The 57,671-nt window shown below is 62.5% G+C and carries 51 protein-coding genes, 1 tRNA gene and 1 pseudogene (1 of these 53 running past the window's edge); 42 read left to right on the forward strand and 11 right to left on the reverse strand.

Annotation, left to right across the window (positions count from 1 at the left end; translation table 11 throughout):
- Positions 1–196: 196 nt before the first annotated feature.
- Both DF196_RS03130 and DF196_RS03135 read left to right on the forward strand, forming a co-directional pair.
- Positions 197–508 (forward strand): hypothetical protein, encoded by a 312-nt coding sequence (locus DF196_RS03130; RefSeq protein ID WP_109056443.1) that lies wholly within the window; start codon positions 197–199, stop codon positions 506–508.
- 138 nt (positions 509–646) lie between these two features.
- Complete coding sequence (locus tag DF196_RS03135; protein WP_109056444.1) at positions 647–1,399, forward strand: hypothetical protein; 753 nt, start codon at positions 647–649, stop codon at positions 1,397–1,399.
- A 233-nt stretch (positions 1,400–1,632) separates the two neighbouring features.
- Here the strand turns inward: DF196_RS03135 and DF196_RS13790 are convergent, their stop codons facing one another.
- Entirely contained in the window at positions 1,633–2,706 is a 1,074-nt protein-coding gene (locus DF196_RS13790) for a cobalt transporter (protein ID WP_241519564.1), read from the reverse strand.
- A gap of 215 nt (positions 2,707–2,921) precedes the next feature.
- Here DF196_RS13790 and DF196_RS03145 point away from each other — a divergent pair, with 215 nt between their 5' ends.
- Positions 2,922–4,037: a hypothetical protein gene (locus tag DF196_RS03145; protein WP_241519565.1), complete on the forward strand. Its 1,116-nt coding sequence runs from the start codon at positions 2,922–2,924 to the stop codon at positions 4,035–4,037.
- A gap of 647 nt (positions 4,038–4,684) precedes the next feature.
- Here DF196_RS03145 and DF196_RS03150 read toward each other — a convergent pair.
- From DF196_RS03150 to DF196_RS03165, 4 genes are all read right to left on the reverse strand, one after another.
- Positions 4,685–4,894 carry a helix-turn-helix domain-containing protein gene (locus tag DF196_RS03150; RefSeq protein WP_109056445.1) on the reverse strand — a complete coding sequence of 70 codons (210 nt, stop codon included), beginning with the start codon at positions 4,892–4,894 and terminating at the stop codon, positions 4,685–4,687.
- Positions 4,894–5,406, reverse strand: a complete 513-nt coding sequence (locus DF196_RS03155; protein WP_109056446.1) for a DUF2975 domain-containing protein — start codon at positions 5,404–5,406, stop codon at positions 4,894–4,896. The genes DF196_RS03150 and DF196_RS03155 overlap by 1 nt, the downstream gene beginning before the upstream one ends.
- 258 nt (positions 5,407–5,664) lie before the next feature.
- Positions 5,665–7,017 carry a nucleobase:cation symporter-2 family protein gene (locus tag DF196_RS03160; RefSeq protein WP_109056447.1) on the reverse strand — a complete coding sequence of 451 codons (1,353 nt, stop codon included), beginning with the start codon at positions 7,015–7,017 and terminating at the stop codon, positions 5,665–5,667.
- Between the two features lie 66 nt (positions 7,018–7,083).
- Positions 7,084–7,665 (reverse strand): xanthine phosphoribosyltransferase, encoded by a 582-nt coding sequence (locus DF196_RS03165; protein ID WP_109056448.1) that lies wholly within the window; start codon positions 7,663–7,665, stop codon positions 7,084–7,086.
- Between the two features lie 156 nt (positions 7,666–7,821).
- Between DF196_RS03165 and DF196_RS03170 the strand changes: the two genes are divergently transcribed.
- From DF196_RS03170 to mltG, 11 genes are all read left to right on the forward strand, one after another.
- Positions 7,822–10,512 carry an ATP-dependent helicase gene (locus DF196_RS03170; RefSeq protein WP_109056449.1) on the forward strand — a complete coding sequence of 897 codons (2,691 nt, stop codon included), beginning with the start codon at positions 7,822–7,824 and terminating at the stop codon, positions 10,510–10,512.
- A 292-nt stretch (positions 10,513–10,804) separates the two neighbouring features.
- Complete coding sequence (locus DF196_RS03175; RefSeq protein ID WP_109056450.1) at positions 10,805–11,206, forward strand: DUF4418 family protein; 402 nt, start codon at positions 10,805–10,807, stop codon at positions 11,204–11,206.
- Positions 11,207–11,276: 70 nt separating this feature from the next.
- Positions 11,277–12,437, forward strand: coding sequence for an ABC transporter permease (locus DF196_RS03180; protein ID WP_109056542.1), 1,161 nt, complete (start codon positions 11,277–11,279; stop codon positions 12,435–12,437).
- A 1-nt stretch (position 12,438) separates the two neighbouring features.
- On the forward strand, positions 12,439–13,263 hold the full coding sequence (locus DF196_RS03185) for an ABC transporter ATP-binding protein (protein ID WP_206603769.1): 825 nt from the start codon (positions 12,439–12,441) through the stop codon (positions 13,261–13,263).
- 203 nt (positions 13,264–13,466) lie between these two features.
- Positions 13,467–14,093 (forward strand): 30S ribosomal protein S4, encoded by a 627-nt coding sequence (rpsD, locus tag DF196_RS03190; RefSeq protein ID WP_109056451.1) that lies wholly within the window; start codon positions 13,467–13,469, stop codon positions 14,091–14,093.
- A gap of 137 nt (positions 14,094–14,230) precedes the next feature.
- Positions 14,231–14,905: a histidine phosphatase family protein gene (locus tag DF196_RS03195; protein ID WP_109056452.1), complete on the forward strand. Its 675-nt coding sequence runs from the start codon at positions 14,231–14,233 to the stop codon at positions 14,903–14,905.
- Positions 14,906–15,133: 228 nt separating this feature from the next.
- Positions 15,134–15,532, forward strand: a complete 399-nt coding sequence (locus DF196_RS03200; RefSeq protein ID WP_109056453.1) for a DUF948 domain-containing protein — start codon at positions 15,134–15,136, stop codon at positions 15,530–15,532.
- On the forward strand, positions 15,532–15,768 hold the full coding sequence (locus DF196_RS03205) for a hypothetical protein (protein ID WP_109056454.1): 237 nt from the start codon (positions 15,532–15,534) through the stop codon (positions 15,766–15,768). Before DF196_RS03200 ends, DF196_RS03205 begins: the two co-directional genes overlap by 1 nt.
- 142 nt (positions 15,769–15,910) lie before the next feature.
- Positions 15,911–18,598 carry an alanine--tRNA ligase gene (alaS, locus tag DF196_RS03210; RefSeq protein ID WP_109056455.1) on the forward strand — a complete coding sequence of 896 codons (2,688 nt, stop codon included), beginning with the start codon at positions 15,911–15,913 and terminating at the stop codon, positions 18,596–18,598.
- A gap of 10 nt (positions 18,599–18,608) precedes the next feature.
- The gene (gene ruvX / locus DF196_RS03215; protein ID WP_109056456.1) at positions 18,609–19,064 is read left to right on the forward strand and encodes a Holliday junction resolvase RuvX; all 456 of its coding nucleotides are present in this window, start codon (positions 18,609–18,611) and stop codon (positions 19,062–19,064) included.
- Positions 19,065–19,076: 12 nt separating this feature from the next.
- Positions 19,077–20,264, forward strand: coding sequence for an endolytic transglycosylase MltG (gene mltG, locus DF196_RS03220; RefSeq protein WP_109056457.1), 1,188 nt, complete (start codon positions 19,077–19,079; stop codon positions 20,262–20,264).
- 369 nt (positions 20,265–20,633) lie between these two features.
- Here mltG and DF196_RS03225 read toward each other — a convergent pair whose 3' ends face one another.
- Complete coding sequence (locus DF196_RS03225; protein WP_109056458.1) at positions 20,634–21,104, reverse strand: peptidase A24; 471 nt, start codon at positions 21,102–21,104, stop codon at positions 20,634–20,636.
- 50 nt (positions 21,105–21,154) lie between these two features.
- Here DF196_RS03225 and aroC point away from each other — a divergent pair, with 50 nt between their 5' ends.
- From aroC to DF196_RS03285, 12 genes are all read left to right on the forward strand, one after another.
- Positions 21,155–22,342 carry a chorismate synthase gene (gene aroC, locus DF196_RS03230; protein WP_109056459.1) on the forward strand — a complete coding sequence of 396 codons (1,188 nt, stop codon included), beginning with the start codon at positions 21,155–21,157 and terminating at the stop codon, positions 22,340–22,342.
- 3 nt (positions 22,343–22,345) lie between these two features.
- Positions 22,346–23,992 carry a bifunctional shikimate kinase/3-dehydroquinate synthase gene (locus tag DF196_RS03235; RefSeq protein WP_109056460.1) on the forward strand — a complete coding sequence of 549 codons (1,647 nt, stop codon included), beginning with the start codon at positions 22,346–22,348 and terminating at the stop codon, positions 23,990–23,992.
- A gap of 30 nt (positions 23,993–24,022) precedes the next feature.
- Positions 24,023–24,469: a type II 3-dehydroquinate dehydratase gene (aroQ, locus tag DF196_RS03240; RefSeq protein WP_109056461.1), complete on the forward strand. Its 447-nt coding sequence runs from the start codon at positions 24,023–24,025 to the stop codon at positions 24,467–24,469.
- Between the two features lie 91 nt (positions 24,470–24,560).
- On the forward strand, positions 24,561–24,734 hold the full coding sequence (locus tag DF196_RS13415; RefSeq protein WP_158276254.1) for a hypothetical protein: 174 nt from the start codon (positions 24,561–24,563) through the stop codon (positions 24,732–24,734).
- A 71-nt stretch (positions 24,735–24,805) separates the two neighbouring features.
- Entirely contained in the window at positions 24,806–26,476 is a 1,671-nt protein-coding gene (locus DF196_RS03250; RefSeq protein ID WP_109056462.1) for a CTP synthase, read from the forward strand.
- Between the two features lie 205 nt (positions 26,477–26,681).
- Positions 26,682–28,268, forward strand: a complete 1,587-nt coding sequence (locus DF196_RS03255; RefSeq protein ID WP_109056463.1) for a L,D-transpeptidase — start codon at positions 26,682–26,684, stop codon at positions 28,266–28,268.
- A gap of 187 nt (positions 28,269–28,455) precedes the next feature.
- Positions 28,456–29,967, forward strand: a complete 1,512-nt coding sequence (gene sufB, locus DF196_RS03260) for a Fe-S cluster assembly protein SufB (RefSeq protein WP_274608215.1) — start codon at positions 28,456–28,458, stop codon at positions 29,965–29,967.
- A gap of 4 nt (positions 29,968–29,971) precedes the next feature.
- Entirely contained in the window at positions 29,972–31,210 is a 1,239-nt protein-coding gene (sufD, locus tag DF196_RS03265) for a Fe-S cluster assembly protein SufD (protein WP_109056464.1), read from the forward strand.
- Positions 31,211–31,272: 62 nt separating this feature from the next.
- On the forward strand, positions 31,273–32,052 hold the full coding sequence (gene sufC / locus DF196_RS03270) for a Fe-S cluster assembly ATPase SufC (protein ID WP_109056465.1): 780 nt from the start codon (positions 31,273–31,275) through the stop codon (positions 32,050–32,052).
- Positions 32,053–32,135: 83 nt separating this feature from the next.
- Positions 32,136–33,410, forward strand: a complete 1,275-nt coding sequence (locus DF196_RS03275; protein ID WP_109056466.1) for a cysteine desulfurase — start codon at positions 32,136–32,138, stop codon at positions 33,408–33,410.
- 14 nt (positions 33,411–33,424) lie between these two features.
- A complete protein-coding gene (sufU, locus tag DF196_RS03280) occupies positions 33,425–33,982 on the forward strand; it encodes a Fe-S cluster assembly sulfur transfer protein SufU (RefSeq protein ID WP_109056467.1) in 558 nt (185 codons plus the stop codon).
- 10 nt (positions 33,983–33,992) lie between these two features.
- Entirely contained in the window at positions 33,993–34,580 is a 588-nt protein-coding gene (locus DF196_RS03285; RefSeq protein ID WP_109056545.1) for a metal-sulfur cluster assembly factor, read from the forward strand.
- A gap of 198 nt (positions 34,581–34,778) precedes the next feature.
- Here DF196_RS03285 and glgC read toward each other — a convergent pair whose 3' ends face one another.
- The 3 genes from glgC to DF196_RS03300 form a co-directional block, all read right to left on the reverse strand.
- On the reverse strand, positions 34,779–36,023 hold the full coding sequence (gene glgC / locus DF196_RS03290; RefSeq protein ID WP_109056468.1) for a glucose-1-phosphate adenylyltransferase: 1,245 nt from the start codon (positions 36,021–36,023) through the stop codon (positions 34,779–34,781).
- A gap of 393 nt (positions 36,024–36,416) precedes the next feature.
- On the reverse strand, positions 36,417–37,295 hold the full coding sequence (locus DF196_RS03295; RefSeq protein WP_109056469.1) for a TrmH family RNA methyltransferase: 879 nt from the start codon (positions 37,293–37,295) through the stop codon (positions 36,417–36,419).
- A 115-nt stretch (positions 37,296–37,410) separates the two neighbouring features.
- Positions 37,411–37,498: transfer RNA gene (locus DF196_RS03300), tRNA-Leu, on the reverse strand.
- 96 nt (positions 37,499–37,594) lie between these two features.
- Between DF196_RS03300 and DF196_RS03305 the strand changes: the two genes are divergently transcribed.
- The 6 genes from DF196_RS03305 to era all read left to right on the forward strand — a co-directional run bounded on the left by DF196_RS03305 (position 37,595) and on the right by era (position 43,103).
- Positions 37,595–38,392 (forward strand): 16S rRNA (uracil(1498)-N(3))-methyltransferase, encoded by a 798-nt coding sequence (locus DF196_RS03305; protein ID WP_109056470.1) that lies wholly within the window; start codon positions 37,595–37,597, stop codon positions 38,390–38,392.
- An 86-nt stretch (positions 38,393–38,478) separates the two neighbouring features.
- Positions 38,479–38,817, forward strand: a complete 339-nt coding sequence (locus DF196_RS03310) for a histidine triad nucleotide-binding protein (protein ID WP_109056471.1) — start codon at positions 38,479–38,481, stop codon at positions 38,815–38,817.
- Between the two features lie 21 nt (positions 38,818–38,838).
- The gene (locus tag DF196_RS03315) at positions 38,839–40,059 is read left to right on the forward strand and encodes a PhoH family protein (RefSeq protein WP_109056472.1); all 1,221 of its coding nucleotides are present in this window, start codon (positions 38,839–38,841) and stop codon (positions 40,057–40,059) included.
- Complete coding sequence (ybeY, locus tag DF196_RS03320; RefSeq protein ID WP_109056473.1) at positions 40,056–40,604, forward strand: rRNA maturation RNase YbeY; 549 nt, start codon at positions 40,056–40,058, stop codon at positions 40,602–40,604. The genes DF196_RS03315 and ybeY overlap by 4 nt, the downstream gene beginning before the upstream one ends.
- A gap of 62 nt (positions 40,605–40,666) precedes the next feature.
- On the forward strand, positions 40,667–42,100 hold the full coding sequence (locus DF196_RS03325; protein WP_109056474.1) for a hemolysin family protein: 1,434 nt from the start codon (positions 40,667–40,669) through the stop codon (positions 42,098–42,100).
- Between the two features lies 1 nt (position 42,101).
- Positions 42,102–43,103 (forward strand): GTPase Era, encoded by a 1,002-nt coding sequence (gene era, locus DF196_RS03330; protein WP_109056475.1) that lies wholly within the window; start codon positions 42,102–42,104, stop codon positions 43,101–43,103.
- A gap of 86 nt (positions 43,104–43,189) precedes the next feature.
- On the opposite strand, the gene DF196_RS03335 is transcribed toward era, so the two are convergent.
- A complete protein-coding gene (locus DF196_RS03335) occupies positions 43,190–45,226 on the reverse strand; it encodes an AMP-dependent synthetase/ligase (protein WP_170114965.1) in 2,037 nt (678 codons plus the stop codon).
- Between the two features lie 419 nt (positions 45,227–45,645).
- On the opposite strand from DF196_RS03335, the gene DF196_RS03340 reads away from it, so the two are divergent.
- Genes DF196_RS03340 through DF196_RS03350 form a run of 3 tightly spaced genes read left to right on the forward strand, consistent with a single transcriptional unit; the run spans position 45,646 to position 48,548 of the window.
- The gene (locus tag DF196_RS03340; RefSeq protein WP_109056477.1) at positions 45,646–46,803 is read left to right on the forward strand and encodes an NAD(P) transhydrogenase subunit alpha; all 1,158 of its coding nucleotides are present in this window, start codon (positions 45,646–45,648) and stop codon (positions 46,801–46,803) included.
- Positions 46,804–46,818: 15 nt separating this feature from the next.
- Entirely contained in the window at positions 46,819–47,124 is a 306-nt protein-coding gene (locus DF196_RS03345) for an NAD(P) transhydrogenase subunit alpha part 2 (RefSeq protein ID WP_033890970.1), read from the forward strand.
- Positions 47,124–48,548 carry an NAD(P)(+) transhydrogenase (Re/Si-specific) subunit beta gene (locus DF196_RS03350; RefSeq protein WP_109056478.1) on the forward strand — a complete coding sequence of 475 codons (1,425 nt, stop codon included), beginning with the start codon at positions 47,124–47,126 and terminating at the stop codon, positions 48,546–48,548. The genes DF196_RS03345 and DF196_RS03350 overlap by 1 nt, the downstream gene beginning before the upstream one ends.
- A gap of 250 nt (positions 48,549–48,798) precedes the next feature.
- Here DF196_RS03350 and DF196_RS03355 read toward each other — a convergent pair whose 3' ends face one another.
- A complete protein-coding gene (locus tag DF196_RS03355; protein WP_109056479.1) occupies positions 48,799–49,797 on the reverse strand; it encodes an alpha/beta hydrolase in 999 nt (332 codons plus the stop codon).
- Positions 49,798–50,042: 245 nt separating this feature from the next.
- Here DF196_RS03355 and DF196_RS03360 point away from each other — a divergent pair, with 245 nt between their 5' ends.
- The 7 genes and pseudogenes from DF196_RS03360 to DF196_RS03385 all read left to right on the forward strand — a co-directional run.
- Positions 50,043–50,666, forward strand: a complete 624-nt coding sequence (locus DF196_RS03360; protein ID WP_109056480.1) for a 50S ribosomal protein L25/general stress protein Ctc — start codon at positions 50,043–50,045, stop codon at positions 50,664–50,666.
- A gap of 323 nt (positions 50,667–50,989) precedes the next feature.
- A complete protein-coding gene (locus DF196_RS03365; protein ID WP_109056481.1) occupies positions 50,990–52,117 on the forward strand; it encodes a branched-chain amino acid aminotransferase in 1,128 nt (375 codons plus the stop codon).
- A 119-nt stretch (positions 52,118–52,236) separates the two neighbouring features.
- Positions 52,237–52,341: pseudogene (locus tag DF196_RS14100) on the forward strand (trimeric intracellular cation channel family protein); the annotation flags it as partial.
- A 634-nt stretch (positions 52,342–52,975) separates the two neighbouring features.
- A complete protein-coding gene (locus tag DF196_RS03370) occupies positions 52,976–53,656 on the forward strand; it encodes an FxLYD domain-containing protein (RefSeq protein WP_109056482.1) in 681 nt (226 codons plus the stop codon).
- A 212-nt stretch (positions 53,657–53,868) separates the two neighbouring features.
- Positions 53,869–54,195 carry a hypothetical protein gene (locus DF196_RS03375; RefSeq protein WP_146194690.1) on the forward strand — a complete coding sequence of 109 codons (327 nt, stop codon included), beginning with the start codon at positions 53,869–53,871 and terminating at the stop codon, positions 54,193–54,195.
- 1,820 nt (positions 54,196–56,015) lie between these two features.
- Complete coding sequence (locus DF196_RS03380) at positions 56,016–56,942, forward strand: nucleoside triphosphate pyrophosphohydrolase (protein ID WP_109056484.1); 927 nt, start codon at positions 56,016–56,018, stop codon at positions 56,940–56,942.
- 115 nt (positions 56,943–57,057) lie between these two features.
- Positions 57,058–57,671 carry the 5' portion of a trimeric intracellular cation channel family protein gene (locus DF196_RS03385; RefSeq protein WP_109056485.1) on the forward strand. Its footprint extends 166 nt past the window's final position, so the window shows 614 of its 780 coding nt (coding positions 1–614); it begins with the start codon at positions 57,058–57,060; its stop codon lies off the right edge, out of view.

Here is a 57,671-nt window from a genome sequence, read left to right on the forward strand (position 1 = left end):
AGGACCGATACCGTTCGCGCTCATTCCCGATGAGGCACCACCACACCCTACGCGCTCAAAAAACGTGAGGCACGTCGTGAGACGAATCATTCCATATTGCGCCGGTAGAATGGAAGGTGCCGCGGTACGAAGTCGTCCGCGCGATGCACCTGGACAACGCATCCAGCGCATGCAACAAGCCGAAAAGGGGAACATCATGACCGACATCAACGAAACCAATGACACCGATGTGCTGGATGAGACGGCCGTCGTCGGCACCGAGCCTGTCGAATCCGACGACGCCTCCGAAGCCTGTCCCAAGGCCACGCACTGCCCGCTCAAGCACCACCCGGGCATGTGCGGCAAGGGTGGCAAATGCCCGGTGAAGAACCTGTCCCGAAACGATGTGATCGCCGGTGTCGCCACGATGGTTATCATGACCGCGTTGACCGTGGCGGGCTACTACGCCCAGTTCGTGCTGACCAAGGCCGCCGTCAAGTCCGCGTTGAAGGAGACCCGCCTTCGCTAGGATCCGACGGATTGTCGTCAGGGAAACGCCGTGTCGCTCCTGGCGTCGTCTCCCAGATGACAAGGTTGCTGGAACCATCGCCCGAAATCCCCGATGATGGCCATACGATTGCAAACAGGGTCAGGCAAGGAGGCCATCATGGGGGAAATTCAAGGAGCGTCACGTGCGACGCATTATGGCGTACGGCGTACGTTCGCATTGGTGGCCGCCGTGTTCATGTGCGCGGCGATCGCGGCATGCGGTCAGGGAATGAACGCGAACCCCGCTTCCGGGACCGACGCGAACTCCGGCGGACAGCCCGCTTTCTCCGGCCCATACGCCGACGATTTCAAACAGGCCTACAAGGACGCGCCCACCGACCTCATCCGCGGCATCCTCAAGGACGGCAAGATCACCGACGCTGAAGTGCAGGAGGCCTACGACGCCTACAACACCTGCCTCGAACCCTACGGGCTGCAGGCCGTGTACACGCCGGGTGAAGGTGAGAGCACAGGGCAGTATCGGGGCTCGCTGTCCAACGACGAACAGCTCAAGGTCATGCAGGAATGCCAGAGCAAGACCGGCGCGGATCTCGTATCTACGCTTTACGCCGACATCTCATCCAACCCGAACAACGTCGATACAGCCGCCATGCAACGTGCCACCTACCAGTGCCTCGCCAAGCACGACCTCCTGCCGCAGCCGATCAGCGAAAGCGAATACCTGGCGATGGTCGACCGCGGCACCACGCAGGACAGCATGACAGCCAGCCTCAAACGCGAGTCCGAGTTCTTCAGCGAATACTGGGAGCAGACCTACGACGGCCAGCCCAACCCCGATTTCAAATACGACCAGAACACGCCGCAAGGCCACCAGTTCTACCTGTGCAATAACGATCCGTTGAACCAGTGATATGCCGGTGCGGTGGGTTATGGCTTGGACGGCGTTCAGTTGAGGATGTCAAGGGTCCTGTTTCCTTTGGCTCTTCTTGGACGCCGAGCCTGTTTGACTAACGATTCGGTGGGCCGGTAACGGGTGAGGTGCTTGACGGCGGTCAAGCCAGTGCATTGCAGTGCGTCCTGTCCGCAACCGTTGTCCGGGCTGACCGCAGGACCGATGGAACGGGTGCGCTGCGCAACAGGGATTCATCCGAAGCTGACGACAAGGCTGTCTGAAGCCTTCTCGTCACCGGTCCACGTGCCGTCCGTACGGTTCCAGCTCATGCCGTTGGCCGTCATCGCATCGATGCCGTACTCACGGGCGTGGGCGACGAGCCATCCGGCCGTCTGCCAGCACACGCGCTGCTGGTCGGTATCAGACAGGCCGGATGGCAGCGTGACGGTGAGCGTGGTGCGGTTTGTCGCAGTGCCTTTGTTCGTGGACGAATGGGAGCCGAACAGTCCGAATAGTCCGTGATTCGAGCCGCCGGAATTGCCGGAATCATTGGCGGCTCCGTCCGGGCTGTCCTTTACGGAGCCGTCATTGCCGGTGCCATTTGCGGTGGAACCTCCGGCGGAATCACCATTCTTCGTCTCACTTTTGGCGATGGTGATGTTCGGCAGCGCCGACGAGGCCTCCGCGATAAGCCCGTCCGTGTCGGAACCGCTTGCCGGCTCCAGCGCGCAGGTGACGCCCGCGCTCAGCTCGCCGGTCAGGGCCGATGCCCAGGCGCGCGCCATCGCATCCCAGTTGGCGTACAGGTCCGGATATCCCGAACGCTGCACCTCCTGCGCCGCATCCTCCACCGGAATCGTCTGCCAATCCGGCACCTGCATCAGATGGTCGTAGAAAATGTTCGTGGCATACGTCGGGTCGGACACCTGTTCGGCCGTGCCCCACCCCTGGCTGGGACGCTGCTGGAAGAGCCCCAGCGAATCCCGGTCGCCATGGTCGAGGTTCGTAAGCCTCGACTCCTGCATGGCCGTGGCGATGGCCACCGTGACGGCGTGGTCCGGCAGGCCGCGATTGACGGCGATGTTCGCGATGAGCGCGGCGTTGCCCGCCTGTTCGGGACTCAGCGTGTGACGGGTGCCATCGGACGAGACGGCGGCGCAATAGGCGTCGCTCGCCGAACGCACGTATTCCTTGGGCGCCAACAGCCGCGGCAACAGTATGACACCCAGCAGCACGATGACGAGGAACACGGCGACCGGCACCAGAATCCACGCCGTGATCGCGCCCGGGCGGCGCGCGCCATACCGGTTGTGTTGCTGCCCCATAGCCCTTCGGCCTCTTTTCATTCGTTCCGAGCGATTCACTGCCATATCCCATATTTCATGGTTGCCCGAATCCGAACAATACGACCGAAGTATGATTTCCGATTTCATGCTCGTCCGCGTCCGCCGTGTTGCGGGGAATCCATCGGTCTGGAAGCTGGAACCACATGATTCGGTTGGGCTTTCCGCTTGTGGCTTTTGTTTTTTACGGTGGACTCATGAACAGTGACACCAAGGACGATAACACGCAAGGAATCCCATCCGTTCCAACGAATGCCGCCGATGCCGCAGCGATGCGACAGACGGAATTCGGGCCCTCCTCGCCCGGCCGCTCGCCATTGGGCGTTGATTCCGTCTTGACCTCATCGAACGAATATTCGAATACCGCTGCGAAGTCGTCATCCATGGGCGAAGAACTTGACCGTCGCAGGCTTGACATGCTTCAACGATGCACGGACGAGGCGAAACGGATGGGGAGGCAGCTGCTATTCGGCATGACCACATCGCTTATCCTTCAATCGGTACCGCTTCCCGCCGAGTGCGACCTCGAGACGGAAGCGCTGCATACCGTCTCCAGCGCGAGGAACCGCCGTATTCGTGCGAGGAACTCGGCGTTGCGCACGCACTTGTGGAAGCATGTGGCCACGGCACGGAAAGTGAAGATCAACGGATACGTGCTGGCGTTGGATTTGTTCCATGTATGGGCGCAACTGTCCACGCATCTCTCCTTCGCGTCATTGGTCGTGCTTGGCGATGCCATCGTCGCCGCGACAAGCAGTCAACCGCGTTTGGCGAGGGGACGTGACGCCGATGCCGTGTATGCGGATTTGGTCCGCTTCACGCAGAAGCTTCCACTGTTCAAAGGAAGGGAATCATGCATAAAAGCGTTGCCGTTGATTATGCCGGGGTCCGGTTCCCCGAAGGAGTCCGAACTCCGTCTGGCATTGCTGCGTCATGGGTTGCCGTGCCCGGAATTGAATTACACTGTGCCAAATCTGCGTTTCGCATCAGGGGTGGTGATGACGGTGGACATGGCATGGCCGGATTGCAGAATCGCGGTCGAATACGATGGAGACCATCATCGCACCGATAAGACGCAATGGAGACGAGACCAGGAGAAAAGGTCCAGACTCCTCGGCCGGGGATGGGCCGTATTTGTGGCCACGGCCGCCAGCATCCAGGATGAGAGCGCCGCCGCCGAATTCGCCTTTGCCGTGGCGAGGGCTCTTGCGTTGAGAGGATGTTCGTTCGCGTTTCGTGTCTTGCCGATGCCGCTGGAGCGATTGGCCCGGCGTATGAGGAGATTGGCTGCCCGTCCGGACGGTGCCCAATGAGATTCATACATGAAGGCATCGCTGAACCATGATGACATGGGTCCTTATTTTCGGCTCCCCTTGTCAGGATGTTGGCGTGAGACAAACAGTGGAGCTGTTCGTAGGCAATGTGCGAGATGGCAGTCGAGCCAACAAACCGCGAGCGACGTTCGTTCCCGATTGCGGGATGAGCCGTCGGCGAAGCCGACTGAGGGGTAGGCGGACATGGATTCGTGCCAATCTTTGTCTGATAGGGCCTACGCGAATCGTGCGCGGATTGGGGTGGAAGGCGATGATGCGGAGCGGGGCGGTGCGTGGTGTGGGACGGCATGCCGGAATGTGTGGAATCGGGCTTATCAGGTGCGGTTTTGTGCGGGACAATGCGGTTGTTGCGTTGTTTTTGGCGTTTCGTCCCGCGTGACGTATTGCCGTCGAGTATGGGATTTTCATGAGAATGGCGGAATTCCAATGGTTTGTGGTTGCGAAGGTGCGGGATGAAAGGCTTAGATATCACAGAAAGGCCTGTCGTCCCACATCGATGCGGTACAACAGGCGCCTAACGGTGGGAACGCGGCTTTGTACCGCAGAAAGAGCATGGCCAGAAGTTCGAGAATAACCGGTCTGGGGGCGGAATCATGCTCGGAGCCGTAGCCCTGCGATTCCGGGCCTTATTCGTCCGGCGTGTATTCGAGGATGTCGCCGGGCTGGCAGTCGAGGGCCTGGCAGAGGGCGTCGAGGGTGGTGAAGCGTACGGCCTTGGCGCGCCCGTTCTTGAGGATGGACACGTTGGCGGGTGTGATGCCGATTCGGTCGGCCAGTTCGCCCACGCCGATCTTGCGCTTGGCCATCATGACGTCGAGGTTGATGCGGATGGCCATCAGATCACCTGCTCCAGTTCGTCCGACTGGTCGGTGGCCGCGCGCAGCAACCCCTTCATCACGGTCATCAGCAGGATGAAGCCGATTTCGGTCATGATGGCGACGCCGAGCATGGCCGTAACGCTGAAGTAATCCATGCCCTGCATGGTGGCATCGCACCAACCCGAGATGGCGAACGCGCCCGATACGATCGCCGTCAGTACGATGCTGGTGGCCGCGCAGCCGATAATAAGATTCACGTTGGGGAGTGCCTTGGCGGTGAACACCGCGCCCGAACCGGACAGCGACAGCAGTCGCCAGACGCCGATGAACGCGATTTCGACGCATGCCAGGAACAGCTCGCCCAGCACAAGGTACGGCCAGCGCAGGGGAGCCTGGCTGACGTAGAAACCGGCCATCACCTCGCTGAGCACGGGGACCGCGATCGCCTGTCCCCAAAGGCATCCCAGCCAGATGAGTATGACGATCGCCTTCGATCCGATCAGGACCCACCGGTTCATATAGTTCTTCATGTGTTTCCTCCTTGCCGAGATTGCCGACAGGAATCAGTATATATCGTTTTTCGATATATGTAAATCGAAAAACGATATAAAAGACCCCTCTGCCCAGTGAAGGCAGAGGGGTCGGGCCGGTATTGGCACTGAGCGTGCGGAGTCTTTCTCCGGAGCGCCGAACGCGCTCAGGCCGTGACTCGGGCTAGTCCTCCTTCGCGCTCGGTGCGCTCAGACTGTGCTCATGCTTCCTTCGCGGCCGGGGCACTCAGGCTGTGCTCATGCTTCCTTCGCGGCCGGGGCGCTCAGGAAGTGCTCCTCGCTGGGCAGCACGGCGTTGAGGATCACCGCCACCACGAACGCCACGGCGATGCAGTTGGAGGCGAAGATCTGCTGGAACAGCGAGGGGAAGTTCACGAAGATGTCGCTTACCTGCGTGAAGCCGATGCCGATGGTCAGCGAAAGCGCGGCGATGGTGATGTTGCGCTGCGAGAAGCCTGCCTCGGCGATCATCTGGAAACCGGAGAGGATGATGTTGCCGAACATCATGATGGTGCAGCCGCCGAGCACAGCCTGCGGCAGGGAGTTGAACACCTCGGCGATGGCGGGCACGAAGCTTGCCAGGATCAGGATGAGGCCACCGGAGAGGATCACCTTGCGGTTGACCACCTTGGTCATGGCAACCAGGCCGATGTTCTGGGCGAAGGAGGTCAGCGGCAGGCAGCCGAACAGGCCGGAGACCGAGGAGATCAGGCCGTCGCCGGCGATGGCGCCCGCGGTCTCGCGCTCGGTGGGCGTACGGTTGAGGCCCACCTTGGTCAGGGCGGCGGTGTCGCCGAGCACCTCGACCGAGGAGACCACGTACAGCAGGCCGATGGAGATGATCGAACCCCAGTCGAACTCGGGCTTGAACGGCATGAGCTGCGGCACGGAGACGATGGCGAGGTCCTGGAAGCCGGAGAAATCGACCTTGCCCATGCAGATGGCCACCACGTAGCCCACCACGAGGCCGAACAGCACGGACAGCTGCTTGGCGGTGCCCTTCATGAGCAGCTGGAAGGCCAGGCATGCCACCAGGGAGATGAGGCCGAGCGTAAGGTTCTGCCAGGAGCCGAAGTCCTTCGCTCCGGAGCCGCCGCCGAAGCTCGTGGCGCCAACGTTGAGCAGCGAGAAGCCAATGGAGGTCACCACGATGGCGGAGACGATCGGCGGCACGAAGCGACGCCAATACTTGGCGGTCAGGCCCAGCGCCAGCTCCAGCACGCCGCCGACCAGGACCGCGCCCACCACGGCGCCGTAGCCCTTGTCCGCGCAGATGGCCACCGCGGCGGCCACATAGGTGAAGGAGATGCCGGTGACCATCGGCAGACGGGAGCCGATGCGCCACGCGCCGTACAGCTGCAGGCAGGTGCCGAGGCCCGCCACCAGCAGACCAGCCTGAATCACCGCGGCGGACTGGGCCGGGGTCATCTTGGCGGCGGACGCCACGATGAAGATCGGGGCCAGGTTCGCCACGAACATGGCCATGACGTGCTGCAGACCGAACGGGATGCCCTTCCAGAAGGAGACGGGCGCGTCCAGCGAGCTCAGCGCCTCGAAGGACACCGAGGCGGATTGCTTCTTCTCAGACAATGTTGTTTCCTCTCTTTTTCTCTCTTTGCGAATCGTCGCTGCGAATGGCCTCTATGCACCGCCCGCTCAGTGGCGGAACTCGATCTTGCCGGTCTCGGGGTCCATGGACTCCACGATGGCCAGCGAATCCACGTCATAGCCCTCGGCTCGCAGGCTGTCGCCGCCGCCCTGGAATCCCTTCTCCACCGCGATGCCGATGCCCTCGACCGTGGCGCCGGCCTTCCCGCACAGCTCGATGAGGCCGCGCAGGGCCTTGCCGTTGGCCAGGAAGTCGTCGATGAGCAGCACATGGTCGCCGGGGTTCAGGTACTTCTTGGAGACGATCACCGGGAACTCCTTCTGCTTGGTGAAGGAATAGACGGTGGTGGTGTACTGGTCGCCGTCCAGGTTGATGGACTGGGCCTTCTTGGCGAACACCACCGGCACGTCGCCGAAGTGGCGGGCCGCGCAGCAGGCGATGCCGATGCCGGAGGCCTCGATGGTCAGGATCTTGGTGATGGGCTTGCCCGCGAAATGCTCGGCCCAGGCCGCGCCCATGTGGTCGAACAGGCGTACGTCGCACTGGTGGTTCAGGAATGCGTCCACCTTCAGCACGTCACCGGCCTTGACGGTGCCCTCGGCCTGGATTCGCTCCTCGAGTTCCTGCAATGGAATACCTCCTTGACATCAGACTGGCATAGCTACGGTTCGGTAACTATGGGGATATGGCAAACCAGCTTACGCTGACCGACGCATATGGGCGGCGCGTATGGTAGATATGAATGTCGCATTATGCAGGGGAGCCGAAAAACGGAGGAACAGACAGTGTTCGAGGAGCCGGAAGTCATCGCACGCAGCGCCCAGGAACTCGTGGGCGACCTCAACCCCCAGCAGTCCGAAGCCGTGCAGTACCGCGGCCAGGCATTGCTCATCGGCGCAGGCGCGGGCTCTGGCAAGACCCGCGTGCTCACCCGCCGCATCGCCTGGATCCTGAGCCAGTTCGGCGCATGGCCCAGCCAGGTGCTCGCCATCACCTTCACCAACAAGGCCGCCGCCGAAATGCGCGAACGACTCGGCTCGCTCATCGGCCCGGTGGCCCAGCGCATGTGGGTCTCCACCTTCCACTCCGCCTGCGTGAGGATCCTGAGGCGCGACGGCAAATCCATCGGGCTGAAGTCCGGATTCTCCATCTACGATTCCGCCGACTCCGAACGACTCGTCAAGATCATCGCCACCGAATTCAACCTGGACATCAAGCGCTACACCCCTCGCTCGATCCTGGGCCACATCTCCGACCTCAAGAACAACCTGACCGGTTGGAAGGAATACCTGGCCCTGCACGCCCCGGACTTCACTCCCGGCCAGCGCGGCTACCAGTTCGGCACCGTGGGCGACCTCGAAGCCATCTACGCGGTGATCTACGCCGAATACGAGCACCGCCTCGCGCTCGCCAACGCCGTGGACTTTGATGACCTCATCGGCCGTACCGTCGAGCTCCTGCGGAGCGATCCGGCCGTGGCCGAGTACTATCATCACCGCTTCCGCTACATTCTGGTGGACGAGTACCAAGACACCAACCACGCCCAGTACGTGCTCGTGCGCGAACTGGCGGGCGTCGACGCCGGGGCGCAGGCCGTGCCGGGCGCTCCGAATGCCGGCAAGACCGGTCCCGCCTGGATCACCGTGGTGGGCGACTCCGACCAGTCCATCTACGCTTTCCGTGGCGCCGACATCCGCAACATCCAGGACTTCGAGCAGGATTTCCCCGCCGCCAAGACCATCATGCTGGAACAGAACTACCGTTCCACGCAAACCATCCTCGACGCGGCCAACGCCGTGATCAGCCACAACGAGGGACGCAAGCCCAAGAAGCTGTGGACCGCGCTCGGCAAGGGCGAGCCGATCGTGGGATACGCGGCGGACAACGCCCAGCAGGAGGCCCAGTGGGTGGCCGGCGAGATCGCGCGCCTGCATGCCGAGGAAAGCATCGCCTACTCGGACATGGCCATCATGTACCGCGCCAACGCGCAGTCGCGCTCGCTGGAGGAGGCGCTCATCAACGCGGGGCTCCCGTACCAGCTCGTCGGCGGCACCAAGTTCTACGAACGCCGCGAGATCAAGGACGCGCTGGCCTACCTGCAGGCGCTCGTCAACCCGGACGACGATGTGAACCTGAGGCGCATCCTCAACGTGCCCAAGCGCGGACTGGGGGAGCGGGCCGAAGGCGTGCTGCTGGCCTACGCCCGCGAACAGGGCTCGAGTTTCTTCTATGCGCTCATGCACGTTGACGAGATTCCCAACGTGCCCACCCGCACCGCCACACAGCTCAAGGCGTTCCGCGAGCTCATGGGCACACTCTCGCAGTTCACGCGCTCGCATGACAGCAAGCCCAGCGAAATCGTGGCCGAAGTGCTGGAGAAGTCCGGATTGCGGGCCGAGCTGGAGAAGTCCGTGGATCCGCAGGACGCCTCCCGTCTGGAGAACCTGTCCCAGCTGCAATCCACCGCCGCCGAATTCGAACAGAACACGCCGGATGCCACGCTCTCCGCGTTCCTGGAGACCACCGCGCTCGTGGCCGACTCCGACCAACTGCCCGGCGAGTCCGAGGACTCCGGCAAGGTGACCCTGATGACCCTGCACACCGCCAAGGGCCTTGAGTACCCGGTGGTGTTCCTCACGGGCATGGAGCAGGGCACGTTCCCGCACTCGCGGTCCATGGAGGACACCGATGAACTGCAGGAGGAGCGCCGACTGGCCTACGTGGGCATCACCCGCGCCAAGCGTCGCCTGTATGTGACGCGAGCGGCCGTGCGCTCCCAGTGGGGCCAGGCCGCGGACATGATGCCCAGCCAGTTCCTCGACGAGATTCCGGCCGAACTCATCGATTGGAAGCGCCGCGAAGCTGGCGTGGAACGCATGCGCGGCGAGTGGACCGACGGATTCGCCGACGACATGGGCGGCTGGGATGACGACGATTTCGGTGGTACCACGTTCGGCGGGTCGTCCACGTTCGGCTCGCGCGGTTCTGGTTCCTCGTATGGGTCACGGTCTAGGTACGGTTCATCGGCGTACGGTTCGGGTTCCTCGTACGGATCCTATGGCTCCCGTTCCAGCTCATCCTATGGCGGGTCCGGTTCGACGTACGGCTCGCGGTCTCGCTCGGGCTCCTCGTCCTACGGTTCCGGCTCCCGTTCAGGCTCGTCCTCCTATGGTTCACGTTTCGGCTCGTCCGACTCCGCCGGCCGTACCCGCGGCGGCAAGGTCACGACGCGACACACCACGCCCAAATCGTCCGCATCCGGCGGCAAGGCCGTGCCCAGTTCGTCCCTGACCAAGGACAATGGCCTCAACATCGCGGACTTCGCCATCGGCGACATGGTCAGCCACGACCAGTACGGACTCGGCAAGGTCACGGACGCCCAGGACAAGGGCCGCAACTCCGTGATCACGGTCGACTTCGGTTCCGCCGGTGTCAAACGACTGATGCTGCGCGTTGCTCCTATCGAAAAACTGTAAGAGTTTTCAATAGCTGAGCCGATACTTCCAGCTCCCCTCTCTGAGGGGAGCTGTCAGCGAAGCTGGCTGAGGGGAGCACCCACCACCATCGCGAGCCATTTATTCCCCTCAGCCTCACTGTGTTCGGCAGATCCCCTCAGAAGCTCCCCTCAGAGGGGGAGCCGGGAAAGGCGAAGGAGCCTTGCTGTAGCATAAGAAGGCAGCAAATACAAGACTTGTTTTTCCGATTCCTTCATGGGCATAATGCGGAACGTTGTGTTTGTCGCCCGCAAAGGGCCTATCGGAAGAGACCATGAAGAACAAGCTGTTTGCCTCGCTGCCCAACATCGTGCTCGGCGCGTTGACCGCCATCGCACCCCAGACCTTCGCCCACGCCTGCGGTGCCCATGATGGCATGATGCCGGCCTGCCATTACTCCCAGCAGGCCGCCACCGGCATCGGCGTGGTGATCCTCGTGCTCGGCGTCGTGGCGCTGTTCGTCGAACCCAAGGTCCGCGTGGGCCTCAACATCGCGGCCATCGCCGACACCTTGCTGCTGTTCGCCGTGCCGACCATGCTCATCGGCATCTGCAAGGGCGCGATGATGCATTGCCGCATGGTGATGCTGCCCACCCTCATCGTGCTCGGCGTGCTCACCATCGTGTTCGCCGTCGTGGGCATCTGGCTGGATACCCGCGCCGCCAAGCGGGCCTGACGTGACCGCACGCACATCCCCGCGCACCGCACTGCGCGCCCTGGCCGCCCGCAACCTCGCCGGACGACCCATGCGTACCGGCGCTCTGCTCGCCGTGGTGACCATCCTGACGCTGGCCTTCTTCGGCGGCACCATGCTCACCATGAACCTCAACGCCGGCATGACCAGCATGGAACGCCGCCTTGGCGCCGACCTCATGGTGGTCCCGCAGAACACGACCCAGAAGGCCGAGGCCCTCCTGACCGACGGCAGCCCCAGCACGTTCTACTTCACCAAGGACATCGCCGCCAAGGTCGAACAGGCGGACGGCATCGAACAGGCCAGCGAACAGACCTACATCGCCTCGCTCGCGGCCGCCTGCTGCGCCGAAAAACTGCAGATCATCGGCTACGACCCGGCTACCGACTTCGTCATAGAACCATGGGTGGCATCCCAGTTCGACGGCACGCTGGAGAACGGACAGATGCTCGCCGGCGCGAACGTCAACGTCTCCGCGGACGGGACCGTGGAACTCTACGGACGCACATGGCCGGTCGTGGCGCAGCTCGCCGATACCGGCACCAGCCTCGACAACTCCGTGTTCATCAACCTCGACACCGTGCCCGACATGGTGGATGCCTCGGCCAAAGTCGCCAAGCGCATCATGCCCGCCGAATATGCGGACAAAGCCGTCTCCACCGTGCTCGTGAAGGTGTCCGAAGGCTACGATGCGCAGACGGTGGCCGCGAACATCCAGCGTCTCGACCCGACCTTCCCCGAACTCGGCTACGTGTATCCGGGCGGCATCACGGCCTCCACCAAAACCGCGCTCAACGCACTGGTGGCCTATCTGGCCGTGTTCGTGGCGGCCATCTGGGTGATGGGCGTGATCGTGCTGCTGGCCGTGTTCGCATCCTCGGTCAATGAGCGCAAGCGCGAGTTCGCCTCCCTGCGCATCCTAGGCGCCACACGCGGCATGCTGGCCGGCATACTCCTGCGCGAATCGGCGCTGATCGGACTTGGCGGAGGCATCCTCGGTGTGGGCCTGGCCTCGCTGGCCATCTTCCCCTTCAGCGCGCTGATCGGACGCCAGCTCCAGCTGCCGTACCTTCAGGCCGCGTGGTCGGCGGTGCTTGCCGTCATGGCCTTGGCCGTGATCTGCGCGGTGACGATCGGCGTCATTGGCTCGCTGTCCGTGCTCGTCCGTATCGGACGCCCGGAAGCGTACCTGACATTGCGGGAAGGGGAGTGATATGACCGGATCCATCGAAGCCATGAACGGAACGGTGGTCGGGACCATGGATGGTGATACGGCCGATTCCGCGACTGGTGCCGTTACTCCCAAGATTCAGGTTGCGGCTGCACAGCCGGAGCCGTTGGTCGAGCTCAAGGATCTGACCCGTACCTTCATCCGTCGTGGTGTGCCGTTCGACGCCGTGAGCCATGTGAACCTCACCATTGCGCCCGGCGAGTTCGTCGCCATCGTGGGTCGGTCCGGCAACGGCAAAAGTACGCTCATCAACATGGTCGCCGGTCTCGTGCGCCCCACATCCGGCAGCGTGATCGTCGATGGGCGCAACGTAGCCGAACTGAACGATAGGGAACTATCGCTGCTGCGCAACCGGGCCATCGGATTCGTCACCCAAAGCCAGACCTTGCTCGCCAACCTGAACGTGCTGGACAACGTGATGCTGCCGGTCGTCCTGTACGGCGCCCTGTACGGCGCCGCGCCGGCGGAGTCCGAGGACATCGATGCCGAACGGGCAGCACAACACGCCCGAACGCTGCTCGAACGCCTCGATGTGGCCGACCTTGCGGACAGTTATCCGCGCGAACTGTCCGGTGGCGAAATGCGCCGCGTCTCCATTGCCCGCGCGCTGATGAACACGCCGAAGCTGCTCATCGCGGACGAGCCGACCGGCGACCTCGACCAGACCAGCACGGACCTCGTCATGCGCCTGCTGCGCGAACGGGCGGACGACGGCACCGCGGTGCTCATGGTCACCCACGATCCCGACGCCCTCGCCTGGGCGGACACGGTGTACCGCATGGACGCCGGTGCGCTGTCCATGGCCTGAGTGTAAGATTATTCGCTGGTGTCTGCTGCAAGGCGGATACCGTCTGGAGCCATAGCCCGTCAACGGGTCGGCGGCAGGCGATCGCAAGACGCCGGCCGTTCGTGAGCGATCACGAGGAAGCGTTGGAGAGGCCCGGCTCAGCGTCCGGAATCCATTCGGAAACCAGACGTTCCGTTCAGATAACGACAGAAGGAACAATCCAAATGACGAACGTTCAGCGTTCCCGCCGTCAGGTGCGCCTTTCCCGCGCCCTCGGCATCGCACTGACCCCCAAGGCTCAGCGCATCTTCGAAAAGCGTCCGTACGCTCCTGGTGAGCACGGCCGCACCCGCCGTCGCACCGAGTCCGATTACGCCGTGCGTCTGCGCGAGAAGCAGCGTCTGCGCGCCCAGTACGGCGTGTCCGAGAAGCAGCTGCGTCGCGCCTACGATCAGGCCACCCGCACCGCCGGCCAGACCGGTAACGCCATGCTGGCCGACCTCGAGGTCCGCCTCGACAACCTGGTGCTGCGTTCCGGCTTCGCCCGTACCACCGCCCAGGCCCGCCAGTTCGTGGTGCACCGTCACATCCTCGTTGACGGCAACATCGTGGACCGCCCGTCCTACCGCGTCAAGCCCGGCCAGACCATCCAGGTGAAGGCCAAGAGCCAGACCATGGTTCCGTTCCAGATCGCCGCCGAGGGCGTGCACCGTGACGTGCTGCCCGCGGTCCCCGGCTACCTCGACGTGAACCTCGCCTCCCTGAAGGCCACCCTGACCCGCAAGCCCGAGGTCGAAGAGATCCCGGTGCAGGTCAACATCCAGTACGTGGTCGAATTCTACGCCCGCTGATCCGGGCCCCTCTGGTCAATATACAATTCCAGGACATACCGCTCGAACCCCGCGCTCCCTTCATGGGTCGCGGGGTTCCCGCGTTCTGGGGCGCAAAAGTCACACGCCGACGGGCAAGTCCATGTAGCATGGAACCCATGATCCTGCATCTTCATCTGGTCCGCCACGGGCAGACCACGTTCAACAAGTACAACCGGCTTCAGGGATGGTGCAATGCGCCGCTGACCGAATCCGGCCTCGCCGACGCGGACAAGGCCGGGCACAAGCTCGAAACGCTCGACTTCGCCGCGGCCTACTGTTCGGACACCTCCCGCGCCGAAATCACCGCGAAACGCATCCTCGATATCAACGAGGCCGCAGGGCATCGCCGCCCCGAACTCGTCGCGGACATGCACTTCCGCGAGCAATGCTACGGCTACTTCGAAGGCCAGGACATGTCCCTGGCCTGGACCGCCGCGGGCGGCCCCCACGGCGCGAAGAATTACAACGACATCGTCGCCAAGTTCGGTCTCGCCGCCACACGCGACTTCCTCAAGGAAGCCGACCCGTTCCACGATGCGGAATCGGACGCTGAATACTGGACGCGCGTCGAAGGGGCGTTCCGTCTCATCGCGTCCAATCCCGCGCTCAAGGACGGCGATCATGTGCTCCAGATCTCCCACGGCAACACCCTGCTGAGCCTCGGCCACCGGTTCGGCGGCCCTGATCTGGATCTGAGCGAACGACCCGCCAACGGATCGGTGACCGTGATCGACTTCGACACGGACAAGCCGTTCGACCAGGCCATCACCATCGTCTCCTACGGTCGCTGATTGGGCGGGCCTGCATTTTTCGGAGTGCCGTGCCGGTGCCGACGGTCTCTCGCGGCGTTTCCATGTGATGCGCCGGATACGGCCCGATTCCTTACCTGGCCGGGGCCAACGCCTGACCGTGAGGTGCCCTCGAATCCGGTTTTTTCCAAGGTTTCGGGGCGGGGCAACATGAGAAATAGGCCCGGAGTGCTACCCTTGTCCGAGTAAATGTGACCTCAAGGAGGCAAAATGGGAGTCGGAGAGATCGCTGGCCTGATCGCGGCCATCGCGTTCGCAGTGTTGGCCGGGTTCATGATCTATCCGCTGATTCGGCTGGGCAAGATGTTCGACCAGATCTCGCAGACCGTCAAGGAGTCCGGCGAGCACGCCATCCCCGCGCTGGATGAGGGCGTGACCACCGTCAAGCAGGTCAACAAGTCGCTTGAGGACGTCAACCGCATCTCCGCCGCGGCCTCGACCACCGCCAACAACGTGGGCGCTCTCACTGACCTGTACGGCTCCTTCCTTGGCAAGCCCGTCATCAAGATCGCCTCCGCGGCGTACGCGCTCAAGTCCACCGCCCAGTCCTTCGTTGCCGGCAAGGCGGCGGGCGATGCGGCCGACGGCGCCGCCAAGAAGGGGGAGTGATGTTCAAACGCATCTTCTGGATCGGTGTCGGCGTGGCCATCGGCGTCGCGGCCGTCACCAAGGCACAGGCCTACGTCAAGGCCAACACCCCGGACAAGGCACGGCAGTTCCTGCTCGGTCCGGATCAGGACAACGTGCCCCTGAAAACCCTCGAAGGTCTGGTCAACGAGTTCAACGCCACCCGCCGAGCCCGCGAGGCTGAGCTCAACCGTCAGTACATCGAGCGCGCCAACTGACACGCGCACGGCCCGCCGCGGGAAGCGAAGCGGCGAGGCGAATCGCATCCCATAACCGAACCGGATTTTTCCCGTTTATCTTTCTTTCCATCAGACAGGGGCGTTACCGCGCCCGAAACACCAACAAGGAGTTCATCCGCCCATGCGCACTGCGGACATCGCCAAGCGATATCTCGACTATTTCGCCAAGCATGACCACCTGGTCGTGCCTTCGGCATCACTGATTTCCCCGAACCCCACCACGCTGTTCACCATCGCCGGCATGGTGCCGTTCATCCCGTACCTCATGGGCGAGCAGACCCCGCCGAAGCACCGCATGGCCTCCAACCAGAAGTGCGTGCGCACGCTCGACATCGACGAGGTCGGCAAGACCACCCGTCACGGCACCTTCTTCCAGATGCTTGGCAACTTCTCCTTCGGCGACTACTTCAAGGAGGAGGCCATCCACTACGCCTGGGAGCTGCTGACCACCCCGCAGGACCAGGGCGGCTACGGCTTCGACCCGGAGAAGCTGTGGATGACCACCTTCACCGACGATGACGAGGCCCGTTCCCTGTGGATCAACGAGGGCGTGGACCCGGAGCACATCCAGAAGATGGGCATGGAAGACAACTTCTGGACCACCGGTGGCCCCGGCCCCGGCGGCCCCTGCTCCGAGATCTACGTCGACCGCGGCCCCGAGTTCGGCAAGGAAGGCGGCCCGATCGCCGACGAGAACCGTTACATCGAGATCTGGGACCTCGTGTTCGAGAACTACGAGGTGGACAACGTCAAGTCCAAGACCGACCTGCACATCGTGGGCGAGCTCGAGAACAAGAACATCGATACCGGCGCCGGTCTGGAGCGTCTCGCCTACCTGATGCAGGGCAAGAACAACATCTACGAGACCGATGAGGTCTTCCCGGTCATCGAGGCCGCCGAAAAGCTCTCCGGCCTGAAGTACGGCGAGAACGAGGACGCCGACGTGCGCTTCCGCGTGGTTGCCGACCACGTGCGCTCCGCCCTGATGATCATGTCCGACGGCGTGCGCCCCTCCAACGTGGGCCGTGGCTACGTGCTGCGCCGCCTGCTGCGCCGCACCGTGCGCTCCATGCGCATGCTCGGCGTGACCGATCCGGTGCTGCCCACCCTGTTCCCGACCTCCAAGGCCGCCATGGAGCCCAGCTACCCGGAGCTCAACGACACCTTCCACGAGGTCTCCGAATCCGCGTACGGCGAGGAGGACGCCTTCCGCCGCACGCTGGAGACCGGCACCACGATCCTTGACGTGGCCGTGAACAAGGCCAAGTCCGATGCCGCCAACGACGAGCCCACCGTGACCGGTGAGGACGCCTTCAAGCTGCACGACACCTACGGCTTCCCGATTGAGCTCACCCTCGAGATGGCCGCCGAGCAGGGCGTGAAGGTGGACGAGGCCAAGTTCCGCGAACTCATGGCCGAGCAGAAGTCCCGTGCTCGCGCCGACGCCCTGAAGAAGCGCCACAACGTGGACCTGTCCGTCTACGACGACTTCAAGAAGACCCTTGCCAAGCCGATCGACTTCCTGGGCTACACGGACATGTCCGCCCGCGCCAAGGTCATCGGCATCATGCAGGAGGGCAAGGGCTCCGTGCCGGCCGTCACCGGCCCGGCCAACATTGAGGTCATCCTTGACCGCACCCCGTTCTACGCGGAGGCCGGCGGCCAGCTTGCCGACCAGGGCGAGATCCTGTCCGATGACGGCGCCGTGCTCGAAGTGGACGACGTGCAGAAGCCCATCAAGGACCTCATCGTCCACCAGTGCCGCCTGACCGAGGGCACCCTGGTGGTCGGCGCCGAGGTCAACGCCAACATCGACCTGAACCGCCGTGGCGCCATCGCCCGCTCCCACACCGCCACGCACATGGTGCACAAGGCGCTGCGCGAGGAGCTCGGCCCGCAGGCCACCCAGCGCGGCTCCGAGGACGCCCCGAACCGTCTGCGCTTCGACTTCCAGTGGTCCAAGGCCCCGGCCAAGTCCGTGATCTCCGCCGTGGAGGAGCGCGTCAACGACAAGCTGCGCGACAACCTGGCCGTGACCACCAAGGAGATGAAGTTCGACGACGCCATCGCCCTGGGTGCCATGCACCTGTTCGGCGAGAAGTATGGCGACATCGTGCGCGTGGTCTCCATCGGCGAGGACGGCTGGAGCCGCGAGCTGTGCGGCGGCACCCACGTGGACCACGTCGGCAAGATCGGCATGGTCAACATCCTGTCCGAGGCCTCCATCGGCCAGGGCGTGCGTCGTGTGGACGCCGTCGTGGGCCAGGGCGCCTATGACTTCAACGCGCGTGAGCACGCGCTGGTCTCCCAGCTGTCCGACAAGCTCAACGCCCGTCCGGACGAGCTCGCCGAGCGCATCAACACGCTGCTCGCCAAGCTCAAGGAATCCGACCGTCGCCTGGCCGCCATGTACGAGAGCCAGCTCGCCGCCACCGTGCCGGCGCTGGTGGCTTCCGCCAAGGACTCTGCAGCCCCGGTCAAGGCCGCCGTCAAGAACGTGGGCCACTTCGGCTCCTTCGACGCCCTGCGCAAGACCGTGCTTGATGTGCGTGGCCAGCTCGGCGAGGACGCCCCCGTGGTGGTGGCCCTTGCCGGCGTATCCGAGGACGACAAGCCGATGGTCGCCGTGGCCACCAACGAGGCCGCCCGCAAGGCCGGCATCAAGGCCGGTGACCTGGTTCGTGGAGCCTCCAAGATCCTCGGCGGCGGTGGCGGCGGCAAGCCGGACTTCGCCCAGGGCGGCGGCGCCGATGCCTCCAAGATCGACGAGGCGCTTGAGGCGCTGAAGCACGAGGCGATCAAGGCCTGAGAGAAGCCCATTGGTTTGGCTAGGCGTTGATTTGGGTAATGCCCGGGTCGGACTCGCATTGTCCGACCCGGAGCTTACCTTCGCACACCCCGCCGGGAACATCCACGTTGCCGGCGACTACTTCTTTGCCATCGACGAAGTACTGGACGTCATTGAGGACGAACAGGTGACCCATATCGTGGTCGGATTGCCGTTGCAGATGGACGGCACCGAAGGGAAAAGCGCCAAGAAGGCGCGTCGATGGGCGGCCAATCTGGAGAAAAGGCTGCTCGCGCAGGCAGAGGATGAGGAAGAAGAGCACCAGATTCCGCAGGTATCATTGGTGGACGAGAGGCTGACGACGGTCAGCGCGCATCGTCAGTTGTTCGAGGCGAATCGCGCATCGAACAGGCATAGGCCGGTGGTTGACCAGCAGTCGGCAGTGGTGATTTTGCAGACGGCGCTCGACCGAGCAAAGGGACAGTGAGGTACCGGTTTCATGTCCGATGATTTCCATGATTTCTTTGACGAGAACACCCACTGGGTCGAGCAGGGCGCGGCCGCGCCGGCAGGTAACGCCTCCGAACCGCCCAAGCCGCCGAAATCGCGTAAGGAGATGCGCAAGCGGCGTGCCCAGCGCAGGCGCAAGCGCGTCAGCGGCATCATCGCCGCGCTGGTCGTCATCGCCGTGATCGCAGGTGCCGGATATTTCGGCGTGACCAAACTGATGGCTTGGCGAGACAGCCGCTCGCAGAACACCGCCGTGGCCGCCGATTACCCGGGCCCCGGCTACGGTGAGGTTGACTTCACGGTGGACGACGGGCAGGGCGCGGCCGAGATTGCGCAGAATCTGGTCGAGGCCGACGTCATCAAATCAGCGGCCGCCTTCACCTCTCTGGTCAGTGCGAACAGCACCACGCTATACCCGGGCACCTTCACGCTGAAGAAGCACATGTCCGCGTCGTCCGTGGTGGCCATCCTGTCCGATTCCAAGCAGGCTGCCGGATTCCTCGAGGTACGACCGGGCGAACGTTCCGCCGACGTGATCGAGGCGGCGGCATCGCTCACCGGCATCGACCAGAGCGATTTCGACGCCATCGTCAAGAACAAGGGCAAGGGCATCCTGCCCTCGGAAGCGAACGGCAGCTTCGAAGGCTGGTTCGAGCCGGGCACGTACAACGTCAAATCCATGAAGACCGCGTCCGCCGTGCTCAAGGCCATGGTCGACAAGCGCATCGCCAAACTGGACGATCTGGGTGTACCGACCGGCAAGGACCGTGAACGGGTGATGATCATCGCGTCCATCGCCGAGGCCGAGGTCAACAAGTCCGATTACTACGCCAAAGTCACCCGCGTGATCGAGAACCGGCTCGAGCAGGGCATGAACCTGGGCATGGACTCCACCGTAGCGTATGGCAACAACGTGAAGCCCGCGCAGGTGACCACCGCCATGACACAGGACGAATCAAACCCGTACAACACGTACAAGATCGCGGGGCTGCCGCCTACGCCGATCAGCAACCCCGGTGACACAGCCATCAAGGCCGCCATGAACCCGGAGGAAGGCGACTGGCTGTACTTCTGCACGGTCAACCTCGACACGGGCGAGACCAAGTTCGCCACCACCGCCGAGGAACACGACAAGAACGTGGCCGAACTGCGCCAGTGGCAGGCCGACAATCAGTGATGCTGTGAATGGCAGGGAAATAGTCAGGCTCTGTTAAACCAAGATTGACATGCCCTTATTCTTGGCTCCCCTTGTCAGGACATTGCCGCAAAGCAAACAGCAAAGCTGTTTGCAGGCGATGTGCGAGACGACAGTCGAGCCAACAGAACGCGAACGAAGTTCGTCCTCAATTGCAGGACGAGCTGGCGGCGAAGCCGACTGAGGGGTAGTTCAAGGGAATTCATATCAATCTTGGTTTAACAGAGCCAACAGTAAAGGCTCTGCGATAGCAAAGCCTTTAGCGAAGCGACTGAGGGGAATACCGGATTACCGGTATTCCCCTCAGTCGTCTGCGGCGACATTTCCTTATAGTTCCCTCATGGGGGAGTTTCACCAGAGAATCGTCAGCACGATTGCGACAATCGCCCCCACCAATATCGCCGGCACATACGGCACCTTGCCGGCATACCCCGTATCCCGCTGTGGATCGAACCTGGCCCACAGCGTGATCCATATCAGCCCGACGACGCCCATCGCCACCCACCAGACGACCACCGAAACCAATCCCAGCAGTCCTACGGCCAGTCCCATCGGCACCATGGCCGTCACATCGCCGAATCCCAACGACTTCGGCACAATCAGCGCCAGCGCGAACTGAATCAGCGCGCACAGCACGGTGAACAGCAGCGCCTGCAACAATGCAAACAGGTCATTGGCGACCACCCCGTACGCGAAATCAGCGGCGATCTGCGCCAACGCGCCCACCGCCACCCACGGCAGAGGCACACGGCGGCGGCGCACATCCTCGAAGGACAGCGCGAGCCCACATAGCAGACCGGGCAACGTGAACAGGTATGGCATGGCTTAACATTAACCCCTAGTATCCGAAACGAAGAAACGAGGGAAAGCATATGTTGCGCTGGCAGACGGCAGGGGAGTCGCACGGAGAGGCCCTGGTGGCCATGATCGAGGGACTGCCCGCCGGCATCCGCATCAGCACGGACGACATCGTCTCCGCCCTGGCCCGCCGCCGTCTGGGATACGGCCGCGGCGCGCGCATGAAGTTCGAGCAGGACAAGGTGCGTCTGCTCACCGGCGTCCGCCATGGTCTGACGCTCGGCTCCCCGGTGGCCATCGAGATCGCCAACACCGAATGGCCCAAGTGGACCGAAGTGATGAGTGCCGACGCGCTCGACCACGACCTGCCGCGCGAAGGCCGCAACGCCCCGCTGTCCCGTCCGCGTCCGGGCCATGCCGACCTGACCGGCATGCGCAAGTACGGTTTCGACGACGCCCGTCCGGTGCTCGAGCGCTCCAGCGCCCGCGAGACCGCATCCCGCGTGGCCCTGGGCGAAGTCGCCCGCCAGTTCCTTGAGCAGGTGTTCGGCATCCGTACCGTGTCCCACGTGGTGGCGCTCGGCGGCGTGCAGACGAACCCCGATCTTCCTCTGCCCACTCCCGACGACCTCGAGGCGTTGGACGCATCCCCGGTGCGCACGCTGGACAAGGAAGGCGAACAGCGCATCATCGAACGCATCGACGAAGCCAAGAAGGCCGCCGACACATTAGGCGGCGTGGTCGAGGTACTGGCCTACGGCGTGCCTGCCGGCATCGGCACCTACGTGGAATCCGACCGTCGACTGGACGCGGCGCTGGCCTCCGCCATCATGGGCATCCAGGCGTTCAAGGGAGTGGAGATCGGCGACGGCTTCCTGGAGGCGGCCCGTCCCGGCTCCCAGGCGCATGACGAGATCGTGGTCAACGCGGACGGTCGCATCGACCGCCTGTCCAACCGCGCCGGCGGCATCGAGGGCGGCATGTCCAACGGCCAGGTGATTCGCGTGCGCGGCGCCATGAAGCCGATTCCCTCCATTCCGAAGGCGCTGCGCACGGTGGACGTCCTGACCGGCGAATCCGCCCAGGCCATCAACCAGCGTTCCGATTCGACCGCCGTGCCCGCCGCCGCCGTGGTGGCCGAGGCCATGGTGCGCCTCACCCTTGCCAAGTACGCGCTGGACAAGTTCGGCGGCGACAGCGTGGAGGAGACCCACCGCAACCTCGAGGCGTACCTCGCCTCCTGGCCGGAGCACATGCGCTGAACCATGGGAGCACGCAAGACGACGCATCGCAACCGTCGCCCGCACGCCGTCATCATCGGCATGATGGGCGCCGGCAAGACCCGTGTGGGCAAGGAGATCGCCCACATGATCAGGATTCCGTTCGCCGACGCCGACATCGAGATCGAGCGTGAGGTGGGCATGAAGATCCCCGCCTACTTCGAGAAATACGGCGAGCGCGCATTCCGCAAGGTCGAGGCGGAACTCATCGCCGACTACCTCGAGGATTTCGAAGGCATCTTCTCGCTCGGCGGCGGTGCCCCGATGACTCCCTCCACCCAGGACGCGCTGGCCCGGTACATCGATCAGGGCGGGCGCGTGGTGTACCTCGACGCCGACCCGGCCGAGGCCATGGAACGCGCGAACCGCGGCGGCGGCCGGCCCATGCTCAACGGCGACGGCAACGCCCGCTGGAAGAAACTGTTCAAGGAACGTGACCCCGTATTCCGCAGGGTCGCCAACGTCCATGTGCGTACCCGCGGACTCACACCGCAGGGCGCCGCCAAGAAAGTGATTGATATGGTTGCAGAGAGAACGGTCCACGTCACCGGTGCCGCCATCGAACCTTATGATGTGGCCATCGGCGAAGGCGCCATGAACCATCTGGTCGAAGTGCTGGGAAACAAGCCGCACAAGATCGCCCTGATCCACACGCAGTCCGTGCAGCGCCACTCCGACCGTGCACGCGCACTGCTACGCCAGGGAGGCTATGAGGTCTCCGAGATCGTGATTCCGGACGCTGAGATGGGCAAGACCATCACCGTGGCCAACGGCATCTGGGAGCGACTCGGCAACGAGGGCTTCACCCGATCCGACGCCGTGGTGGGTCTTGGCGGCGGCGCGGCCACCGATCTGGCCGGCTTCGTGGCCGCCACCTGGATGCGCGGCGTGCGCTACGTGAACTGTCCCACCTCGCTGCTGGCCATGGTGGACGCCTCCACCGGCGGCAAGACTGGCATCAACACCCCGCAGGGCAAGAACCTGGTCGGCTCGTTCTACACTCCGGCCGGCGTGCTAGCGGACACCAAGACGCTGGCCACGCTTCCCAACGACATCTTCATTGAGGGCCTGGGCGAAGTGGCCAAGTCCGGCTTCATCGGCGACCCAGAGATCCTGACGATTCTGGAATCCCACGCCGACGAACTGCGCGGCTTCGACGGTTCCTCGTTCCTGGGCTCTCCCTTGGAGGACGTGGTCTCCGAACTCATCGAGCGCACGGTCACGGTCAAGGCGCACCACGTCTCCTCCGACCTGAAGGAGAAGGGTCTGCGCGAGTTCCTCAATTACGGACACACGCTGGGCCATGCCATCGAAAAGCTCGAGCACTTCCGCTGGCGCCACGGCAACGCAGTGGCCGTAGGCATGGTGTACGCGGCCGAGTTGGCCCATATCCTGGGCTACATCGACCAGGACCTGGTGGACTATCACCGTTCGCTGCTGTCCTCCCTGGGACTGCCGACCTCGTGGAACGGCGGTTCGTTCGAGGATGTGCTGGCCCTCATGCACCGTGACAAGAAGGCCCGCGGCAACCAACTGCGCTTCGTGGTGCTCGACTCCATCGGCCACGTGGTCCATCTCGACAACCCGCCCGTCGACGCCGTGGAAGAGGCGTTCCGCCGCATCCAGCACTGACGTGCCTCTCACCGATTAATAAGGAGCATCATGACCAAAGTAATCGTTGTCAACGGGCCGAACCTCGGCCGTCTTGGCGTGCGTCAGCCCGACGTCTACGGCCGTCAGGACCTGGAGGAACTGCGCCGTCTGTGCACCGAATGGGGTGCCGAACTTGGTCTCGACGTGGAAGTGCGTCAGACCGACGACGAAGCCGAAATGGTGCGTTGGATGCACCAGGCTGCCGACGAGAAGACCCCCGTGGTGATGAACCCGGCCGCGTTCACCCACTATTCGTACGCGCTGGCCGACGCCGCCCACATGGTCGGCGACGCCGGATTGCCGCTTATGGAGGTCCACATCTCCAACCCCTCCGCACGCGACGAATTCCGCAAGCGTTCCGTGATCTCCCCGGTCGCCACCGGCACCATCACCGGCATGGGCTTCTTCGGCTACAAGCTGGCCCTCGAGTCCGTCGCCCATATCGTCAACGGCTGATAGGCGATTGGCTGGTACTGCAAACGAATCTGTGACTTGACGGTCGGCTTAGAATGAAGTCGACCGTCAAGTCATATGAAGGGGGATTCCGATGAAGCAGTACAAGACAGTGGTGCTGAATTACGCGCCGAGGGCTGCGGCCATGGCCGAGCAGCTGGAGAAGACCGCCAACGAGATGGCGCAGCAGGGCTATGAGTTGGTGACCTTCTCCGTCACCAACTCGGCCAAGGCGATTGCGGTGTTCAGCATCGACAAGACCGACTGACGCCGATGGAAGCGAATAGCCGAACATCGCCGAACACGCCGCGTCATAGACGGGTGATAGGATGAAATCCCATGGTTAGAAGAACACATGGCAATTCGCAAGAACACGTCACCAAGCATATTTTCGTCACCGGCGGCGTTGTTTCCTCTCTCGGCAAGGGCCTGACCGCCTCGTCTCTGGGCCGTCTGCTGCGTTCGCGTGGCCTGCACGTGCTTCAGCAGAAGCTCGACCCGTACATCAACGTGGATCCGGGCACCATGAACCCGTTCCAGCACGGTGAGGTCTACGTGACCGAGGACGGTGCCGAGACCGATCTCGATATCGGCCACTACGAGCGCTTCCTCGATGTCTTCCTGAGCCAGAAGGCGAACGTCACCACCGGCCAGATCTACCAGGAAGTGCTGCGCAAGGAGCGTGCCGGCGAATACCTCGGCCAGTGCGTGCAGGTCATCCCGCACATCACCAACGAAATCAAGTCCCGCATGCGCGCCCAGGCTTCGGACGATGTGGACGTGATCATCACCGAGATCGGCGGCACCGTGGGCGACATCGAATCCCAGCCGTTCCTCGAGGCGGCCCGCGAGGTGCGTCGCGACCTCGGCTCCGACAACTGCATGTTCGTGCACGTGTCCCTGGTGCCGTACATCTCCGCCGCCCACGAACTCAAGACCAAGCCCACCCAGCATTCCGTCATGATGCTGCGTCAGCTGGGCATCTCCCCGGACGCCCTGGTGCTTCGCTCCGACCGTCCGCTCAACCAGTCCATCAAGGACAAGATTTCCCTGATGTGCGATGTGGATGCCGAGGGCGTGGTCAACTGCGTGGACGCCAACAGCATCTACGACGTGCCGAAGATCCTGTTCAACGAGGGCCTTGACGCCTACGTGGTGCGTGAGCTCGGCCTGCCGTTCCACGACGTGGATTGGGACGAGTGGGAGGACCTGCTGGAGCGCGTCCACCACCCCAAGCATGAGGTCAACGTCGCCATCGTCGGCAAGTACATCGACCTGCCGGATGCGTACCTGTCCGTCACCGAGGCCATCAAGGCCGGCGGCTTCGCCAACTGGGCCAAGGTCAACGTCAAGTGGGTCGCGGCCGACCGTTGCGAGACCACCGAAGGTGCGGCTGCGGCGCTCGACAACATCGACGGCATCGTGATCCCCGGCGGCTTCGGCATCCGTGGCATCGAAGGCAAGATCGGCGCCCTGAAGTTCGCCCGCGAGAACGGTCTGCCCGCCCTGGGCCTGTGCCTCGGCCTGCAGTCCATGGTCATCGAATACGCCCGCCACGTGCTGGGCATCGAGGACGCCAACTCCACCGAGTTCGAGCCGGATTGCGCCAACCCGGTGATCGCCACCATGGAGGAGCAGAAGGACATCGTGGCCGGCCACGGCGATATGGGTCACACCATGCGCCTCGGCTCCTACCCGGCCGAGCTCGAAGAGGGCTCGCTGGTGGCCGAACTGTACGGCACCACGCATGTCACCGAGCGTCACCGCCACCGTTACGAGGTCAACGTGGCATACAAGGATCGTCTGCGCGAGGGCGGCCTGCGCATCTCCGGCCAGAGCCCGGACGGCGAGCTCACCGAGTTCGTCGAGCTGCCGCAGGACGTGCACCCGTTCTACGTGGCCACCCAGGCCCACCCGGAGTTCAAGTCCCGCCCGACCAAGCCGCACCCGCTGTTCGCCGGCCTCGTCAAGGCCGCGCTGGACCACCAGCAGGAGCGTTCCGGCAAGTGATTCGACGGGCATAGGTTTGACGCGATGAGATCGCGTTGAATGGCCATCCATAAAGGGGTGTTGAAATCTCTCGTCAAGGGAGATTTCAACACCCCTTTTGGTATGAAAACGGCTTGCTTTCGTTCGTGTCGGAAAATTTTTACCGGGCTGATACAAGTTTGCTAGACTGCAGGGGAGACGCAGACTACGGCAGAAAGTAGAAGCCATGAGCGAGTACAACGACGACCCAACTCAGGCGATGAGCCCGGTGAACGGCAATGGCCCGGCCGCGGAAGATACCTTGATGATGGAGATGGCCGGTGCCTCGGACACTGCCGCGACTGGCAAAAAACGCATCATCTGGCCGTGGGTGGTACTGGCATGTCTGCTGGTGGCGCTTGGCTCCGCAGGAGGTGCCGGCATATGGTTCTTCCAGGATCACGTATTGCCCGGCACGACCTTGTGGGGCAATTCCGTGATGGGCAAGACCGAACAGGAGATCGCGGACACCATCAACGATCAGGTGAGGAACACAGCGGTCAAGGCCACCTATGAAGGGAGATCCGCGTCCTTCACCCTTGCTGATCTCGGCGTGGATTTGGACGGCGAGGCCATCGCCTCCGAAGTGTTCAATGCCAAGCGTGATGATGTTTTCTGGCAGAGGTATGCGTTCTGGATCACCAAGGACGTGTCTCCCGAGCTCGACGCCAAACTCGCCGACGGCACCGTGGTGGACAAGGCCCTTGGCATCGAGGTCAACGAGCCCGTGGACGCGCAAGTCAAACTCAATGACGCCAAAAACGGCTTCGATGTGGTCGCGGGGGAGAACGGCCAAGGAGCGAACGCTACGGCCATCGCCGAACAGGCCATCGCCTCGCTGACCTCGCTCGGAGCATCCCAGCCCAATACGGTTCGCGTCCAGTTGGATGTGACCGAGCCGACCGTGACCGACGACATTGCCGAAACGGCGAAGGCCACGTTGGAGGACATCGTAAGCCAGAAGGTGGGCATCAAGGTTGCCGACAAGACCATCGCCACCATCGACGCGCCCGCGCTGGCCTCCGCGATGAGCGTCAACGCCAACCGGCAGGCCAAGCTCAAAGACACCGAAACCCGTAACGGGTATGTGGTCTTCGACGCCGAAAAGCTTCAGAAGCATTACGATGAACAGATCAAACCGAACCTCAAGCTCGAGCGTGAGGACAAGAAGCTCGTAATCGACAATGCCGGTCAGGTGCTTGGTACCGAAACCGAAGGGCACGACGGCATCACCATCTCCGAAGGCGCGGAGCAAAACGTGGGAACCAAGCTCGCCAAGGCCTTCTCCGAAGGCGCCTCCTCCATCACGATCGACGGCAAGGTGGACCCCAAACAGGAAGTCAAGGTGACTCATCATGTGGTCATCGACCTGTCCGACCGCAAGCTGTACGCCTACGAGAACGACAAGGTGGTCAACACCCTGAACGTGGTGGTGGCCCAGGGCAATGACAACATCACCGGCGAATGCGTGGGACTCATGTGCACACCCACCGGCGACTTCAACATCTGGCACAAACTGCCCAGCCAGGATATGAGCGGCACGCTGAACCTCGCCGACGGCACCGTGGAGAAATGGGACGTCAAGGGCGTGGGCTTCGTGAACTACTTCTCCTCCGGTTGTGCAATCCACCGCATCGCCGGCGGGTACGTGGCCGATGCGTCCATGCCGTACATCGCCAACGCCTCGCACGGCTGCGTGGGCATCGGCTGGGACGTGGCCGAATGGTTCTACGGCTGGTGCAACATGGGCACCAGCGTGCATATCCAGGTGTGAACCGGAATACATGCCGGTTTCCTAACTCGCCATTTACCGGATAAGCGAATCCGCATGACCTCTTGCGTTCCGGTGATGGGCGGCGTATGCCTGTAATGAAACACACAATCATTATTTGCCGTGATTGATAGTGTTTCCCATGGGTTCTGCTAGGTTTACCTAGGACTATGTCTATGTGCGAAACGAGATGGAAGGCAGGAAGGTGACCGACAACACAGCACCGAACGCCGCCGCTGACGTGGAAATGAGCCAGTACGTGGCCGATCGTTCCCGCGTCAACGAGGATAAGATCAAACAGGATGACGAGATCATCAGCCAGTTCGGCGACTACAGCTACGGCTGGCATGATTCCGACGCGGCCGGCGAGGCGGCAAAGCGAGGCATCGACGAGAACGTTGTGCGCGCGATCAGCGCCGACAAGGGTGAACCACAGTGGATGCTGGATATGCGCCTGCGTGGTTTCAAGGCGTTCCTCGACAAGCCCATGCCCAACTGGGGCGTGGATCTTTCCGGCTTCAACGCCGACGACTTCAAGTACTACGTCAAGCCGATCGACAAGCAGGCCAAGAGCTGGGACGAACTGCCTGACGACATCCGCTCCACCTACGACCGCCTCGGCATCCCCGAAGCGGAGAAGAAGCGTCTGGTCTCCGGCGTGGCCGCCCAGTACGAGTCCGAGGTCATCTATAACTCCATCCAGGAGGATCTGAAGAAGCAAGGCGTGATCTTCGTGGACACGGATACCGCCGTGCGCGAATACCCCGACCTTGTGAAGAAGTACTTCGGCACCGTGGTGCCGCCCGAGGACAACAAGTTCGGCGCCCTGAACACCGCCGCATGGTCCGGTGGCTCGTTCGTGTACGTGCCCAAGGGCGTCCACGTGGATATCCCGCTGCAGGCGTACTTCCGCATCAACACCCCGGCCATGGGCCAGTTCGAGCGTACGCTGATCATCGCCGACGAAGGCTCCTACGTGCATTACGTGGAAGGCTGCACCGCCCCGATTTGGTCCGAAGACTCGCTGCACGCCGCCATCGTGGAGATCATCGTGGAGAAGCACGCCCGCGTGCGCTACACCACCGTGCAGAACTGGTCGAACAACGTCTACAACCTCGTCACCCAGCGCGCCTACGTGCGTGAGGGCGGCACCATGGAATGGGTGGACGGCAACATCGGCTCCAAGGCCACCATGAAGTACCCGGCCTGCATCCTCGCCGAGCCGTACGCCAAGGCCTCCACCATGTCCCTCGGCTTCGCCGGCAAGGGCCAGTACCAGGACACCGGTGCCAAGATGATCCATCTGGCACCGCACACCAGTTCCACCATCGTGGCTAAGTCCATCTCCCGCGGTGGCGGCCGTTCCGCCTACCGTGGCTTGGTCAAAATCGTCAAGGGCGCGGAAGGCTCGTCCAACTCCACCGTGTGCGATGCGCTGCTGGTGGACGACTTCTCCCGTTCCGACACGTACCCGCATGTGGACGTGCGCGAGGACAACGTCTCCATGGCCCACGAAGCCACGGTCTCCAAGGTCTCCGAGGATCAGCTCTTCTACCTGATGAGCCGCGGCCTCAACGAGGACGAGGCCATGGGCATGATCGTGCGCGGCTTCGTCGAGCCGATCAGCCGTGAGCTGCCGATGGAATATGCGCTTGAGCTCAACAGACTCGTGGAACTGCAGATGGAAGGATCGGTGGGCTGATCCCATGACCAACGAAGCAACCAAGAACGTCAAGGAAATCTCCATCCCGGTCGCGGACCCGAACGATCCGTACGCCATCCCGGCGGCCATGCCGTCCTCTGTGGATCATGCTGCCCGCTCGTTCGACGTGGACGCCTTCCCGGCGCCGGACCGCAAGCAGGACGAATGGCGCTACACGCCGATCGAACGCATCAACGAGTTCTTTAACGTGTTCAAACCCTCCGGCAAGACCCAGATCGAAGTCTCGATGATCGACGGTTCGCCGCTGGCCGAAGGTGTGAAGCTCAGCCAGGTCAGGCTCGGCGAAGCCCCGTCCGGCACCGTCTCCAAGCCGAACGACCGAGTCTCCGCCGTCGAATGGAACTCCGGTGCCACCGCCACCGTCATTGAACTGAGCGGCGAGATCGCCCAGCCGGTGCTCGTCAAGGTGCATGGCGCTGGTGAGGATCTCGACGCCTTCCACCTGGTTATCAAGGCCGCGGACAAGTGCCATACGGACGTCGTCGTGGAGCATGATGGCGACGCGCGTCTCGCCGAGGGTGTGGAAATCACCACCGGCAAGGATTCCCATATCTCCGCCACGTTCATCCAGGAATGGGACAAGACCGCCAAGCACGTGGGCAACCACCGCATCCATGTGGGTGAAGGGGCATCCCTGCGCCACTCCGTGGTGACGCTCGGCGGCGACGTGGTTCGTATCCGCATGGATCAGGACTTCGGCGGCCCGGAAGGCGACCTCAATATGCTCGGCATCTACTTCGTGGATCCCGGCGAGCATATCGAGCACCGCACGATGGTGGTGCACAACCACCCCGAATGCAAGTCGCGCGTGGTCTACAAGGGCGCGCTCGACGGCAAGGGAGCGCACTCCACCTGGGTGGGCAACGCACTCATCCAGCCCACCGCCCCTGGTACCGACTCCTACGAGCTCAACCGCAACCTGGTGCTGACTCCCGGTGCCATCGCCGATTCGGAACCGAACCTTGAGATTGAGAACGGCAACATCATCGGAGCCGGTCATGCCTCCTCGGTGGGCCGTTTCGACGACGAGGAGCTGTTCTATCTTCAGTCCCGCGGCATCCCCGAGACCGAGGCCCGCAAACTCGTGGTGCGCGGCTTCTTCGGCGAACTCGTGGAGGAGATCGGCATCCCCGCCATCTCCGAACACCTCATGGACGTGATCGACCGCCGACTGGCCCGTGGCGAAAGCGACGCCATGGCGCAGGTCCTCGAAGACAAGTAAGTCAGGCCGCCGAAAACGGTTCGGCCCAAGCAGACATCGCAGACATTTTTAGGAGCACACACATGTCAACTCTCGAAATCAAGGACCTCCACGTCCACGTCGAAACCAAGGATGGCATCAAGCAGATCCTCAAGGGCGCGACCCTGACCGTCCACTCCGGTGAGACCCACGCCATCATGGGCCCCAACGGCTCCGGTAAGTCCACGCTCGCCTACACGCTCGCCGGCCACCCCAAGTACGTGGTCGACTCCGGCGAAGCGCTGCTCGACGGCCAGGACATCCTCAAGATGACCCCGGACGAGCGCGCCAAGGCCGGTCTCTTCCTGGCTATGCAGTATCCGGTGGAGGTGCCGGGCGTGTCCATGACCAACTTCCTGCGCACCGCCAAGACGGAGATCGACGGCGAGGCCCCCGGCATCCGCCAGTGGACCAAGGACCTGTCCACCGCCATGAAGCGGCTCAAGATGGATCCGAAGTTCGCCACCCGTTCCGTGAACGAGGGCTTCTCCGGTGGCGAGAAGAAGCGCGCCGAGGTCCTGCAGCTCGAGCTGCTCAAGCCGAAGTTCGCCATCCTCGACGAGACCGACTCCGGCCTTGACGTGGACGCCCTGCGCATCGTGTCCGAAGGCGTGAACCGTGCCAAGGAAGCCAACCAGTTCGGCATCCTCATGGTCACGCACTACACCCGCATCCTCAAGTACATCAAGCCGGACATCGTGCACGTGTTCGCGGACGGCCACTTCGTCAAGACCGGCGGCCCCGAACTGGCCGACGAGCTCGAGGAGAACGGCTACGACGCCTACCTGCCTGAAGGCGCCGATTCCGAATCCGCCCTGGCCTGATTCATCCGCTGATTCAACCGGTTGCCGGCACCGAACAGGATAGGGGCCGGCAACCATAACGCAACGTATCGAAGGGGAACATGATGGTTGATTTCAAGGCGATTCGGGATGAGTTCCCGATTCTCGACCAGGAGATCCACGGACACCCGCTGGTGTATCTCGATTCCGCGGCCACGTCGCAGAAGCCGCAGTGCGTGATTGACGCCGAAGCGAACTTCTATCGCACGATCAATGCAGGCGTGCATCGTGGCGCCCACGAGCTGGCCGCGCGTTCCACGCTGGCCTTCGAGGAAGCCCGTGCCAAGGTGGCCAAGCTGGTTGGCGCCAATGCTGCAGAAGGCGAAGAGGAGATCGTCGTCACCGGTGGCGCCACTGCGGGATTGAACCTGCTGGCCACGGCCTTCGGCAACGCCTCGCTGGGCCGCGGGGGAGAGGCCGCCAAGCGATTCGCCCTCAAGCCGGGCGACGAGATTGTCGTCTCGCGTGCAGAGCATCATTCCGTGCTGCTACCGTTCCAGGAGCTCTCCTACCGCACCGGCGCCACGTTCAAGTGGCTGGATCTGACCGAGGACGGCCGTGTGCGCACCGACAACCTGGACGAGGTCATCACCGAGCGGACCAAGGTCGTGGCCGTGACCCACGTGGGCAACACCACGGGCGCCATCACGGACATCGCCCCGATCGTCCGCCGCGCGCATGAGGTGGGTGCTGTGTTCATCCTCGACGCCTGCCAGTCCGTGCCGCACCTCAAGGTCGATTTCCACGCGCTGGACGTGGACTTCGCCGCCTGGAGTGCGCACAAGATGTACGGTCCCACTGGCGTGGGCTTCCTGTATGGCAAGCGCGAACTGTTGGAGGCCCTGCCGCCGGCCAACTTCGGCGGTTCGATGGTGGAACTGGCGTACATGGACCACGAGGCCCAGTACATGGCCCCGCCGGCGCGCTTTGAGGCCGGCACCCAGCCGGTGGCCCAGGTGGTTGCCGCTGGTGTGGCCGCCGAATGGATGATGAACATCGGACTGGAGAACATCGAGGCCCATGAGAAGACCATCGCTGCCGAACTGTTGAAGCTCGGCGACATCGACGGCATCCGCATTCTCGGACCGCGTGAGAACGTGGACCGCATCGGCACCGTGGCCTTCGACGTCCAAGGCGTGCACCCGCACGATGTGGGTCAGTTCATCGACGCGCAGGGCATCGCCATCCGTGTGGGCCACCACTGCGCCCAGCCCGTGCACCGCCACTTCGGCCTGTACGCCTCCAACCGCGCCTCGTCCGGCGTCTACAATTCGGTCGAGGACGCGCAGGCGCTTGTCGAGGCGGCCAAGGGCATCCGTAAGTTCTTTGGAGTGGAATAAGGAACAACAGACATATGAGTGATTACGGCATGAGCGGCGACGAACTGGAGCAGATGTACCAGGAGGTCATCCTTGAGGCCTCCAAGCATCCGCATGGGCGTGAATCCTTCGCCCCCGACGCGGCCGTGGAGCAGAGCGGCGACGCTGCAGCGGCGAACACCACGGTGCGTGCCACCCACGAATACTGCACGCCGGGCGAATCGCACCAGTTCAACCCGACGTGTGGCGACGAGGCGACCGTGCACGTCGAGGTATCCGACAGCGAACCGCACACCATCGAACGACTGGTGTGGGATGGCCACGGGTGCTCGATTTCGCAGGCCAGCCTGTCCGTGATGGTCGATCTCGTGGAAGGCAAGACCGTGGACGAGGCCATGCATCTGGAACAGGTGTTCCACCAGCTCATGGAATCGCGTGGCGCCGGCCTGAACGACGACGCCCTTGAGGACGAGCTCGGCGACGCCGTGGTGTTCCAGGGCGTATCGAAATACCCTATGCGCATCAAGTGTGCTCTGCTAGGCTGGGAAGGTCTGAAGGACTCCGTCGCCAAGGCCCTGGCCGCAAAGAACTGAGGTGGAAATCATGAGCGACAACAATCTGGTCCCCGAACCCACGCCCTCCGTGTTCGACGCCGTCAACGGCGTGCTGCAAGATGAGGAGGCCGCCCGCCGAGTAATGGCCAATCCTGCGTTGGCCAAAGGTTTCCCCAACGGACGCCCCGCGGAAAACAGTGCAGTCGACTCCGGCGACACGTGCGGCTGCGGCAACCACAAGGGTGCCTGCGGATGCTCCGATGAATCGGACGACAACGAGATTCCGCTCAAGGCCGTGGACGACATCGGCCGTGCCACCGCCGAGGACGTGCGCGAGGCCCTGCACCAGGTCATTGATCCGGAGCTCGGCATCGACGTCATCGACCTCGGCCTGGTATACGGCATCGAAATCGACGAACTGGGACGTGCCATCATCACGATGACGCTGACCACGCCGGCCTGCCCGCTCACCGACCTCATCGAGGACGAATGCGCATCCACGCTGGCCGGACTGGTGGAGGAGTTCCGTATCGACTGGACATGGAACCCGCGCTGGACCGTCGACCGCATCACGCCTGACGGCCGTGACCAGCTGGCCGCGCTCGGCTTCAACTTCGACAACCTGCCGAAGTACTGAGCCGCGGAACATCCACAAGGACATACGAAAAGGCTCTGTCAAACCAAGATATGACCCCATTCTTGGCTCCCCTTGTCAGGGAGCTGGCGGCGTAGCCGACTGAGGGGCAGTTTATGTCACTCTTGGTCAAACAGAGCATACGAAAAAGCCTGACAACCATTGTGGTTGCCAGGCTTTTTCATTACCAAATCAGATCACTCAGTCATCGACGATGGTGTTCTTCGGAACCACGGTGATGCCGTCAGGCGTGACGGTGAAGCCGCGGGCCAGATCGTGCTCGGTGTCGATGCCGACCGTGGAGTTCTCGGTGAGGACCACGTTCTTGTCGAGAATCGCCTTGTACACGCGGGCACGACGGTTGATGACCACGCCGTCGAACAGCACGGAATCGACGATCTGCGCCCAGGAGTGGATGCGGACGTTTGGGGAGAGCACAGAGTGGTGCACCTCACCGCCAGAGACGATCACGCCGGGGGAGACGATGGAATCCGTGGCGTGGCCCAGACGGTCACGGCCGGCGTGCACGAACTTGGCCGGCGGCAGGTTGCCGGACATCGTGTAGATCGGCCAATCCTGGTTGTACAGGTTGAACTCCGGCACATAGGCGATGAGATCCATGTGCGCATCGTAGAACTGCTTGATGGTACCCACGTCGCGCCAGTAGGCGTGATCGGTGGCGGTGGAGCCCGGAATCTCGTTGGAGTTGAAGTCGTACACGCCGGCCTCGTTGCGGGAGGCGAAGTACGGGGCGATGTCGCCGCCCATGTCGTGCTTGGTGTCGGCGGCCTTCTCATCCAGGGCCAGCGCCTCGAACAGAGCCTTCGTGTTGGCCACGTAGTTGCCCATGGAGGCCAGAATCTGGTTCGGGTTGTCCGGTAGGCCGGTGGTGGTGGCCGGCTTCTCCTGGAAGTTCTTGATCATGTTCGGGTGCTCGGGATCGACCTCGATTACACCGAACTGGTTCGACTCCTCGATGGGCTGGCGGATGCCGGCCACCGTGAATTCGGCGCCGGACTCGATGTGCTGCTGCACCATCTGCTCGAAGTCCATACGGTAGACGTGATCGGCGCCCACGATCACCACGATGTCCGGCTGGACATCCTCGATGATGTTGATGGTCTGGTAGATGGCGTCGGCGGAACCCAGGTACCAATGCTTGCCGAGGCGCTGCTGCGCCGGAACGGGGGAGACGTACGAGCCCAGCAGCGGCGAGAAACGCCACACCTGGGAGATGTGACGGTCCAGCGAATGGGACTTGTACTGGGTGAGCACGACCACCTGGCGGTAACCGGAGTTCACCAGGTTGCTCAGCGGGAAATCAATTAGGCGATAGACGCCGCCGAACGGCACGGCGGGCTTCGCGCGATCGCGGGTTAACGGCATCAGGCGGGTCCCCTCGCCGCCTGCAAGCACAATCGACAGAATCTTGGGATTCTTGGCCATCGTAACTGTCCTCTCTGTTACCTGAGCGTCTTTCGACACCGCACTGCTCTGCCAAACGCTTCCTTGCATTTGGTTTACATAGTTAATAATTGCAGAAAAAAACGAACATGCAAGGCTTTCGCTCCCGCGTGGCGTGAACTTGGCATGAATATTTCAGTCCGCGCCACGCTCGTCCGGGGCTGATTCCGGTCGTGCGGGGACGGATGCGGCGATAGAGAGAACGCCCGGCATCGTTGCGGCGGGGCCGATTCCCCCGTCGTCGGGGCACCCCTTCGGCATGTCGGGGGATGGCATGTGTGCCAAATATGAGACACGCGGAATCGGATGATGAAATCATCGTCGCCCGCGTGTTCCGCGTGTCGCGTGGGAGAGAAAAGCGGAGGACACGCCCACTCAGCGAGTGGCGTAGAAGGCGACCGCACTGGAGGCAGCCACGTTCAGCGAGTCCACGCCATGGCTCATCGGAATCTTCACGGTCAGATCGGCGCGTGCGATGGTGTGCCGGGACAGGCCGTCGCCTTCCGTGCCGAAGATCAACGCAAGCTTGTCGATGCGCGCGGGGTCGCCGTCCGGCAGGTGAAGTCGGCGGGTGAGCTCGTCCAAGGAGATGGAGTCGTCCTCAAGGGCCATGGCCACCGTGGTGAAGCCGAGCGATTTGAGCTCGTCGATGCCCTTGAATGGCCAGTAATGCTTGTCTTCAGTGCCGTCCTCGTTATATCCGGTGATGCGGGTCCACGGCACCTGGAATACCGTGCCCATCGACACGCGGGCGGCGCGCCGGTACAGGGGATCGCCGCAGGAAGGGGTCACCAGCACCGCGTCCACGTCCAGCGCCGCGGCGGAACGCATGAGCGCGCCCACGTTGGTGTGATCCACGATGTTCTCCATCACCGCCACCCGGCGGGCGCCCTGGCACACCTCGGACACGGAGGGCAGCTGCCAACGGCGCATGGCGCACAGCGCGCCGCGGTGAAGCCGGTAGCCGGTCAGTCGTTTGAGCTGCTCGGGCGATGCCACATATACGGGAACGTCGGCGCCCCAGTGCTGGTCGATGAAGGCGAAGGTTTCGGCCATGCCCTCCAGCCACGGCTCCTCGACCAGCAGGGACAGCGGCTCGCGCCCGGCCGCCAGCGCCCGGTCGATGACCTTGGGGGATTCGGCGATGAACATGCCCTTGGCCGGCTCCAGGCGATTGCGCAACTGCATTTCCGTGAGGTTCACGTACGCTTCGACGCGCGGGTCGTCGACGGAATCAAGAGTGATGAGCTGCATGATGGCCTTTCGGTTGGATAGGGCTGGTAGGGCTGGGTGGGGCGGCGGAAGCGCCCTGCCGGGAAAATTACCGCGGATACGCAAAAACCCCTTGCAATGCAAGGGGTTTCGTCTGTGCCCGAGACGGGACTTGAACCCGTACGCCTGTATAAAATAGGCACTAGCACCTCAAGCTAGCGCGTCTACCATTCCGCCACCCGGGCAGGTGTCGTTTGGACAACGAGTAGATACTTTAGCAGTGATTCCGGAAGATGCAACACGGGGTGCGTCCTCGGCGTGTCGCGTGTAGCCTTGAAGGCATGACAGATGCCCTTTTCCTTTTCAATCCGCAGGTTGACGACGTCCCGGTGAACAGCGACGAGCTCCACGCCGGATGGAAGCTCACGCTTCCCGCGCATATCAAGCGCCATGCCGTGCAGGCCATGCGCCTGAAGGCGGGGGATAGCCTGCAGCTCTCCGACGGGCATGGCCTGAGGATCCATGCGGTGATGGCCGATCCGGAGGCGGGCCTGGCCGAAGTGTCCGAAGTGGGCCGCGAACCTGAGCCGCAGACCAGGCTGGGCCTGATCCAGGCGTTGGCCAAGACCGGCCACGACGAACAGGCCATCGATATGGCCACGCAGATCGGCGTGGACGAGGTGGTCCCCTGGCAGGCGGATCGTTCCATCGCCAAATGGAAGGCCGGCCGCACGGATAAGAAATGGGGTGCCGTATTGGACGCGGCCACCGAGCAGTCGCGCCGCGCGTTCAGGCCGGTGCTGGGGGAGTGCGTCTCCAGCAAGCAGATCGTGGCCATCTGCCGTCGCGCCTGCGTGCACGGGGACATGGTGGTGGTGCTGCATCAGGACGCCACCGACACCTGGGCCGGCGTGGAGGCCAAGGTGAACCAGCTTGTCGAACGCACACTCCAGGACGGCCGCCCGCGCACCGTGTATGTGGTGGTGGGGCCGGAAGGCGGCATCAGCGAGCAGGAGGTGGCCGATTTCACGGCGGCCGGTGCCGTCAGCTGCGTGCTCGGCAATAACATCCTCAGGGCCGCCACGGCTGGTCCGGTGGCGCTGTCGCTGCTGTCCCGCACGTTGGGCCGCTACGACTGATCGCGAATCGGTCTAAGCCTGACGCGATGGGTAACGCCCCCGCGCTAAGCTGGGGTGTAGTGCAATACCGCCAAATAAGGAGCATGATGAGCGCATCCGACGATTGCCTGTTCTGCAAGATCATCGCAGGCCAGATTCCCAGCACCAAGGTCTATGAGGACGACACCACCTACGCCTTCAAGGACATCAACCCCAAGGCCAAGGTCCACGTGCTGGTGGTGCCCAAGAAGCATTACGCCAACGCGGCGGAACTCGCAGCCAAGGATCCGGCCGAGCTGGCGCATATCGTCTCCGTCGCCCAGCACATCGCGGACGAGGCCTTCCACGGTGCCTACCGACTGGTCTTCAACACCGGCCTTGACGCAGGCCAGACGGTGTTCCATGTGCACGCCCACGTACTGACCGGCGAGAAGCTGGACGAGTAGACAAGGGGACGAGAAGCTTTCGTGGCCACGACTACACGTACCATCACCATCCCGCCGCAGCTCGATCCGGTGGCCGTGCTCGGCCCCGTGGACGAAGTCATCCGAGAGGTGGAGCGCGCCTTCCCGGAACTCACCATCATCGTGCGAGGCAACCGGGTGGCCATCGTCTCCCGTTCCAAGCAGACCGAGACCCAAGCCTCCCAGGCCGAGGATCTGGTCAACACCATCATCCAGGCCGCCTACACCGCACCCATGGACGCCGACACCGTGCGTCGCATGCTTGACCAGAACGTGCTCAGAAACAGCGTGCGACTGGAACGTCCGGGGCATGGCCCCACCCATGACAAGCTTGTGCAGTCCACCGCGGGAGACCCGCGCGGCCGCGTCCACGGGCAGTCCCATGGCCAGACCGGGCGGGAGACCGCCTACCGCAAGCCGACCGTGCCCGGCGTGATCACCTTCGCCGCCGGTGCGCCGGTCCGCGCGAAGACCGCGGGACAGGTGGCGTATGTCAACGCCATCGAGTCGCACACCATCACCTTCGGCATCGGCCCGGCCGGCACCGGCAAGACCTACCTCGCCGTGGCCAAGGCCGTGCGAGCCTTCCAGGACAAGCAGATCCGGCGCATCATCCTGACCCGTCCGGCCGTGGAGGCGGGTGAGAATCTGGGCTTCCTGCCAGGCACCCTCAACGACAAGGTGGATCCGTATCTGCGCCCGCTGTACGACGCCTTGGGCGACATGCTCGGCGCCGACCAGCTGAGGCGTCTCATGGACGACAACACCATCGAGGTGGCGCCGCTTGCCTACATGCGCGGCCGTACCCTCAACGATGCGTTCGTGATCCTGGACGAGGCGCAGAACACTACCGAGCAGCAGATGAAGATGTTCCTGACGCGACTCGGCTTCAACACCAAGATGGTGATCACCGGCGATATCTCGCAGGTCGATCTGGCCGTGCCGCGGTCCGGTCTGTCCACCATCGAACAGATTTTGGGTGACATCGAGGGCATCTCCTTTGTCCATCTCGATACCGAGGACGTGGTGCGCCACCAGTTGGTGGGCCGCATCGTGGCAGCATACGACAGGCACGCCGCCATCGCCGGCGACCAACGCGCCATCGAACGGCGTGGACGGCGCCGTCGCGGGGAAGGCGACGGCCGGGATGCCTCGACGGCCACGGCTCCTGAGCGCCAGGCCGCACCCGAGGCAACCCCGACACAACGAAACGAGGAAGCATGAGCGTTGACGTGACCAACGAGACCCAGTGGGTCATCGACCCCAAGGTCTTCTCCGATTTGGGCATCTGGGTACTTGACCAGATGCGCGTGAGCACCCAGTCCGACCTGACCATCATGTTCGTGGACCCCGACCCCATCGCCGAGCTGCACATGCGTTGGATGAATCTGGAAGGACCGACCGACGTGATGAGCTTCCCGATGGACGAGTTGCGCCCCGGCGACGGCAAGACTGTCATGGAAGGCGTGCTCGGCGACATCGTGATCTGCCCGTGGGTGGCCGCCCAGCAGGCCGCCGCCGCGGGACACAGCACCATGCAGGAGATGCTGCTGCTGACCATCCACGGCATCCTCCACCTGCTCGGCTACGACCACGTGACCCCCGAGCAGGAACGCCAGATGTTCGGCCTGCAGCGCCAGCTCCTGCTCACGTTCTTCGCCCTGCGCCACGATTCCGGCGTACAGGCCACCCTGCCCGCCGGCACGCCCGACGCGCTGGCCATCTACGACGCCGCACACGGTGCCGGCCGCGACCTGGACGCCAAATAACCGCCAACCGGTCCACACCCGTACCCCCACGATTTCACAACCCGCAAGGACAGCAAACCCCTATGGAGTATCTCAGTACCACCCTGATCGCCATCACCGTCGTGCTTGTGCTGGTGGCCGCCCTCTTCGTCTGGTTCTCGCTGACCATGGCCGCCTCCGAAGGCGCCGTGGCACGAGTGACCCGTGCCAGCCTGAACAACCTCATCCTCGAGGTGCAGACCGACTCGGAGGCAAGCCAGTTCCTCAAGATGAAGAAGATCGACAAGATCCACCGCGTCCAGCGGCTCATCTCCGATCGGTACGCCACGGCCGGTAGCTGCGCGTTCTTCCGTATCGCCTGCAACGTGCTCGACGGCGTGCTGGTGGCCTCCATCGCGGCGCTGTGGGGCGCCGAACTGTGGGTGGAACTGCTGGCGGGCTTCCTGTTCGCCATCATCGTGGCCGTGGTCTCCGTACTGGTTCGTCCGCGCACCGCGGGCATGGCCAAGCCGGTGGACATCATGATCGCCCACTCGCGCATCGTCTCCCTGGCCTGCAAGGTGACGCCGTTCGCCCGCATCGGCTCGGACAAGAACGGTGCCAAGGGCGCGGGCCGTCGTGGCAAGAACTCCGACCTGTCCGACGACGAGGAACTGGAGAAGATCCAGCTTGAACAGGGCAAAGCCGCCATCGACCGACTGGTGGAGTCCAACGACTTCGACCCAGAGGTCTCGGAGATGCTGCGCAATGTGCTCACCCTGTCCGACACGCTGACCCGCGAGATCATGGTGCCGCGCACCGACATGATCTGCATGGAGCGTGACACCACGCTCGTCTCCGCGCTGAAGCTGTTCTCCCGCTCCGGCTTCTCCCGCGTGCCGGTGATTGGCGAGGACGTGGACGACCTCATCGGCGTGGCCTATCTCAAGGACGCCGTGCGCGCCACCGCCTTCAACCAGGCGGCCCTCGACCGCAAGGTAGAGACCATCGTGCGCCAGCCGCTGCTGGTGCCCGAATCCAAGCCGGTGGACGACCTGTTCCATGAAATGCAGCGTTCGCGTCAGCATGTGGCCGTGGTGGTGGACGAGTACGGCGGCATCGCCGGCATGGTGACCATCGAGGACACCATCGAGCAGATCGTGGGTGAGCTGGAGGATGAGCACGACCGCACCCAGCGCAGCGAACCGGAGAAGATCGGCGAGAACAAGTGGAAGATGCCGGCCCGCACGCCGATCGCCGATTTGGAGGAGATTTTCGAGATCGACATCGACGAGGACGACGTGGATACGGTCTACGGCCTGTTGACCAAGATCCTCGGCCGCGTGCCGATCGTGGGCGCTTCGGCCGTGACCCGCGGGCTGAAGCTTACGGCGGTCGACTCCGCCGGACGCCGTAAGAAGGTCTCCACCATCGTGGTCGAGCCCGCGCACGTCGAGGGCGACGAGGAAGATGGCAAGACCCAGGACGAATCCGGCGAACACGCCGACGATGATGATCAGAATGCCGACAAGGAGTGAGATGAGCGAACAGGAAGTGACGACGAACCAGACCGAGGCCACGCCCGAAACCAAGACGGACGTGCCGTACCGTTCCGGATTCGTGGCCGTGGTGGGACGACCGAACGTGGGCAAGTCCACGCTGATCAACGCGCTCATCGGCAAGCAGATCGCCATCGCGTCCTCCCGACCGGAGACCACGCGAAAGGCCATTCGTGGCATCCTGACCACCGAACATGCGCAGCTGGTGCTGGTGGACACGCCCGGCATCCACCGCCCGCGCACGCTGCTCGGCCAGCGCCTCAACGATGTGGTGGAGGAGTCCCTGTCCGATGTAGACGTGGTGGCCTTCCTGCTGCCCGCCGACCAGGAGATCGGCCCCGGCGACCGCCGTATCCTGTCCCGTCTGCGCTCCGACTTCGCCACCAAGCGCGAGGACGGCACGTTCGCATGGAAGGTGCCGCTGATTGCCATCGTGACCAAGATCGACGAGCTCGGCCGCCAGCAGCTCATCAACAAGCTCATCGAGATCAACGAATTCGCCGACTTCTCGGACATCGTGCCGGTCAGCGCCCTGAAGCACGACAACCTCGCCGAGGTGCGCAACGTGCTCGTCGAGCACACGCCGGAAGGCCCGCAGATGTATCCGGACGACCAGATCAGCGAGGAGCGTCCGGAGGACACCATCGCCGAACTCATTCGCGGCGCGTTCCTCGAGACGCTGGACGACGAGCTGCCGCACTCCCTGGCCGTGGTGGTCGATTCCATCGACTATCCGGAGGACAACGAGACCGGTGCCGCCTACGACGGCAAGGCGCAGGTCAATGTGTCCATCTATGTGGAGCGTGACTCGCAGAAGCCGATCATCATCGGCAAGGGCGCCTCGAACCTCACCTACGTCAAGAAGAAGCTGCGCACGCCCGTCAACCGCATCGTCGGCCAGAAGGCCCGCCTCGACCTCCACGTCAAGGTCGCCAAGGGCTGGCAGTCCGATCCCAAGCAGCTGGAGAAGTTGGGCTTCTAACCTTTCCAACTGCTGGTTTGGACCCGCATAATAGGAATGGCTCCCTCGATGTGAGGGAGCCATTCTGCGTTACAGGGCTATGAAGTCTACTTCTTGCGGGCCACGTACATCTGGGTGTTGAGGAGGGTGGTGTAGCGCTTGATGACCTTCGGGCGGATCACCTTCATGGAGGCGGTCATGAGGCCGTTCTCCTGGCTGAACTCCTCAGGCAGCAGGATGAACTTACGCACCGATTCGGCGCGGGAGACACCTTCATTGGCCTGATCGACCCACTTCTGCACTTCGGCGCGCACCGCGGCGTTCTGCGTGGCGTCCTCCATGGACATGTTCTCGTCCAGTCCCTTGGCCGCCAGCCACGGGCGCAGCGCCTCCTCGTCCAACGTGATCAGCGCGGAGATGAACGGGCGCTTGTCGCCCAGCACCAGCGCCTGCGAGACGATCTCGCAACGCTGGATGACCTCCTCGATCGGGCCGGGGGAGACGTTCTTGCCGCCTGCGGTGATGATGAGGTCCTTCTTGCGGCCGGTAATGTACAGGAAGCCATCGTTGTCGATGCGGCCCAGATCGCCGGTGGCGTACCAACCATCCTCGGTGAAGGACAGCTCGGTGGCCTCGTCGTTCTTGTGGTAGCGCGGGAACACGGCACGGCCCTTGACCTGGATTTCGCCGTCCTCGGCGATGCGCAGGGAAAAGCCGGGGAAGGCGATGCCCACGGAACCGGCGTGGAACGGGGTGCCCAGCGGGTTGAAGGCGCACGGCGCGGTGGTCTCGGTCAGGCCGTAGCCCTCGTAGACCGGCACGCCGGCGCCGCGGAAGAAGGCCAGCAGCTCGGGGTCGAGCGGGGCGCCGCCCGCCACGATCCATTTGGCGCGGCCGCCCAGCACCTCACGCAGCGAGGCGTAGACCACCGGGTCGAACGCGGCGCGCCTGGCGCGGGCCAGCGCACCGGCCTTGCCGTTGGCGGAAATCTCCTTCATGTAGTTCTGCGCGGCCACCACGGCGGAGGCGAACACCACGCCCTTGGGGCCATGACCGGCCTTCTGGGAGGCGGCGTTGTACACCTTCTCCAGCACACGGGGCACCACGATCATGATGGACGGCTTGGCCACCTGCAGGTCGGCGATGAGCGTCTTGATGCCGGTGGCGATGTAGATGCGGATGTCGGAGGCCACCACGATGTAGTTGATGGCGCGGGCGAAGGAATGCGCCTGCGGCAGGAACAGCAGCACCGAGTTCTTCTTGTTGTGCAGCAGGTCCGGCATGTAGTCCGGCAGGTTCAATGCGGTCTGGCAGTAGTGCTCATGGGTCATCTCAACGCCCTTCGGCGCGGAGGTGGAGCCGGACGTGTACACGATGGAGCACAGGTCGGTCTTCTTGATGGAGTCGATGCGCTCGTCCAGCTCGGCGTCGGACACGCCGGCGCCGTAGGCCTTGATCTCGTCCAGGCCGCCGGTCTCGATGCACACGATGTGCTCCAGGGACGGGCATTCCTCAACGGCGCCGTCCGCTTTGTCTCGCATGGCGGTGTCCTGCACGATGAGCAGACGGGCGTCCGAATTGTTCACGATGTTGCGGATCTGCTCGGCGGAGTCCGTGTCGTAGATGGTGGCGAGCACGCCGCCGCAGGCCATGATGGCCGCGTCCGTCAGATCCCATTCGTAGGAGGTGCGGCACATGAAGGCCACGCCGTCGCCCTTCTTGAGGCCGTAGTGCAGCAGGCCCTTGGCCACGGCGCGCACGTCGGCCAGGAACTCGTTGGCCGTCACGGTGACCCATTCGTCGCCGGACTTGTAGGTGTACAGCGGCTCGTCGCCCATACGCTCGGCGCGATCCGCGTACAGGTCGTAGATGGACATGCCCTCGTCCAGCGGCGGGTTGCCCTCGGTGGAGGTGGTGAGCAGGCCCGTGGCCGGGTCGATGTCGGTGACGGTCAGATGGCCGTCGTCCCAATCGTTGCTGTTGGGCAGGGCGATATCGGATTCGGCCGGAACGTCGGCGTTGGACAGGTAATCCGGCTCATCCGGAGTGTCGTCGTGGACCGGGTGGATGAAGTCGGGCGCGAGCCTCAGCGCCTTACGGGTGAGGTCGATGGTGTGTTGCGTGAAGGAATTGATAACCGACAACTCTTGCTCCTGTAAACCTTTCGATGTCGTCCGGCCGCGGACGTTCCGCGCGATCACGCGCGATCCATCGGACGAAATGCTTCTCAAAGGCAAAAGTGTAATCGCGGATGCCGAACTCGTCACCTTACGCAACCGTAGGAAAACCCTACGCAACCGTAGCGTTTGGGCATTCGCGAGGGCGATGGCCCGGCGATGGTCCGGCGGCGGCCCGGCGACGGTCGGATAACGGGCGGTCGGTGGACTGTCGAGCCTGCCCATGGTCGCCTCCAGGACCGGCGCCGATGGCGTGACTGTCCAGAAACGGCGGGGTTGCGGGCCTTTTCTTCACCTTTTGACTACACTTGACCCCGGATAGTTACATCCACGTTATATCCGACTGGATAACCATGTCCGAAATGAAAGATTAAGAAAGGGCTCTCATGGCGAATAACCAAGAAGCCACCGTGGTGTTCGGCGTCCTGAACGAGACGTCGGAAACGGAATCCCGCGTCGCGCTGACGCCGGATATCGTCACCCGGCTGAAGAGGAGCGGAGTCTCCTGTTTGATTGAGTCGGGTGCCGGCATTGCCGCCGAATACCCCGACGAGGATTACGCGAAGGCCGGAGCGAAGGTGCCCGGCCGCGACGAGGTGTTGGCCGGCGCGGACGCGCTCGGCTTCGTCGACCGTCCGTCCGCCGAGACCGTGGGCAAGCTCAAGCCCGGCCAGTGGGTGATCGGCATGCTCGGCTCCTTCACGGACGCCGAGTACGTGGCCGCGCTCGAGAAGGCCGGCCTGGTGGGCGTGGCCATCGAGAAGCTGCCCCGCAAGCTCTCCAGCGCCCAGTCCATGGACGAGATGACCTCGCAGAACTCCGTGATGGGCTACAAGGCCGCCATTGCCGCCGCCGACGCCTACGGTTCGTTCCTGCCGATGATGACCACCGCGGCCGGAACCATCCGCCCGGCCAAGGCGCTCGTGCTCGGCGCCGGCATCGCCGGCCTGCAGGCCATCGGCACGCTGCGTCGCCTCGGCGCGGTCGTCACCGCATACGACGTGCGCCCCGCCTCCAAGGGCGAGGTGGAATCCCTCGGCGCCAAGTTCCTCGATCTGGGACTCGACTTCTCCGCCGGCCAGGGCGAGGGCGGCTACGCCCGTGCCCTCACCGCCGAGGAACAGGCCGCCCAGCAGGCCGCCGTCGATGAGAAGGCCGCCGGCTTCGACATCATCATCACCACCGCCAAGGTGCCCGGACGCAAGCCTCCGGTGCTGCTCACCGCCGCCGGCGTCAAGGGCCTCAAGCGTGGCGCGGTGATCGTGGACTGCGCCGCCTCCGACCTCGGCGGCAACGTGGAGGGTTCCGCCATCGGCGAGCAGGTGACCGACGGCGGCGTCAAGATCATTGGCGCCCCCTACCTGGCCTCCGGCGTGGCCACCACCGCGTCCAACCTGCTCTCGCGCAACGTGGCCGACATCCTCGTGCACTTCATCCGAGACGGCAAGCTCGGCCAGGACCTGTCCGAGGAGCTCGACGACGCCCTCGTGGTCGCCGGTCGCGCCGAAAAGCCCGCCGAGACGACGGCCGAGAAGTCCGAGTAAGGAGGAAGGAACATCATGCCTACTCTCGTCGTATCCATCACCCTCTTCGTCCTCGCGCTGCTCATCGGCATCGAGGTCATCGGCAAGGTGCCCGCCACCCTGCACACCCCGCTCATGTCCGGCGCCAACTCCATCCACGGCATCGTGATCGTCGGCGTGGTGATCGTGGCCGCCGAGGCCAACAGCCCGCTGGCCTACGTGTTCATCTTCCTGGCCGCCGTGCTCGGCACCATGAACGTGGTCGGCGGCTACGTGGTCACCGACCGCATGCTGGAGATGTTCAAGTCCAACAAGAACGAGAAGAAGGGGGAGTCGAAGTAATGGCCTCCGCAACCGTGGGAACCATCGACATCGTCGCGTGGTTCGTCTACCTGTTCTCGGCCGTCATGTTCGTGGTCGGCCTGCACTTCATGAATTCCCCGAAGACCGCGCGCAAGGGCAACCAGATCTCCGCGTTCGGCATGATCGTGGCCGTGCTCATGGCGTTCATCGTGCTCTTCGCCAAGGGATTCGTGAACGTCGTGGCCGTGGCCGTGCTGGTCGTCGGCATCCTGATCGGCGCGGTGGCCGGCGTGGTCTCCGCCAAGAAGGTCAAGATGACGGACATGCCGCAGCTGGTCTCCGTGTTCAACACCGTGGGTGGTGGCGCGGCCGCGCTCGTGGCCCTGAACGACATCCTCACCAAGGACGGCACTCCGGACATCGTGGTGCTCATCACCGCGGGCCTGGGCATCCTGATCGGTTCCGTGACCTTCACCGGCTCGCTCATCGCCGCCGGCAAGCTGCAGGGCATCAAGTGGGTCAAGAAGCTGGCCCTGCCGGGCAAGGGCGTGTGGAACATCCTGTTCGCCGTCCTGTCCATCGCCTCGCTGTTCATGCTGTGCGTCCAGCCCGAGCAGCGACTGCTGTGGTCCGTCCTGACCACCGTGTTCGCCCTGTGCTACGGTCTGGTCTTCGTGATTCCGATCGGCGGTGCCGACATGCCCGTCGTGATCTCCGTGCTCAACGCCTGCACCGGTACGGCCGTGGCCATGTCCGGTCTGGCCATCGACAACGTGGCCCTGATCGTGGCCGGCGCGCTCGTCGGCTCGGCCGGCGTGACCCTGTCCATCCTCATGGCCCAGGCCATGAACCGCCCGCTGATCTCCGTCCTCGCCGGCGGCTTCGGTGGCGGCTCCGGTGCCGCCGCGGCCGGTGACGGCCCGGAGGGCACCATGAAGGAGACCACCCCGGACGATCTGGCCGTCCAGCTCGTCTACGCCGAGAAGGTCATCTTCGTGCCCGGCTTCGGCCTGGCCCAGGCCCAGGCCCAGCGCGAGCTCGCCGATCTGGGCGAGCTGCTCAAGGCCCACGGTGTCGAGGTCTCCTACGCCATCCACCCGGTCGCCGGCCGTATGCCCGGCCACATGAACGTGCTGCTGGCCGAGGCCAACGTGCCCTACGAGGAGCTTGTGGACCTCGATGAGATCAACCCGCAGTTCCCGCAGGCCAACGTGGCCCTGGTCGTCGGTGCGAACGATGTGACCAACCCGGCCGCCCGCCGCCCCGGCACCCCGGTCTCCGGCATGCCGATCCTCGACGTGGACAAGGCCCAGAACGTGGTCGTCATGAAGCGCGGCCGCGGCATGGGTTACGCCGGCATCCAGAACGAGCTCTACTTCGAGGACAACACGCAGATGCTGTTCGGCGACGCGAAGAAGAGCTTGCAAGCCGTCATCAACGCCGTCAAGGAATTGCTGGCCTGATGGAGCGTCCTCCGCACCGCAGCAGACTCGACGTACCCTGCGTACGCCTTCGCCTGCTGCGGCACCGAGGCCGCACGCATCATGCCAGCAATTACATTGCTTGCGTAATGGAGCGTCGATAGATGTTTTGGCTCCCCTCTCTGAGGGGAGCTGGCAGCGAAGCTGACTGAGGGGAGTTTACGGATTGCCGTAGCTCCCTTCAGTCGTCTCACGACGACAGCTCCCCTCAGAGAGGGGAGCCTTTTTGTATCTACAGACCGAATACGCGCATGACGAAGGTGGTGACGCGCTTCCAGTAGCGCACGGGATCGGTGCTGGCGCTCAGGGCGTGCGCGGCGCCCGGAATCAGCAGTCGCTCGCGGTCGATGCTGGCGCAGGCCGCGACGTTGCGGTCTAGGAACGCCGGGTCCACGAACGTATCGTCCCCGCCGTGGATGAACATCATCGGAATCGTGGCGCGGCGCAGTGAATCCACGCTGGACGCCTCGCGGAATCCATAGCCGGCGACCCGTTTCGAAATCTTGCTCATGGCGGCCACAACCGGCACGGCCATCCAACGGCGGGGCAGGTGATACATACCCTTGGCGTTGTACAGGAACTGGTCCCAGACCGAGGAATACCCGCAGTCCTCGATGGCGGCCATGACGTTGCGCGGCAGATCGGGTTCGCCGACCGTCATCATCACGGTCGCGGCACCCATTGAGATGCCGTCCAGCAGGATGCGGGCTTCGGAATCGCTTTCCGCGATTAGGCGGATCCAGCACATCAGATCGCGACGCTCCAGCCAGCCCATGCCGACGAATCGGCCCTCGCTCAGTTCGTGGGCGCGCTGGGCCGGCACCAGCACGGTGAAGCCCAGTCGCGCGAATCGATGCGCGTATTTGCCCATCTCGGCGGGTGTGCCGGTGTACCCATGCATGCAGACGGCATACAGGTGCGGCGTGGGGGAGACCGTGTCCGGGTCGAACAGCCAGCCGTGAAGCTTCAATCCATCCTCGCTGGCCACCGCGACCGGCTGTTTGGCCTCCTCAAACCAATGCGCCGCCTCACGTTCCTCGACGGCGTCGGCATGCGGCGTCTGCAGGTAATCGGCCGTAGCCCCGCCCGCCATCAGTTTCTCCATCCATCCCGAGCAACGCTTATCAAGCGACAGATGGAACATGAAGTCCGCCAATGCGAAGGTCCCGGCGCCGAATGCCGCGGCCGTGGCTCCCGCTGCGATGATGAGATTCCTGGTGATGCGCTTCATTGCGGCCTCGATTCCCGTTGCACATGTACCTCCCATTGTAGCCGCGCTGTTTGTCCGACCATGATGTATATACTTAGCGATTGTTGCTTTGGCGAGGGAAGAAACAGTCCTGCGCACCGCGAAGGTCCGCTTCTTCCGTAATCGACTCGGCGTGAGACTTCACCTCCTTGGGTGCGTTCTGCGGCGCGTCGTGGCGTCAAACAGACAGAACGACAAGTAACACCGATTAACAAGGAGTGCCAATCATGGCTACCACTATCAAGCTTGAGGGCGAGGCCCGTTCCGAGTTCGGCAAGGGCGTGGCCCGTCGTCTGCGCGTTGCCAAGAAGATCCCGGCGACCATCTACGCCGGTGGCGAGCAGCCGGCCTTCGTGACCCTGCCGATGCGCGAGACCACCCTGGCCCTGCGCCACACCAACGCCCTGTTCTCCATCGCCTTCGGCGGCGAGACCAAGATGGCCGTCGTCAAGGACGTGCAGAAGAACCCGGTGAAGCGCATCATCGAGCACATCGACTTCCTCGAGGTCAAGGCCGGCGAGAAGATCGACGTCGAGGTGCCGGTGTTCGTCGAGGGTACCCCGAAGGGTGCCGCCGTGGCCTTCGTGGACATCCAGGAGCTCAAGGTCCGCGCCGACGTCGCCAACCTGCCGGAGAAGATCGTCGTGAACGTCGACGGCCTGACCGACGGCACCAAGGTCTTCGCCAAGGACGTCGTCCTGCCTGAGGGCGTCGAGCTCGACGTCGAGGATCCGGAGGAGTCCGTCGTCACCGTCGAGGTGCCGGAGGATGCCGCTGAGTCCACCGAGGCCGCCGCTCCGGCCGCTGACGCCGCTGCCGCTCCGGCTGCCGACGCCGCTGCCGCCAAGTGAGCTGGTTCCCGATTCAGGAACATCGCCTGATGGGATTCCCACGCACCGCGTGAGAGCCTGAGAAGCCCGTGACCGTACTAACGGCGCGGGCTTCGTTCGTTCTGACGCATGGCGGGAGCCGACCGTGCGTCGTCGAGCGTCACGGTCGTCGCCGTATCGTCCGTCGCTGCCCGTCACCGTCCGTATCGGCTTTCACCATGTGAACGCTCCCGTGCCCCGTGCGTCGCGGTGTGCCAAAGTATCCATCAGAACTTGCGCCACAAGCGCGAAGTACAACCCCATCGGCGGTTCCCATCCGCCAAGTCAAGAAGAAGTAGCAAGCAATGACTGAAAACACGCACCACGATCCGGCAGCGCTTGACAAGCTCACCGAACCGTTCACCGTACTGCCGAACGACAACCCCGCATCCGATGAGAAGCGTCAGTCCCTCATCGACAAGCCAGCCTTCGGCCAGGTGTTCTCCGACAACATGGCCCACATGACTTGGACCAAGGGCGAGGGCTGGGGCGACCGCCGCATCGAGCCGTACGCGCCGCTCAAGATGGACCCGGGTGCATCCGTGCTGCATTACGCGCAGGAATGCTTCGAGGGCCTCAAGGCCTACCGTCACTCCGACGGCTCCACCTGGCTGTTCCGCCCGGATGCGAACGCCGAGCGTTTCCAGAACTCCGCCAAGCGTCTGTACCTGCCTGAGCTGCCGATCGACGACTTCCTGGGTTCCGTAGCCGCGCTGGTCAAGCGTGACGCCGCGTGGGTTCCGTCTCGCCGCGAGTACACGCTGTACATGCGTCCGTTCATGTTCGCCTCCGAGCCGTTCCTCGGCGTGCGTGCCCCGCAGGAGGTCGACTACTGCGTGATCGCCTCCCCGTCCGGCCCGTACTTCCCGGGCGGCGTTAAGCCGGTGAGTATCTGGGTTGAGGACAAGTGGTTCCGCACTGGCCCTGGTGGCACTGGTTTCGCCAAGTGCGGCGGCAACTACGCCGCCTCCCTGCTCGGCGAGTACACCGGCATTGCCAACGGCTGCCAGCAGGTGTGCTTCGTGGACGCCGCTACCAAGACCTACCTTGAGGAGCTCGGTGGCATGAACATGATGGTCGTCCACAAGGATGGCCACGTCGAGACCCCGTCCCTGACCGGCAACATCCTGCCGGGCGTGACCCGTCGCTCCCTCATCCAGCTTCTGCAGGACAAGGGCCACGATGTGGTCGAGACCATGATCGCACTTGAGCAGCTGCTCGAGGACATCAAGTCCGGCGAGGTCACCGAGGTGTTCGCCTGTGGCACCGCCGCCATCATCACCCCGATCGGCCGCTTCAAGTCCGAGAAGTTCGACGTGACCGTCGCCGACGGCGGTTCCGGTGAGCTGACCGTCGCCCTGCGCAACGAACTGCTTGGCATCCAGCTCGGCGAGATCGAGGATCCGCACAATTGGATGTGGAAGGTATGTTAATTAGACAGACTATCTAATTATTTGTTTAGTTGATGATGCCCCATGGCTTCAAGCCATGGGGCATCATTTGTGTATGCTCATGTGAGGGATACGTCGGAAACGGGGAAGGAAATTGGCTCATGCAACAGGTGGCGTTGGAGAGCAATGCGGTGTTCGTGGACATCGAGTACCTCGCCATCCTATGCTGGGGAATGTCCGGAGGTCTTTCGGCGATGAGTATCGGGAATTGAGCAAGTGTGTTGTTAATGCTTCCAAAGCGACTTGCCATTTAACACAGCTGCTGTGAAATAAACTCAATTGAAGTAGCCATGCGGACATGGTTAGAAATCCTGATTTGCTGCGAACTAGCGGCGTAACAAAAGTGATAGCTGACCTTATCCGCAGATTCATCAATGAGAAATGCCTATTGCGGACGCAGGTGGGCCATCATAAAGTCCCGGGCCTATGTGTCTCTCCGCATCAAGGGAGTGTTTCCCTAGATCATCGACTAGATAGAAAACTTGTGAGGCTCCTCAGGCATCCCAACGGTTTCACCCTGGATGATATGGCTTGCGGGATACCTCCTATGGAGCGCGATATATGCACTAGTTCATGCTGTACCTTTTTCGTGGTGGAGCAATGCGTTGGAGGTTCGCCGGTTCTTGGCGGGAGTGGCGGATCCTTTCCTATCCTCGTTGGCTGGTGCGAACGTACTATTGCAGTCGTCATAATTGTCTGACGTCATCGCTTCAATCGTGCAGCTGTTCGAATGCATGGCTATGGTTATGCCACCAACACTACGAATCGCGCAATCGAACGCGCTACGTAGCCGATAGAATAACGGGGTACCCCCTAGAAGAGAGAGCTAAGGAAATGCCGATGAGCAGCCAGCAACCACAGAACATCCCTCCGCGAATGCCGGCAAAACCGACTCCAAAGACAAACCCGATGACTCAAAACGTATCACTGCCACTGTGGGTAGTACTAGTGATCGCAGCTGCAGCGCTCATTGTCGGATTAGTCGGTGGTCTGGGTGGCATGTTCCTGTATGCGACACCAGTGATAAGCAAGGCGAAAACGGATTACGCCAACGAAGTCACCTATTCCCAGAAGCTTGAGAAGCAAGTACAGGATTCTCAGGCAAGCATCGACTCGCTGACGCAGGAAAACGCCAACCTCAGCCAACAATTGGAGGAATTGCAGCCAACGGCCAATGATGGCACGACCGGACTGACCATCATGGAACGGAACGTGGTCAACAGCGGTAGCACCATTCTGATTGAGTACGTGGTTCGCAACGACACGAACAAGACCGCCGATGAAATATCGATGGATTTCCGGTTCCTCGACGCCCAAGGAAACACCGTCAGCAGTGGCGCATGGACGAACAATGCCAGCGTCGAACCCGGCAAGACCGGAATCGTGACCGCATATGGAGGATTCCAGCGCGACGATCATGCAAGCATAGTGGGTGTACAGGCAGAAAAAGCCTACATAACCATCAACGGAGAGAAGTACTCAGTTGATTTGCCCGACAATGAGCCGGTGGTGAACTTCTGAGATATCTAAATGGCGGGCTCTCTTACGGGCTATAAGAGAATCCGTCCCGTTGTGCAGTGTCCACGCCTATCCGTCCCGGTTTATTGAGTGGGGCATTTTTAGAGAGCAGGGAGAAAATCGTGAGCGGCCCGCGAGACAAGGTAAGCTTCATGCGAATAACGAGAAACAAAAGTCGGATCGCCGGTCGGATTATATGCAGCCTAGTAACCGCTATGTTGATGACCGCCGTCTTTTCGGCGTGTAGTTCAGAGTTGAAAACGGAAGAAAAAGACTCTGATTTACCGACGTTGGCAACCATCGCCCGTGAATGCGATATTCATTTCTTTTATAAAGAACAAGGGAAATGGTCGTTGAACGCCGTCATCGGTGACGAGTTCGATTGCGTGGTCGAAAAAGGTCTTCCAGCAGAGGTTGCTGATTCCATCACCGAAGCGCAGGCGTCAGGTGATAAAATCAGCGGCAACGCTGAAATCGACGGCAGATCATACCAGTGGTCGATAAGCGGTATCGAACCGCGTATAACCATCAACGAAATGTGATCCAAACCAGACGGTTCCGTTCCCTTGTTTTAGGGGAGCGGAACCACTCAATATGGAGATAGCCTATCCGTCTAGTCCGCGGAAGGGGTTCCTACCCCAACTGGGTTCTTGTCTTCCACTTGATCCGATTCAGGTCGAGTCTGTTGTCGTGGTCTCCATTCTCGACATCAATTCTTCTATCGGAACATAGTGATAATGTTCGCCCATCTCTATCAGGGAATGGCCGACAATACGTTGAACGATGTCAGGATTCACGTACATGCTGAGCCGGAGCCGATACCTCGCTGTTCCTGCACTCGTGCACTTAACGGTGTTCTAGGTCAGGTATCTCCGCCTTTCTCGTCAGGTTCAGGGCATCTTGCGGTCATCGTTGTCGTTGATAGGTAATCTTTCCTGCGTGCGAAACAACAGGCCATGAGGGTTGGGAAGTATCCTGCGTTGCCTCCAGATGCCGGTGTAGGACCGTGCCTAATTGCGGTATTTGCCTCTATGTGATTTTAGAGGTGCCAACGTGAACTGGCCTATACAAGATCATGTCGTATCCCGCCGGAAAGAGCCGCCGTACTTGCGAATGCATCGATGGTTTGAATTTGCCGTACGGATAATCGCCATGAAGCTAGGCAGGCCCGCACGGGTTATCCTGGTTCAACTCCTCCAGCTTCCAGTTCACCGTATACGTACCCGCTCATATACCGATATCGATCTCGTATAGCTTCAAATCACCCAACGTCACGCAAAGCATCTCTCTGCCTCATGTCGATCCAGAATGCGCTGCCATTCGCGCACTGGGATAATGCTTTGAGCATGGCCTTCATCTGCTCTGGGATTGATGCGTGATGATTCTGCGGTCCGCTACGCTTATCAATGGAAGCGATTGCCGTGGCATATTTCCCGCCATCACTTTTCGGTCGTTTCGAGCAAACCGTCGACTTGGAAGGTCCGAACATTCGTTTAATAAAGGTCTGTAGTCCATGAGGCAGCAGGACTTGATGAATTACTTCATTTGCTGAAGGATTCGAATAAAAGTCCATTCCGCAATATTCCGCAACAAAACTGATTTTTGGTTGCGGGACTACACGACGAAAGCCTCGTACCGGTTCTAAGCCGGGCGGGGCTTTTTCGTGTATTTGATTCCTTTGATGGGACGGATATATACCTTCGACAGTGAAGGCCGGATGAAATCGCTTTCGATTTGTCCAGCTCGTCCAATTGTGGGGTGCGGGGTTCCGTATCGTGCTTGTCCCCGCAGCGCATATTGCGTTGTTTTTGGGTTTGTGTGGCGAAGTATTGTGCCCCCGCGGGTGATTTGGACATTGATTCGGCTTATCGGGGCACGGCTCATTGCCCCGGTAGCTGAGTTATGGGCGTTTTTCAGCTGTGGGGGCACATGGCCTTGCATGAAAAACCGCATGATTCCGCCATTTTCGCTGAACAATACAATTCAGTCCGGAATAAGGGCGTGCCCCCGCAGCCTGTATTCGGGTGATTTACGGCTCCGGGGGGCACACCTGATCAGGCGATAGACGCATCAAAAGATGCTTCGTGTGCGGACCTGAGGATGGTGACTCTGCGCATGAAGAAAGGAGGCATCTAGAGCCTTGGCTCTGTTAAGCCAAGTGGCATAATCCCACGGAACCGCCCTTCAGTCGGCCACGCCGACAGATTCCCTGACAAGTGGAACCAAGCATGACAGCAATGTCGATCTTGGCTTAACAGAGTCAGAGGCAAAGCCTTTGTGCTGGCCGTCGGCCTTGAGCCAATGCAGGTATAGTGGGTCAGCGTTGGAGAATCATCGTTGAATACGAACTAGGAAACCGATCATGAGCGAAGCTGGGATTGATGCGAGGCGCCGCGATACGCAATATCATTTGCCGGAAGGGTTCGAGCACTGCTCGAAACTGAAACCGGTGAAGGAAGCGGCAACAGCTCTGGACCGGGTCAAGGCCGTGGTGGATGTGCTGTATTCGCCGGGCGGATGCCCGTGGGACGGCAAGCAGACGAACGAGTCGCTGCTCAAGAACCTGCTTGAGGAAACCTACGAATACATCGACGCCGTGGAAACCCATGATCGCGACAACATGCGCGAAGAACTTGGCGATGTGTTGCTGCAGTCCGTGTTCCAAGCGCGCGTCTGCGAATCGGATGCCGAAGATCCATTCGATATCGACGAGGTCGCCGACCGGCTGGTGAACAAGCTCATCACGCGGCATCCGCATGTGTTCGCAGCTGATGATTCCGCTGATACTGCCAATGCCGGCAGAACCGATAGAGAAAAAAGTCCCGAATCTCCAGAAGCCGTGCTGGCGCTATGGGAAAAGATGAAGCAGCGGGAAAAGCATCGCAAATCCGTATTGGAAGGCATCTCTCGAGCGCAGGGCGCATTGCCTCGTGCCGCCAAGGTCGTCTCCCGCATCTCCAAATCGCCGGATGCCGCCGCACTGTTCAAGGCGTTTGATGAATCGGATCGGCTTGGCGCCCAAATGGACGATAATCGGCAGACGATTGCGGAACGGAGCACCTTCGGCACCTCTTCCACAGACTCCGATGGCGTATCCGAAATCTCGAAGGCCGATGCCTACGCTGATGAAATCCTTGACATCGTACGCAGAGCCCGCATTGATAGCATCGATATAGAGTCCGCGCTACGCAACCGTCTGCGTGATGTCGAATCTCGCGTTGCAGCCATCGAATCCGAAACCACCCACGCCCATGATGGAAACGCTTCTCTATCCCGCGATTCGCGTTGAACAGCAAGCCCGTCAGGCAAGGCTTGAGGTAGGCTCGAGTACGGTAATCATCGCCGGATCGTGCTAAGCGGGGTAAGCGCAGGCGGACCGAAGCGGTACAGGAGGGGATTGGCTCATGCAACAGGTGGCGTTGGAGAGCAATGCGGTGTTCGTGGGCATCGAGTATCTCGCCATCCTATGTTGGGGAATGTCCGGAGGTCTTTCGGCGATCAAGAAGGGCTATGACGACATCTTCTCCATCATGCTGTGCGGCTGGGTGACGGCCCTCGGCGGCGGTCTCTTCCGTGACGTGATGCTCGGCGATCTGCCGCCCGTAGGTATCACGGACAAAGGCTATGTGCTTACCACGTTGCTCTCCGGCGTGATCGCGGTGTTCGCGCATCCCGAAATCAAAAAACTCAAATGGACGATGACGCTCATCGATGCCTTAGGCCTTGGCGCGTTTGCCGTCAGCGGCACGGAGAAGGCCCTGGCGTTCGGCACTTCCGGTATGACCGCTATATTCCTGGGCATGTTCACGGCCATCGCAGGTGGTCTGGTTCGTGATCTCTTCCTTGGTGATGTGCCGATGATCATTCGCGACCGTCACCTGTACGCCGTTCCCTCGTTTGTCGGATGTATCCTGACCGTGCTGGTCTGGCGTGGCGCCCAGCATGGCATGTTCGACCTGCGTTCCGAAATGATGCTGGATGTGCTGATCGTCATCGTCGTGGTGCTGATTCGGGTGCT

Source organism: Bifidobacterium callitrichidarum (assembly GCF_003129905.1).
GTDB lineage: Bacteria > Actinomycetota > Actinomycetes > Actinomycetales > Bifidobacteriaceae > Bifidobacterium > Bifidobacterium callitrichidarum.

What these genes read in the sequence shown, in the direction of transcription:
- DF196_RS03130 (WP_109056443.1), top strand. Translation starts at nt 197, where the DNA reads ATGACCGACATCAACGAAACCAATGACACCGATGTGCTGGATGAGACG.
- DF196_RS03135 (WP_109056444.1), top strand. Translation starts at nt 647, where the DNA reads ATGGGGGAAATTCAAGGAGCGTCACGTGCGACGCATTATGGCGTACGG.
- DF196_RS13790 (WP_241519564.1), bottom strand. Translation starts at nt 2,706, where the DNA reads ATGGGGCAGCAACACAACCGGTATGGCGCGCGCCGCCCGGGCGCGATC.
- DF196_RS03145 (WP_241519565.1), top strand. Translation starts at nt 2,922, where the DNA reads ATGAACAGTGACACCAAGGACGATAACACGCAAGGAATCCCATCCGTT.
- DF196_RS03150 (WP_109056445.1), bottom strand. Translation starts at nt 4,894, where the DNA reads ATGGCCATCCGCATCAACCTCGACGTCATGATGGCCAAGCGCAAGATC.
- DF196_RS03155 (WP_109056446.1), bottom strand. Translation starts at nt 5,406, where the DNA reads ATGAAGAACTATATGAACCGGTGGGTCCTGATCGGATCGAAGGCGATC.
- DF196_RS03175 (WP_109056450.1), top strand. Translation starts at nt 10,805, where the DNA reads ATGAAGAACAAGCTGTTTGCCTCGCTGCCCAACATCGTGCTCGGCGCG.
- DF196_RS03180 (WP_109056542.1), top strand. Translation starts at nt 11,277, where the DNA reads ATGCGTACCGGCGCTCTGCTCGCCGTGGTGACCATCCTGACGCTGGCC.
- DF196_RS03185 (WP_206603769.1), top strand. Translation starts at nt 12,439, where the DNA reads ATGACCGGATCCATCGAAGCCATGAACGGAACGGTGGTCGGGACCATG.
- rpsD (WP_109056451.1), top strand. Translation starts at nt 13,467, where the DNA reads ATGACGAACGTTCAGCGTTCCCGCCGTCAGGTGCGCCTTTCCCGCGCC.
- DF196_RS03195 (WP_109056452.1), top strand. Translation starts at nt 14,231, where the DNA reads ATGATCCTGCATCTTCATCTGGTCCGCCACGGGCAGACCACGTTCAAC.
- DF196_RS03200 (WP_109056453.1), top strand. Translation starts at nt 15,134, where the DNA reads ATGGGAGTCGGAGAGATCGCTGGCCTGATCGCGGCCATCGCGTTCGCA.
- DF196_RS03205 (WP_109056454.1), top strand. Translation starts at nt 15,532, where the DNA reads ATGTTCAAACGCATCTTCTGGATCGGTGTCGGCGTGGCCATCGGCGTC.
- alaS (WP_109056455.1), top strand. Translation starts at nt 15,911, where the DNA reads ATGCGCACTGCGGACATCGCCAAGCGATATCTCGACTATTTCGCCAAG.
- mltG (WP_109056457.1), top strand. Translation starts at nt 19,077, where the DNA reads ATGTCCGATGATTTCCATGATTTCTTTGACGAGAACACCCACTGGGTC.
- DF196_RS03225 (WP_109056458.1), bottom strand. Translation starts at nt 21,104, where the DNA reads ATGCCATACCTGTTCACGTTGCCCGGTCTGCTATGTGGGCTCGCGCTG.
- aroC (WP_109056459.1), top strand. Translation starts at nt 21,155, where the DNA reads ATGTTGCGCTGGCAGACGGCAGGGGAGTCGCACGGAGAGGCCCTGGTG.
- DF196_RS03235 (WP_109056460.1), top strand. Translation starts at nt 22,346, where the DNA reads ATGGGAGCACGCAAGACGACGCATCGCAACCGTCGCCCGCACGCCGTC.
- aroQ (WP_109056461.1), top strand. Translation starts at nt 24,023, where the DNA reads ATGACCAAAGTAATCGTTGTCAACGGGCCGAACCTCGGCCGTCTTGGC.
- DF196_RS13415 (WP_158276254.1), top strand. Translation starts at nt 24,561, where the DNA reads ATGAAGCAGTACAAGACAGTGGTGCTGAATTACGCGCCGAGGGCTGCG.
- DF196_RS03250 (WP_109056462.1), top strand. Translation starts at nt 24,806, where the DNA reads ATGGTTAGAAGAACACATGGCAATTCGCAAGAACACGTCACCAAGCAT.
- DF196_RS03255 (WP_109056463.1), top strand. Translation starts at nt 26,682, where the DNA reads ATGAGCGAGTACAACGACGACCCAACTCAGGCGATGAGCCCGGTGAAC.
- sufB (WP_274608215.1), top strand. Translation starts at nt 28,456, where the DNA reads ATGGAAGGCAGGAAGGTGACCGACAACACAGCACCGAACGCCGCCGCT.
- sufD (WP_109056464.1), top strand. Translation starts at nt 29,972, where the DNA reads ATGACCAACGAAGCAACCAAGAACGTCAAGGAAATCTCCATCCCGGTC.
- sufC (WP_109056465.1), top strand. Translation starts at nt 31,273, where the DNA reads ATGTCAACTCTCGAAATCAAGGACCTCCACGTCCACGTCGAAACCAAG.
- DF196_RS03275 (WP_109056466.1), top strand. Translation starts at nt 32,136, where the DNA reads ATGGTTGATTTCAAGGCGATTCGGGATGAGTTCCCGATTCTCGACCAG.
- sufU (WP_109056467.1), top strand. Translation starts at nt 33,425, where the DNA reads ATGAGTGATTACGGCATGAGCGGCGACGAACTGGAGCAGATGTACCAG.
- DF196_RS03285 (WP_109056545.1), top strand. Translation starts at nt 33,993, where the DNA reads ATGAGCGACAACAATCTGGTCCCCGAACCCACGCCCTCCGTGTTCGAC.
- glgC (WP_109056468.1), bottom strand. Translation starts at nt 36,023, where the DNA reads ATGGCCAAGAATCCCAAGATTCTGTCGATTGTGCTTGCAGGCGGCGAG.
- DF196_RS03295 (WP_109056469.1), bottom strand. Translation starts at nt 37,295, where the DNA reads ATGCAGCTCATCACTCTTGATTCCGTCGACGACCCGCGCGTCGAAGCG.
- DF196_RS03305 (WP_109056470.1), top strand. Translation starts at nt 37,595, where the DNA reads ATGACAGATGCCCTTTTCCTTTTCAATCCGCAGGTTGACGACGTCCCG.
- DF196_RS03310 (WP_109056471.1), top strand. Translation starts at nt 38,479, where the DNA reads ATGAGCGCATCCGACGATTGCCTGTTCTGCAAGATCATCGCAGGCCAG.
- ybeY (WP_109056473.1), top strand. Translation starts at nt 40,056, where the DNA reads ATGAGCGTTGACGTGACCAACGAGACCCAGTGGGTCATCGACCCCAAG.
- DF196_RS03325 (WP_109056474.1), top strand. Translation starts at nt 40,667, where the DNA reads ATGGAGTATCTCAGTACCACCCTGATCGCCATCACCGTCGTGCTTGTG.
- era (WP_109056475.1), top strand. Translation starts at nt 42,102, where the DNA reads ATGAGCGAACAGGAAGTGACGACGAACCAGACCGAGGCCACGCCCGAA.
- DF196_RS03340 (WP_109056477.1), top strand. Translation starts at nt 45,646, where the DNA reads ATGGCGAATAACCAAGAAGCCACCGTGGTGTTCGGCGTCCTGAACGAG.
- DF196_RS03345 (WP_033890970.1), top strand. Translation starts at nt 46,819, where the DNA reads ATGCCTACTCTCGTCGTATCCATCACCCTCTTCGTCCTCGCGCTGCTC.
- DF196_RS03350 (WP_109056478.1), top strand. Translation starts at nt 47,124, where the DNA reads ATGGCCTCCGCAACCGTGGGAACCATCGACATCGTCGCGTGGTTCGTC.
- DF196_RS03355 (WP_109056479.1), bottom strand. Translation starts at nt 49,797, where the DNA reads ATGAAGCGCATCACCAGGAATCTCATCATCGCAGCGGGAGCCACGGCC.
- DF196_RS03360 (WP_109056480.1), top strand. Translation starts at nt 50,043, where the DNA reads ATGGCTACCACTATCAAGCTTGAGGGCGAGGCCCGTTCCGAGTTCGGC.
- DF196_RS03365 (WP_109056481.1), top strand. Translation starts at nt 50,990, where the DNA reads ATGACTGAAAACACGCACCACGATCCGGCAGCGCTTGACAAGCTCACC.
- DF196_RS03370 (WP_109056482.1), top strand. Translation starts at nt 52,976, where the DNA reads ATGAGCAGCCAGCAACCACAGAACATCCCTCCGCGAATGCCGGCAAAA.
- DF196_RS03375 (WP_146194690.1), top strand. Translation starts at nt 53,869, where the DNA reads ATGTTGATGACCGCCGTCTTTTCGGCGTGTAGTTCAGAGTTGAAAACG.
- DF196_RS03380 (WP_109056484.1), top strand. Translation starts at nt 56,016, where the DNA reads ATGAGCGAAGCTGGGATTGATGCGAGGCGCCGCGATACGCAATATCAT.